At 46.5% G+C, this 57,671-nt stretch carries 55 protein-coding genes, 1 tRNA gene, 1 rRNA gene and 1 riboswitch (1 of these 58 running past the window's edge); of the genes, 19 read left to right on the top strand and 38 right to left on the bottom strand.

Annotated elements, in window-relative coordinates; all coding sequences use genetic code 11:
- From FKV70_RS24570 to rpoE, 7 genes are all read right to left on the bottom strand, one after another.
- Positions 1–93: the 5' end (the start) of a radical SAM family protein gene (locus FKV70_RS24570; protein ID WP_142614859.1), read on the bottom strand. 1,179 nt of this gene lie to the left of the window's left edge; the window shows 93 of its 1,272 coding nt (coding positions 1–93); the start codon lies at positions 91–93; the stop codon falls past the left edge of the window.
- 96 nt (positions 94–189) lie between these two features.
- On the bottom strand, positions 190–1,527 hold the full coding sequence (gene rho / locus FKV70_RS24565) for a transcription termination factor Rho (protein ID WP_063212131.1): 1,338 nt from the start codon (positions 1,525–1,527) through the stop codon (positions 190–192).
- Between the two features lie 224 nt (positions 1,528–1,751).
- Positions 1,752–3,005, bottom strand: a complete 1,254-nt coding sequence (locus FKV70_RS24560) for a UDP-N-acetylglucosamine 1-carboxyvinyltransferase (RefSeq protein ID WP_063212132.1) — start codon at positions 3,003–3,005, stop codon at positions 1,752–1,754.
- A 225-nt stretch (positions 3,006–3,230) separates the two neighbouring features.
- Entirely contained in the window at positions 3,231–4,085 is an 855-nt protein-coding gene (fba, locus tag FKV70_RS24555) for a class II fructose-1,6-bisphosphate aldolase (RefSeq protein WP_063212133.1), read from the bottom strand.
- A gap of 249 nt (positions 4,086–4,334) precedes the next feature.
- Positions 4,335–4,703, bottom strand: a complete 369-nt coding sequence (locus FKV70_RS24550; RefSeq protein WP_014599366.1) for a response regulator — start codon at positions 4,701–4,703, stop codon at positions 4,335–4,337.
- Positions 4,704–4,916: 213 nt separating this feature from the next.
- Positions 4,917–6,518 (bottom strand): CTP synthase, encoded by a 1,602-nt coding sequence (locus FKV70_RS24545; RefSeq protein WP_063212134.1) that lies wholly within the window; start codon positions 6,516–6,518, stop codon positions 4,917–4,919.
- 402 nt (positions 6,519–6,920) lie between these two features.
- Positions 6,921–7,469, bottom strand: a complete 549-nt coding sequence (rpoE, locus tag FKV70_RS24540; protein WP_063212135.1) for a DNA-directed RNA polymerase subunit delta — start codon at positions 7,467–7,469, stop codon at positions 6,921–6,923.
- Positions 7,470–7,874: 405 nt separating this feature from the next.
- Between rpoE and FKV70_RS24535 the strand changes: the two genes are divergently transcribed.
- A complete protein-coding gene (locus FKV70_RS24535; RefSeq protein ID WP_064795670.1) occupies positions 7,875–9,035 on the top strand; it encodes a S8 family peptidase in 1,161 nt (386 codons plus the stop codon).
- A 17-nt stretch (positions 9,036–9,052) separates the two neighbouring features.
- Here FKV70_RS24535 and FKV70_RS24530 read toward each other — a convergent pair whose 3' ends face one another.
- The 4 genes from FKV70_RS24530 to FKV70_RS24515 are packed head-to-tail and all read right to left on the bottom strand — an operon-like array spanning position 9,053 to position 14,193.
- Entirely contained in the window at positions 9,053–10,438 is a 1,386-nt protein-coding gene (locus FKV70_RS24530; RefSeq protein WP_142614858.1) for an MBL fold metallo-hydrolase, read from the bottom strand.
- Positions 10,435–12,105 carry an ABC transporter permease gene (locus FKV70_RS24525; RefSeq protein WP_142614857.1) on the bottom strand — a complete coding sequence of 557 codons (1,671 nt, stop codon included), beginning with the start codon at positions 12,103–12,105 and terminating at the stop codon, positions 10,435–10,437. The genes FKV70_RS24530 and FKV70_RS24525 overlap by 4 nt, the downstream gene beginning before the upstream one ends.
- Positions 12,106–12,109: 4 nt before the next feature.
- Positions 12,110–13,174 carry an ABC transporter substrate-binding protein gene (locus FKV70_RS24520; RefSeq protein WP_142614856.1) on the bottom strand — a complete coding sequence of 355 codons (1,065 nt, stop codon included), beginning with the start codon at positions 13,172–13,174 and terminating at the stop codon, positions 12,110–12,112.
- Positions 13,175–13,194: 20 nt separating this feature from the next.
- Positions 13,195–14,193 (bottom strand): ABC transporter ATP-binding protein, encoded by a 999-nt coding sequence (locus FKV70_RS24515; protein WP_142614855.1) that lies wholly within the window; start codon positions 14,191–14,193, stop codon positions 13,195–13,197.
- A 196-nt stretch (positions 14,194–14,389) separates the two neighbouring features.
- On the opposite strand from FKV70_RS24515, the gene FKV70_RS24510 reads away from it, so the two are divergent.
- Complete coding sequence (locus tag FKV70_RS24510; protein ID WP_142614854.1) at positions 14,390–15,271, top strand: LysR family transcriptional regulator; 882 nt, start codon at positions 14,390–14,392, stop codon at positions 15,269–15,271.
- A 138-nt stretch (positions 15,272–15,409) separates the two neighbouring features.
- Entirely contained in the window at positions 15,410–16,270 is an 861-nt protein-coding gene (locus FKV70_RS24505; protein ID WP_142614853.1) for a hypothetical protein, read from the top strand.
- 130 nt (positions 16,271–16,400) lie between these two features.
- Here the strand turns inward: FKV70_RS24505 and argS are convergent, their stop codons facing one another.
- The 3 genes from argS to FKV70_RS24490 form a co-directional block, all read right to left on the bottom strand.
- The gene (gene argS / locus FKV70_RS24500) at positions 16,401–18,080 is read right to left on the bottom strand and encodes an arginine--tRNA ligase (protein WP_142614852.1); all 1,680 of its coding nucleotides are present in this window, start codon (positions 18,078–18,080) and stop codon (positions 16,401–16,403) included.
- Complete coding sequence (locus FKV70_RS24495; RefSeq protein WP_013368761.1) at positions 18,077–18,517, bottom strand: YwiB family protein; 441 nt, start codon at positions 18,515–18,517, stop codon at positions 18,077–18,079. Before FKV70_RS24495 ends, argS begins: the two co-directional genes overlap by 4 nt.
- Before the next feature lie 94 nt (positions 18,518–18,611).
- Entirely contained in the window at positions 18,612–19,502 is an 891-nt protein-coding gene (locus FKV70_RS24490; protein ID WP_142614851.1) for a LysR family transcriptional regulator, read from the bottom strand.
- A 152-nt stretch (positions 19,503–19,654) separates the two neighbouring features.
- Between FKV70_RS24490 and FKV70_RS24485 the strand changes: the two genes are divergently transcribed.
- From FKV70_RS24485 to FKV70_RS24470, 4 genes are all read left to right on the top strand, one after another.
- Positions 19,655–21,406: an ABC transporter ATP-binding protein gene (locus FKV70_RS24485; RefSeq protein WP_142614850.1), complete on the top strand. Its 1,752-nt coding sequence runs from the start codon at positions 19,655–19,657 to the stop codon at positions 21,404–21,406.
- Positions 21,403–23,142 carry an ABC transporter ATP-binding protein gene (locus FKV70_RS24480; RefSeq protein ID WP_142614849.1) on the top strand — a complete coding sequence of 580 codons (1,740 nt, stop codon included), beginning with the start codon at positions 21,403–21,405 and terminating at the stop codon, positions 23,140–23,142. The genes FKV70_RS24485 and FKV70_RS24480 overlap by 4 nt, the downstream gene beginning before the upstream one ends.
- A gap of 211 nt (positions 23,143–23,353) precedes the next feature.
- Positions 23,354–23,668, top strand: a complete 315-nt coding sequence (locus tag FKV70_RS24475; protein WP_049825437.1) for a MazG nucleotide pyrophosphohydrolase domain-containing protein — start codon at positions 23,354–23,356, stop codon at positions 23,666–23,668.
- A 12-nt stretch (positions 23,669–23,680) separates the two neighbouring features.
- Positions 23,681–24,262 carry an LOG family protein gene (locus FKV70_RS24470; protein ID WP_142614848.1) on the top strand — a complete coding sequence of 194 codons (582 nt, stop codon included), beginning with the start codon at positions 23,681–23,683 and terminating at the stop codon, positions 24,260–24,262.
- 201 nt (positions 24,263–24,463) lie between these two features.
- On the opposite strand, the gene FKV70_RS24465 is transcribed toward FKV70_RS24470, so the two are convergent.
- The gene (locus FKV70_RS24465) at positions 24,464–25,756 is read right to left on the bottom strand and encodes an MFS transporter (protein ID WP_142614847.1); all 1,293 of its coding nucleotides are present in this window, start codon (positions 25,754–25,756) and stop codon (positions 24,464–24,466) included.
- A gap of 265 nt (positions 25,757–26,021) precedes the next feature.
- Positions 26,022–26,849 (bottom strand): polyamine aminopropyltransferase, encoded by an 828-nt coding sequence (speE, locus tag FKV70_RS24460; RefSeq protein ID WP_142614846.1) that lies wholly within the window; start codon positions 26,847–26,849, stop codon positions 26,022–26,024.
- A gap of 258 nt (positions 26,850–27,107) precedes the next feature.
- Here speE and FKV70_RS24455 point away from each other — a divergent pair, with 258 nt between their 5' ends.
- A complete protein-coding gene (locus FKV70_RS24455) occupies positions 27,108–28,064 on the top strand; it encodes an IS30 family transposase (protein ID WP_142614845.1) in 957 nt (318 codons plus the stop codon).
- Between the two features lie 151 nt (positions 28,065–28,215).
- On the top strand, positions 28,216–30,273 hold the full coding sequence (locus tag FKV70_RS24450) for a transglycosylase domain-containing protein (RefSeq protein WP_142614844.1): 2,058 nt from the start codon (positions 28,216–28,218) through the stop codon (positions 30,271–30,273).
- Positions 30,274–30,420: 147 nt separating this feature from the next.
- On the opposite strand, the gene FKV70_RS24445 is transcribed toward FKV70_RS24450, so the two are convergent.
- Together FKV70_RS24445 and FKV70_RS24440 are read right to left on the bottom strand one after the other, a co-directional pair.
- Positions 30,421–30,885, bottom strand: a complete 465-nt coding sequence (locus FKV70_RS24445; protein WP_082825264.1) for a transporter — start codon at positions 30,883–30,885, stop codon at positions 30,421–30,423.
- A 134-nt stretch (positions 30,886–31,019) separates the two neighbouring features.
- Positions 31,020–32,069, bottom strand: a complete 1,050-nt coding sequence (locus FKV70_RS24440; protein WP_142614843.1) for a hypothetical protein — start codon at positions 32,067–32,069, stop codon at positions 31,020–31,022.
- Positions 32,070–32,192: 123 nt separating this feature from the next.
- On the opposite strand from FKV70_RS24440, the gene FKV70_RS24435 reads away from it, so the two are divergent.
- Entirely contained in the window at positions 32,193–32,585 is a 393-nt protein-coding gene (locus FKV70_RS24435) for a VOC family protein (protein ID WP_064795684.1), read from the top strand.
- Positions 32,586–32,674: 89 nt separating this feature from the next.
- The gene (locus FKV70_RS24430) at positions 32,675–33,487 is read left to right on the top strand and encodes a pentapeptide repeat-containing protein (RefSeq protein WP_142614842.1); all 813 of its coding nucleotides are present in this window, start codon (positions 32,675–32,677) and stop codon (positions 33,485–33,487) included.
- 102 nt (positions 33,488–33,589) lie between these two features.
- Here FKV70_RS24430 and FKV70_RS24425 read toward each other — a convergent pair whose 3' ends face one another.
- From FKV70_RS24425 to FKV70_RS24405, 5 genes are all read right to left on the bottom strand, one after another.
- Positions 33,590–34,180 (bottom strand): hypothetical protein, encoded by a 591-nt coding sequence (locus FKV70_RS24425; protein WP_244310842.1) that lies wholly within the window; start codon positions 34,178–34,180, stop codon positions 33,590–33,592.
- A gap of 56 nt (positions 34,181–34,236) precedes the next feature.
- Positions 34,237–34,590: a YunG family protein gene (locus FKV70_RS24420; protein ID WP_063212154.1), complete on the bottom strand. Its 354-nt coding sequence runs from the start codon at positions 34,588–34,590 to the stop codon at positions 34,237–34,239.
- Positions 34,591–34,638: 48 nt separating this feature from the next.
- Entirely contained in the window at positions 34,639–35,193 is a 555-nt protein-coding gene (locus FKV70_RS24415) for a histidine phosphatase family protein (protein ID WP_142614841.1), read from the bottom strand.
- 203 nt (positions 35,194–35,396) lie between these two features.
- A complete protein-coding gene (locus FKV70_RS24410; RefSeq protein ID WP_063212155.1) occupies positions 35,397–35,903 on the bottom strand; it encodes a PTS sugar transporter subunit IIA in 507 nt (168 codons plus the stop codon).
- A 345-nt stretch (positions 35,904–36,248) separates the two neighbouring features.
- Positions 36,249–36,755 (bottom strand): YwhD family protein, encoded by a 507-nt coding sequence (locus FKV70_RS24405; RefSeq protein WP_142614840.1) that lies wholly within the window; start codon positions 36,753–36,755, stop codon positions 36,249–36,251.
- 124 nt (positions 36,756–36,879) lie between these two features.
- Between FKV70_RS24405 and FKV70_RS24400 the strand changes: the two genes are divergently transcribed.
- From FKV70_RS24400 to FKV70_RS24385, 4 genes are all read left to right on the top strand, one after another.
- Complete coding sequence (locus FKV70_RS24400; RefSeq protein ID WP_142614839.1) at positions 36,880–38,892, top strand: M1 family metallopeptidase; 2,013 nt, start codon at positions 36,880–36,882, stop codon at positions 38,890–38,892.
- Between the two features lie 11 nt (positions 38,893–38,903).
- On the top strand, positions 38,904–39,731 hold the full coding sequence (locus FKV70_RS24395) for a hypothetical protein (RefSeq protein ID WP_142614838.1): 828 nt from the start codon (positions 38,904–38,906) through the stop codon (positions 39,729–39,731).
- A 277-nt stretch (positions 39,732–40,008) separates the two neighbouring features.
- Positions 40,009–40,146: riboswitch (cyclic di-AMP (ydaO/yuaA leader) on the top strand.
- A 6-nt stretch (positions 40,147–40,152) separates the two neighbouring features.
- Positions 40,153–40,653: a C40 family peptidase gene (locus FKV70_RS24390; RefSeq protein ID WP_142614837.1), complete on the top strand. Its 501-nt coding sequence runs from the start codon at positions 40,153–40,155 to the stop codon at positions 40,651–40,653.
- A gap of 301 nt (positions 40,654–40,954) precedes the next feature.
- On the top strand, positions 40,955–41,446 hold the full coding sequence (locus FKV70_RS24385) for a GNAT family N-acetyltransferase (RefSeq protein ID WP_063212160.1): 492 nt from the start codon (positions 40,955–40,957) through the stop codon (positions 41,444–41,446).
- Between the two features lie 95 nt (positions 41,447–41,541).
- Here FKV70_RS24385 and FKV70_RS24380 read toward each other — a convergent pair whose 3' ends face one another.
- Positions 41,542–41,841: a 4a-hydroxytetrahydrobiopterin dehydratase gene (locus FKV70_RS24380; protein WP_063212161.1), complete on the bottom strand. Its 300-nt coding sequence runs from the start codon at positions 41,839–41,841 to the stop codon at positions 41,542–41,544.
- A 116-nt stretch (positions 41,842–41,957) separates the two neighbouring features.
- Positions 41,958–42,251 carry a hypothetical protein gene (locus FKV70_RS24375; RefSeq protein WP_142614836.1) on the bottom strand — a complete coding sequence of 98 codons (294 nt, stop codon included), beginning with the start codon at positions 42,249–42,251 and terminating at the stop codon, positions 41,958–41,960.
- A 187-nt stretch (positions 42,252–42,438) separates the two neighbouring features.
- On the opposite strand from FKV70_RS24375, the gene motA reads away from it, so the two are divergent.
- Both motA and motB read left to right on the top strand, forming a co-directional pair.
- Positions 42,439–43,233, top strand: a complete 795-nt coding sequence (gene motA, locus FKV70_RS24370) for a flagellar motor stator protein MotA (RefSeq protein WP_029514943.1) — start codon at positions 42,439–42,441, stop codon at positions 43,231–43,233.
- A complete protein-coding gene (motB, locus tag FKV70_RS24365) occupies positions 43,226–44,053 on the top strand; it encodes a flagellar motor protein MotB (RefSeq protein ID WP_063212164.1) in 828 nt (275 codons plus the stop codon). Before motA ends, motB begins: the two co-directional genes overlap by 8 nt.
- Positions 44,054–44,187: 134 nt before the next feature.
- On the opposite strand, the gene rluF is transcribed toward motB, so the two are convergent.
- A complete protein-coding gene (gene rluF, locus FKV70_RS24360) occupies positions 44,188–44,889 on the bottom strand; it encodes a 23S rRNA pseudouridine(2604) synthase RluF (RefSeq protein WP_063212165.1) in 702 nt (233 codons plus the stop codon).
- 49 nt (positions 44,890–44,938) lie between these two features.
- Positions 44,939–47,215, bottom strand: a complete 2,277-nt coding sequence (locus FKV70_RS24355) for a PAS domain S-box protein (protein ID WP_142614835.1) — start codon at positions 47,213–47,215, stop codon at positions 44,939–44,941.
- 329 nt (positions 47,216–47,544) lie between these two features.
- Here FKV70_RS24355 and tadA point away from each other — a divergent pair, with 329 nt between their 5' ends.
- Together tadA and FKV70_RS24345 are read left to right on the top strand one after the other, a co-directional pair.
- Positions 47,545–48,045: a tRNA adenosine(34) deaminase TadA gene (gene tadA, locus FKV70_RS24350; protein WP_063212167.1), complete on the top strand. Its 501-nt coding sequence runs from the start codon at positions 47,545–47,547 to the stop codon at positions 48,043–48,045.
- A gap of 59 nt (positions 48,046–48,104) precedes the next feature.
- Positions 48,105–48,662 carry a GNAT family N-acetyltransferase gene (locus FKV70_RS24345; protein ID WP_142614834.1) on the top strand — a complete coding sequence of 186 codons (558 nt, stop codon included), beginning with the start codon at positions 48,105–48,107 and terminating at the stop codon, positions 48,660–48,662.
- A gap of 121 nt (positions 48,663–48,783) precedes the next feature.
- Here FKV70_RS24345 and FKV70_RS24340 read toward each other — a convergent pair whose 3' ends face one another.
- The 11 genes from FKV70_RS24340 to rrf form a co-directional block, all read right to left on the bottom strand.
- Positions 48,784–49,860 (bottom strand): hypothetical protein, encoded by a 1,077-nt coding sequence (locus FKV70_RS24340; protein WP_063212169.1) that lies wholly within the window; start codon positions 49,858–49,860, stop codon positions 48,784–48,786.
- 197 nt (positions 49,861–50,057) lie between these two features.
- On the bottom strand, positions 50,058–50,213 hold the full coding sequence (locus FKV70_RS24335) for a small acid-soluble spore protein P (protein ID WP_064795693.1): 156 nt from the start codon (positions 50,211–50,213) through the stop codon (positions 50,058–50,060).
- A gap of 72 nt (positions 50,214–50,285) precedes the next feature.
- Entirely contained in the window at positions 50,286–50,456 is a 171-nt protein-coding gene (locus FKV70_RS26220) for a hypothetical protein (RefSeq protein ID WP_167669752.1), read from the bottom strand.
- A gap of 27 nt (positions 50,457–50,483) precedes the next feature.
- The gene (locus FKV70_RS24330) at positions 50,484–50,825 is read right to left on the bottom strand and encodes a hypothetical protein (RefSeq protein ID WP_063212171.1); all 342 of its coding nucleotides are present in this window, start codon (positions 50,823–50,825) and stop codon (positions 50,484–50,486) included.
- 145 nt (positions 50,826–50,970) lie between these two features.
- A tRNA-Ser gene (locus tag FKV70_RS24325) sits at positions 50,971–51,059 on the bottom strand.
- An 89-nt stretch (positions 51,060–51,148) separates the two neighbouring features.
- The gene (serS, locus tag FKV70_RS24320) at positions 51,149–52,432 is read right to left on the bottom strand and encodes a serine--tRNA ligase (RefSeq protein ID WP_063212172.1); all 1,284 of its coding nucleotides are present in this window, start codon (positions 52,430–52,432) and stop codon (positions 51,149–51,151) included.
- A gap of 36 nt (positions 52,433–52,468) precedes the next feature.
- On the bottom strand, positions 52,469–53,035 hold the full coding sequence (gene pdxT / locus FKV70_RS24315) for a pyridoxal 5'-phosphate synthase glutaminase subunit PdxT (protein ID WP_064795694.1): 567 nt from the start codon (positions 53,033–53,035) through the stop codon (positions 52,469–52,471).
- Positions 53,036–53,051: 16 nt separating this feature from the next.
- The gene (gene pdxS / locus FKV70_RS24310) at positions 53,052–53,933 is read right to left on the bottom strand and encodes a pyridoxal 5'-phosphate synthase lyase subunit PdxS (RefSeq protein ID WP_063212174.1); all 882 of its coding nucleotides are present in this window, start codon (positions 53,931–53,933) and stop codon (positions 53,052–53,054) included.
- A 130-nt stretch (positions 53,934–54,063) separates the two neighbouring features.
- The gene (locus FKV70_RS24305) at positions 54,064–55,452 is read right to left on the bottom strand and encodes a D-alanyl-D-alanine carboxypeptidase family protein (RefSeq protein WP_142614833.1); all 1,389 of its coding nucleotides are present in this window, start codon (positions 55,450–55,452) and stop codon (positions 54,064–54,066) included.
- A 327-nt stretch (positions 55,453–55,779) separates the two neighbouring features.
- Positions 55,780–57,237 (bottom strand): IMP dehydrogenase, encoded by a 1,458-nt coding sequence (gene guaB, locus FKV70_RS24300; protein WP_063212177.1) that lies wholly within the window; start codon positions 57,235–57,237, stop codon positions 55,780–55,782.
- A 338-nt stretch (positions 57,238–57,575) separates the two neighbouring features.
- Positions 57,576–57,671 (bottom strand): 5S ribosomal RNA (gene rrf, locus FKV70_RS24295); the annotation flags it as partial.

The raw sequence follows: 57,671 nt of genomic DNA, 5'->3' as shown, positions 1-57,671 counted from the left end.
GATTTCAACAATCATGTCTGCACTACGGGCAAGCCCATACAAAGAAGCATGGTCATATACATTGCCTTTTTCGTCGGCATACACCAAATACATTATGGAGCTCCTTTCGTTCCATCAAGCACACTATTAGCCAAATAAATGGTAACGGCTGTGTACTTACAGAACAGATAAAATACAAATAGATGGGTTTTAGTTGGTTGTGGCTGGAACTGACGCTGTGGTAGAACGCGTAGTTCTTCGTTGTTGGCCACCAGAATTACCTTGAGAGCCGCTGGAAGAAGAAGCCGTCAAATCAAACGAAGCTAAAAACTCAGCGTTATTTTTGCTGTTACGGAGCTTTTTGAGGAAGCCTTCCACAAAGTCATGGCTTTCCGTCATATTTTTGCGAATAGCCCAGATCGTATCTAATTCTTCCTTGTTCAACAGCACTTCCTCACGACGTGTACCGGAACGACGGATATCAATTGCAGGAAAGATACGACGTTCTGCCAATTTCCGGTCCAAATGCAGCTCCATATTACCTGTGCCTTTGAACTCTTCATAGATGATATCGTCCATACGAGAACCTGTATCAATCAGGGCTGTAGCAAGAATCGTCAAGCTACCGCCTTCCTCCACATTTCGAGCCGCGCCAAAAAAGCGTTTTGGACGGTGAAATGCCGCGGGATCAATACCCCCACTCAAAGTACGACCAGAAGGAGGAATAACGAGATTGTAGGCACGAGCCAACCGTGTGATGCTATCCAGCAGGATAACGACATCCTTTTTATGTTCTACGAGACGCAGTGCACGCTCCAACACCAATTCTGCCACTTTGATGTGATTTTCAGGAAGTTCATCAAATGTAGAGGCCACAACTTCACCTTTGACAGAACGCTGCATATCAGTCACTTCTTCTGGGCGTTCATCAATCAACAAGACAAATAGCTCAATCTCGGGATTGTTGGTTGAAATGCTATTGGCAATTTCTTTGAGGAGAAGCGTCTTCCCAGCTTTGGGAGGTGCCACAATAAGTCCGCGCTGTCCAAGTCCGACAGGGGCCAGTACATCCATAATTCTCGTAGACAAATGGTTGGGGGAAGTTTCAAGGACTAATTTGGTTTGCGGATACAGTGGAGTCAGTGCAGGAAAATGTAGCCGCTCAGCAGCTTGCTCAGGACTTCTTCCATTGACGGCGTTAACTTGAAGCAATCCAAAATATCGTTCATTTTCTTTTGGCGTTCGGCATTTACCGGAAACGAGATCGCCTGTTCTCAAGTCAAACTTGCGGATTTGCGAAGCAGAGATGTAAATATCTTCGGTACTCGGGAGATAATTGATCGGCCTCAGAAAGCCGTAACCTTCAGGAAGTATTTCCAGAACCCCCTGCATAAACATTAATCCGCTCTTCTCAGCTTGTGCGCGCAGAATGGCGAAAATTAATTCTTTCTTCTTGAGCGTTCCGTAGTACGGGATCTGGTATTGCTTGGCCAGCTTGTACAGGTCGGTCAGCTTCATTTCTTCCAGATCGGAAATTTGCAGATCCATATAATAACCACCTATTCAATTATTAAGTCCATTCATACATCTAAATGATAGACAATGATATCATAAACATCATCAACATAATTTTAACCAAAACAAATAAAGTTATGCAGCCATCTGCCTGGATTATACCGAAATATTCCGATTTTTCGGTTTTCCGATTAAAGATTGTTAAGTATGAACCAAATCTTAAATCAAGCTGTGGCTGCATAGGTGTACTTGTTCTATTACTCAGTCTGCCGCCATACATCTGCGCCCAAATGACGCAGGTTGGAGACGAGATGATCATAACCACGGTCAATGTACTCGACACCCGTAACCTCGGTCACCCCTTCGCTAACAGTAAGCCCAGCAATGACGAGGGCCGCTCCGGCGCGCAAATCTGCCGCTTTTACTTTAGCCGCATTCAGTTGACCACCTTCAATAATGGCAGACCGACCTTCTACGCGAATTTTAGCTCCCATTCGTACCAGTTCAGGGACGTGCTTAAAACGATTGCTGTACACAAAATCGCTCAACACACTGACACCCTGAGCCTGGGTCAGCAAGCTGGTCATAGGAGATTGTAAATCCGTGGCGAAGCCGGGGTATACCAAGGCTTTAACGTCGACATGCCCATAGGAAGGTGCACCCAGTACGCGGATACTTTCATCATATTCCTCGATACCGATGCCCATTTCTTGCATTTTGGCAGTGAGCGCCTCCATATGTTTGGGGATTACATTGTCAATCAATACATTTCCACGGGTTGCCGCAGCAGCAATCATATATGTGCCTGCTTGTATACGGTCAGGTATGATGGAATGACGACAGCCATGCAGCTCCGACACACCTTCAATACGAATCGTCTCCGTACCAGCGCCTTTAATAATCGCCCCCATGGAGTTTAACAAAGTTGCTACATCTATAATCTCAGGCTCTTTAGCCGCATTTTCGATAGTTGTGGCGCCTTTGGCACGTGCGGCCGCCAGCATAATATTAATGGTTGCTCCTACGCTACTGACATCCAAATAGATCTTGGTGCCGCGCAGTTCTTTGGCATGCAAATGAATAGCACCGTGCTCGTTCGTAACTGTGGCACCTAGCGCTTCAAAACCTTTGATATGCTGATCAATGGGCCGGGGTTCAAAATTACATCCTCCTGGCAAACCGATGATCGCTTCCTTGAATCTGCCCAGCATGGCCCCCATCATATAATAAGAGGCTCGTAACTTCTTAACAGGTCCATTCGGCATAGGAATGGATTTAATGGAGGCAGGGTCTATCTTCATCTGGCTACCTTCCCAAGTAACCTTTGCGCCAAGCTCCTCCAATATTTCGGAATACACCGCCACATCACTGAGCAGCGGCAAATTATCCAGAATGACTTCCGACTCTGCCAGAATGGCTGCGGGAATCAAGGCGATGGCACTGTTTTTGGCACCGCTGATGGAAACTGTACCCTGAAGCGGCCGTCCACCGGTGATCATCAATTTTTCCATAAGCTTGAGGGTCCCCCTACGTGTTTTGCAGTCGGTCAAACAATAAACTGAAACCATACACTTTCAACTTTTTTAGTGGTGAAAATGGAAAGACACCGGCTAAGCGGTGTGCTTTCCATATCAAACTATTCAACTGTAAAGATTTAAGTAGTTTTGTGCAGCATAAAGACAGCTATAACAAAAATACAATCAGTCTATGCAAACGCACGACCAGTTATAACATTATTACGCTTTGTTGTTGGAACCGAACTCACGGATTTTACCGATAACTGTTTGTTTGATTGCTTCACGACCTGGTTGGATGAATGTACGTGGATCGTAAGCATCTGGTTTAGCAGCAAGCACTTCACGAACTACTTTCGCAAATGCGATTTGGTTTTCAGTGTTTACATTGATTTTGGAAGTACCCAAGGAAATAGATTTTTTGATGTCATGTGTAGGGATACCTGTTCCGCCATGAAGAACGAGTGGCAATTTCACAGCATCGCGAATTTCTTCCATTTCTTTAAAGCCCAGGTTTGGCTCGCCTTTGTATGGTCCATGAACAGAACCCAGTGCAGGTGCCAGTGTATCGATACCTGTTTCTTTAACGATACGTACACAATCGTCCAGCTTAGCGTACATTACGTCACCAACAACATCATCTTCTTGACCGCCAACCATTCCAACTTCAGCTTCAACGGAAACTCCTTTGGAATGAGCATATTCAACAACTTTCTTTGTTGTTTCGATGTTTTTCTCGATTGGGCTGTGGGAATCGTCAATCATAACGGATGTGAAACCAGCGTCGATCGCTTCTTTACATTTTTCAAAGCTGGAACCGTGGTCCAGGTGAATTGCAACTGGAACCGTAATTTTCATGTCATGAATAAGACCTTCTACCATTTTAACAACAGTGTAGAATCCGCCCATGTGACGTGCTGCGCCTTCGGAAACACCCAGAATTACTGGGGATTTTTCTTCTTCAGCAGCGCCCAAGATAGCTTGAGTCCACTCCAGGTTATTGATGTTGTACTGACCTACTGCATATTTTCCTTCGAGTGCTTTGTTCAACATGTCTTTCATAGATACCAATGGCATGGTTACAGTCCTCCTAAAGGTGTTTGGGTTTGTCTATATTTTTTAGCCGACATCACATACGGGCTTATTATACCACAACCCATGTTAAATACTAAACAAGCTTTTGCATATCAACACATACAAAAATCACGTCCAGGACACCGTTTTTCCTTAGAATTACATAAGGAGAGGATTTACTTTCAGTATTTCCCATAATCACAAACAAAAAACCCTGTTTCAATAACAGAGTTATCGACCCAAATGACTTACCTAGTCACCTCTGAGTTGTTTGTTCACGGCAATCCGCATTTCATCAATATCAAAGGGCTTGGTAAAATGCATAAGTGCACCTAGCTCCGTCGCCTCTTTAATCATGTCCAGTTCTCCATATGCTGTCATCATAATGACCTTGATGTCGGGATTCATGCTTTTTAGATGCTTCAGAATTTCGAGTCCGTCCATTCCTGGAATTTTCATATCGAGTAGAACCAGATCGGGTGGTTCCTTCTCAACAATTTCAAGAGCAATTTTTCCGTTCGCCGCCTGAAAGGTCTCATAACCCTCACTTCCGAACACTTCCATCAGTAAAATCCGTATTCCATTCTGGTCATCGACGATTAATACTTTTTTCTTTTCCAATGTTTTAACCTCCTAAGATCTTAAAACGAGGATCATGCAGCTATTGCCATAACAGCGTCCGATGACGTACAATATCCGTCCCATACCTAAAATTATATTCGCTCCTGCAAAAAGAAAATCCTTCTCTTATACATAATTGTGGAATATTCTTTCATAATCAAGAAGCATGGGATAAAAAAAGACCTCCCAGAGGAGGTCTTTGAGGCTATAGCATTAACCTTGAAGCTGCAATGCAGCCTTTACAAATTCACGGAACAAAGGCTGTGGACGATTCGGACGGGAGGTAAATTCCGGATGGAATTGTACCGCTAGGAACCATGGATGCTCGGGAAGTTCCACAATTTCTACCAAACGTCCATCTGGTGAAGTACCGGAAATGCGAAGACCTGCTTTTTCAATAGCTTCACGATATTCGTTATTGAATTCGTACCGATGACGATGTCTCTCATACACCAGTTCGTCGTTGTAGCAAGCAGCTGCCAGGGAACCTTCCACCAGCTTACATGGATACAGGCCAAGACGCATAGTACCGCCCAAATCTTCGATGTCTTTTTGATCAGGAAGCAAGTCAATGACAGGATAATCGGTAGCCGGGTTGATTTCCGAGCTGTTAGCTCCTTCGAGACCAGCCAGGGAACGGGCAACCTCAATAACAGATACCTGCATGCCGAGGCAAATACCGAAAAACGGAATTTTTTGCTCCCGCGCATAACGAATAGTGCTGATTTTACCCTCAATTCCGCGATCGCCGAAGCCACCTGGTACGAGAATACCGCCAATGCCGCTCAGCATGTCAGCTACGTTCTCGTCCGTTACTTCTTCAGCGTTCACCCAACGGATTTTTACGTCCGCATTTGCATCAAATCCTGCGTGGGAAAGTGACTCGACAACACTTAAGTACGCATCGTGCAGCGCAACATATTTACCAACAATAGCAATCTCAACTGTCTTGTCCAACTTGCTGATTCGATCAACGAGACCTTCCCATTCAGTCATATCTGGTGCAGGTGTTGTCAGCTTCAGATGATTAACTACGATTTCGTCCAAACCTTCTTCACGCAGGTTCAACGGAACTTCATAAAGAGTAGAAGCATCGCGGCATTCTACCACTGCATTCGCATCAATATCGCAGAACAAGGCAATTTTAGCCTTCATGTCGGAGGACAATTCATGCTCTGTACGGCAAACAATAACATTCGGTTGAATGCCGATGCTGCGCAATTCTTTTACACTGTGCTGAGTTGGTTTGGTTTTAACCTCACCAGCAGCTTTAATATAAGGGATGAGCGTTACGTGAATGTACATCACATTCTCGCGTCCAACTTCACTTTTAAGCTGGCGAATGGCTTCCAAAAATGGCAAGCTTTCAATATCGCCTACAGTACCGCCGATTTCCGTAATAATGACATCCGAACCTGCTTCACGGCCTGCACGGTACACGCGCTCCTTGATTTCGTTCGTAATATGAGGGATAACCTGTACTGTACCTCCCAAATATTCTCCGCGGCGCTCTTTGCTGATCACACTGGAATATACCTTGCCTGTTGTGACATTGCTGTTCTTGGACAGATTAATATCAATAAAGCGCTCATAGTGTCCCAAGTCAAGATCCGTTTCCGCACCATCATCCGTTACAAACACTTCACCATGCTGGTAAGGACTCATAGTACCCGGATCGACATTCAGGTAAGGATCAAATTTTTGAATCGTTACCTTCAGTCCCCTGTTCTTCAAAAGCCTCCCCAGTGAAGCTGCCGTAATCCCTTTGCCCAAGGAAGACACAACCCCGCCTGTCACAAAAATATACTTCGTCACTGTTCAAAACCCTCCTAGATAAGATGCAAAATTCAGGCGACATTATGATGTTATCGTAACCCGTTTGCACGGATTATCATCCATGAAGAAGGCAGCGGTTATATTTTCCTAATCCGCCGCCCTTAGCCCTCTTTCATGAGTGAAAACACCCCTATAAAAAACAAAAAAGCACTCCCGTAGTACGGGGCACTTTTATACAAAAAAACAAACATATAAGTGAATCAATCATAAGCCCAAGCAATAGTTTACCCCGTGTCCAATCCGCTGTCAAGGAAGTTATCTGTGTTAATTTGCCCATTGAACCAGATTGGAATAAATCTATCTGAAAGCTATAAATCAGCAGGGGTTCCAAGAAAACGGTCATGAAAAAGGGGAGAGTGTATCTCCCCTTGCAGCCTGTTCTTAACGAAGTGAATCGTCGTCGTCATCTATCGATTCATCGTCATTTTCATCATCTGTATCTTCCTCATCACTGAGGTCTTCATCGTCAATCACAACATCGTCGTCACTATCATCATCTTCTCCGTCGAACAGCTCGTCCTCGCCATCCTCGTCTTCGCTATCTGCATCGAAGTCGTCATCGGAGTTGTATGTTTCTTCTTCCTCATGATAGTCATCTTCGTCGTCATCGTCGTCATCGTTAATAATACGAGGACGCTTGGCACCCGTCAGGGCATCTTCGGATTTATCTACCGGATACCAACGTTTCAAGCCCCACAGATTCGTACCGACACAGGCAAAACGCCCGTCAATGTTGATTTCAGTATATAGCTGAGCAATAACGTCATTAATTTCTTCGTTGGACAAGCCGCGCAATTTGGCGACTTCATTCATCAGGTCACGGTAATAATATGGAGTATTGGCTGCTTTCAATACCATAAATGCCAAATCCACCATTGGAGTCTCATGGACTTTCTCCGGGTCAATCTTCAAGTTGAGTGGTGTACTCACCTAGGGACACTTCCTCTCACACGTAATTCACAAGAACATGTTTCAGAGCATACACGATACATGCAATACTAACATATCCATTATCAAAACTAAGTAAAACCTATTTGGAAGCAAATTGCAAGTTAAACATGGGTATCGTCATAATTTCCAGGAATCCCCCTGCACAAGACGGCACACGTAAAAAAAGACGGGGTTCCCCCCGCCTTCGACTGTACCCGCTCCGGGAGAGGCCTCCCAAAGTTGTTGCACAAGAGCTTATGCTCTCCATGTATCGTATGTGTCCACCGCTACTTTGACACGACAAGCAGGCCTATTTCCATAAAAAAGGGGCAAGTTCCCCATGCCGCAGCTGACGCTTGCTCATACAATACCTCAGCATGGCTCATCGGAGGGGGACCGTCTCAAATGGACTATCCGGATTTTTTGCAGCGTTTGCATGAGGGTATTTCGGAGCCGTCCGGCAGTGGACGGAACAAACAGATTATCACGTTCGATAAGCCTCACCAATACCGAGAATGCCTGTCCTATCTCAAAAAGCTGAAACCTGAGCTAGCTGGATTACGACAAGTGCAACCGGCTCGGCTAATCCGTGCTCTCATCGCTCCGCTTTCAGGGGGAGACAGGCTGGGTAAATATCACCACGGTGTTACCGTTGAAGAAGATACTCGCATTAAGGTTCATGCAGAAACGGCATATATACCGAAAGCAGAGAAAAGTCTTTCCATGCCATGGGGAGTCAAACAGGTACGTGCATACAAGGCTTGGCCTTCCTCGACAGGGAATCGGGTCAGAATCGGTGTAATCGACACAGGGGCAGATTTTCATCATCCTGATCTTCGCTATTCCCTTGCCAGAGGTATCAATTTGTTGAACCGGACCATGTTACCCTATGACGATAATGGTCACGGTACTCATATTGCTGGAACTATCGCAGCATCCAATTATGACGAAGGTATGGTTGGCGTAGCACCCCGGGCTTTAATTCATCCTGTAAAAGCATTCGATCATAATGGAGCCGCCTATGTCTCTGACATTATTCTTGGTATCGACTGGTGTGTATTAAATCGTGTCGATATCATTAATATGAGCTTTGGTATGAAGTCGCGCAGCAAGGCACTGCTTGATATGGTGAATAAAGCATATCATAACGGCATTGTAATCGTAGCTTCCTCGGGAAATGAGGGCAAGCGTCGAAGCATTGACTATCCAGCCCGCTACTCCCAGACGATATCAGTCGGAGCTACCGACAAATACAGACGTATCGCACCTTTCAGCAATCGGGGGCAATTCGTAGACGTGTATGCACCTGGCGAGAAGATCAGATCGTCGTGGATCCATGGAAAGCATCATGAAATGAGCGGCACCTCTATGGCTACTTCCCATGTGACCGGGAGTATCGCACTCCTCCTTTCACTGAGACCGGAACTGGAGCCTGGGGAAATTAAAGCGCTGCTTAAGCGCACCGCCACACCACTACGCCTTCGCAAAAGTGCCGGACGCAGTTCCATCTCCACCAAGCTTGGAGAAGTGGATGCCTTCCGATTGATGCAGGAGGGCACAAAGTGAATCACCATCTGATGATACTAAACCTCTATCGTTGCGCCTGGCTCCAAAGAATGAACTTCTCTGGCAGGACCTCCATGTCCATGATTTCCTTCTCTTATTAACTCATCTCGTACAAGGTCGGTTTGCAGTTTTGGTGCATGAACGAGTACAACCTGTTTGCTGGGCACATTCTTCAACATCTGCCTCACATCCGATAATCCCTGATGCACCTTGTAGATTAAATGCCGAGCGATACAGATGTCATTGGAGTCCGTACATTCCAATAGATGCTTTCCAAAAGAGCCATTCGAGGCATGCCCAGTCAATATCACACTGTTCCTAATGTTTTTTTCGCTATCCATCTCGTTCAACATGTTGCGGATATTCGACAGATATTGATAATACCAACGCGCCTGCGGGGAATCCATCATGCCATCTCTTGTTACGATTATAGTAGCCGTGTTCTGTTCCAGCAGACTTACTCGTTCAGCTGCATCACGAGGCACAAACACCCTGCTACTATTTAACACATGTAATATTCGTGCGAGAGCTTCCGGTCGCAGCCACTCTTTCCAGCGAATTAACTGTTTTAACCCTTGCCATAGGTCAGGCTCTATAATTATTGTGTGCTCGGGAAATTGCTCACTGGCCCACACGGTCAGCTCCTGTCCTCTGCCAAAAGCAGGCACCGGCAACAACACATGACCACCAGACAATAGTATCTGCTCCATCTCGACCCTCAGCCGCTCCAGTTTAACAGGCTGCGGGTCTATATCCATGCCATAGGCATTGTCCATGATGGATATGTCCACTAGAGTGGATTCAGGCTTGCATTCAGGAAGGATACCTATGCCCTCCTCCGTATACAAGTCTGGTGCATCGGCAGCAAGAAGCTCAGATTCACGGCTGTAGTCTCCAGAAAAGAACAATCGCTTCCCTTCTATTTCTACGGTATACCACACTGCACCAGCCAGATGTCCACTGCGTCCCCACAGGATTCTCACACCCGGACAAGCTTCATACCACACTCCTGACGGCGCTTCGTCTTCCAGATAGCGATAGGTAATGGATTGTATATCCTGTTCGCTGTACGGCAATTGGCTGCCTCTCGATTCAACAAAAGTACGCCACGAGCGAAAATAGGAGCCTAACTGCTCAGCGGTAGCCTTGGTCGTCCAGACCTCCCCCCGATATCCATACTTGTACAGTAAGGGGAGCGCCATGGAATGATCCTCATGTGCATGAGACAGCAATACAGTAGTTAGTCCCTTCGCCATCTGCGGTGGAAAAACCGGATACTGCCCCGTTCCTTCCTTTTTCACGCCACAGTCCAGCATGATACGATGCTGCTTTCCTTCAAAAACATAACAGGAGCGGCCATGTTCGCCCGCTCCGCCCCAAATTCTAAGCTTGGTCATCATCATTTCCACTTTCTTCGCGAGTTTAAGCTTTCCATTAAGATCAGCAGCAACGTGGTCAACCCAACCGATATAACAGCCATTGCCATACCGAGTGATACCTGTCCCTGCTCGAACTGGGCAAATATATAGGTTGCAGACGTCTGGACGGATGGCGGTAAAATCAGCAATGATCCTACCAGTTCCCGTGAAGCGATGGTAAAGGTCATCATCCAACCAGCGAGCATCCCCGGTACAATCAGCGGTAGTATAATCCGGCGGAATATGTAAGACGGACGCCCGCCAAATACCTGCCCCGCCTGAAAAAGAGTATGATCTACCTGTGTAAAGGCGCTTTTGACATACTGAACCGTGTAAGGGATAAACAAAATAACATACGTCAAAACGACCATGCCGTATGTGTTATACAACGGAATCGGCATCCACGGCGAGTTCCACCACAAGATCAGGCCAACCACCATAACAATTCCCGGCACAGTATTCGGAAGCAAGCTGAATGCATCAACAGTCCGTTGGATTGTCGTGTGTGAGCTACCGATGACAAGCGCAAACCATGTGCCCAGCACCACAGCCAGCGTCGATGCACCCAAAGAGAGGAATACGCTGTTCAGCAGTGCCTCCATACTCTCTGAACCCCACGACAGCAGTTCCTTATAATAGCCGAGTGTAAGGTTATTCCATGCCAATCCAACTCCCCGCAGCTTCATGGTGGAGGCCGCGACAATTGAAAAGTAAGGGATACCAATAGCCGCAATGAGCAGCAATAGGATGAATGTGACACTCAGTCCTGTAGTCCAGCTGGATACACGCAGACGGGAAGACCGCGAACCTTTACCCCCTACCAGTCTGTATGTGAACTTTCGGTTGATCACCGATTGCACGTACCACATAAGCAGACAGGCCGTTAACAACACCGAGGCCATGGACGTCGCTTTGCCAAAATCAATAGGCCAGCTGGAAATATATTTGTGAATTTCAGAAGTCATGACCTCATACCCGATACGTCGCCCAAAGGTAGCAGGTGTACCGAACTCGGCAATCGTTTTAACGAAAATAAGCAACGCGCCCATTCCGTATGCCGATAGCAGCAAGGGTAAAATGATTCGACGGAACCTGTACAGAAAGCCTCCGCCCATGACGGCCCCCGCCTCTTCCAGACTGCCGCCAATCCTCACCAGCGCTCCGCGCAGCAGCAGATATAGGAATGGAAACAGATGCAGACTCATGATCATCACCATGCCACCCAGGCTGAAAAAGGCAGATGTTAAGAAGCGCAGGTCCGGGAACAACTGCTCCAGATACCCGTTTTTTTGCATAAACAGAATCCATCCCATGGACCCAATATAGGGCGGGGTCATAAACGGAATCAGCAGCACGACATCCAACCAGCGCCAATGTGCGAGTCGGGTGTTGGACATGATCCAGGCTAGTGGAAGTGCAAGGATGGTCGTTCCTGCGATCACACAGATGCCTAGCCAAATCGAGTCGAATAGCACTCCTACAAATTGAGAAGCAGCTAACGTTCGAAAAGGCGCCGCCCATTGAATTTTCTCCTCAACATAGACACTTTGGATGAAGATTTGCAGCAATGGCAGCAAAATGAGGAAAAGAAGCGCGATCAGAGCAAGTGCCACAGACCAGCCCCTGATGTGTTTAACAGACAAACTTCCCATCGGCTTATTTGAACATTTGCGTGAACTTCTCCGTCACGTCTGAACCATGCTCGCCCATCCATTCCCAATTGGTTTTCAGCAATGGGATTTCGTCCAGGTTGGCACGATTGTCAGCTTTGATATCCGTACGTCCAGGGAGTAGGGAGGCATCTGCTACTAGTTTTTGTGCCTCGTCTGACAACAGATAATCAATGAATGCCTTGGCATTTTGCTCATGTTGTGTGGACTTGAGAATGGCAGCAGGACGTGGGCTTATGACCGTTCCCTCTGTCGGATAGACGATGTCAATCGGCTCGCCTTTGGCTTTAGCCTTGTAAGTCATGTAATCGACCGCAGCGACGACTACTCCTTTAGCTCCGGTAATCACGGGGTCTAGTGCTTCCTGATTGGCACCAGCCATGGTCACACCATTAGCCTTGTACTGCTCGAACAACGTCCAGCCTCCATCGCCCTTAGCACTTAGATAGCCTGTCATAAAATCCAAGGCCGAGCCAGACAGCGATGGGTCGGGGATGTTAACCTGATCCTTGTACTCAGGTTTCGCCAAGTCGGCCCAAGAAGTAGGCGGGAATTTCACCAGTTTCGTGTTATAAGCAATACATAGAGCAGAGGCACCGGTACTGAAATAGTTACCTTCCTTATCAGACCAGTCCGGGTTTAGCTTGTCCGCATTTTTGGCATCCGGATAGGGGAGCGTGAGTCCTTCCTTTTTCAAGCCCTGTACAGACGGAAGCGATGCCAGCACAACCACGTCTGCTACTGGATTCGTCTTCTCCGCTTCCATGCGGGCTAAAATCTTACCTGTCGTTCCCTGAAATAACTCTACCTTAACTCCACTCTGTGCCTCATACCCGGCCACCAGCTTTTTTGCCAAGCCATCCGGACCTGCGCTGTAAACAACCAGCTTCTGATCAGCGGACGCCGCTGGTGTTGCTGTCCCATCTGCTCGCGTGCCATCCTTCGCTGTCGTAGCGGTTCCGCAACCTGCCACAGCCAACCCAAAAGTCAATGTTAAAGCAAGCATAGCCCCTTTTTTCCATCCTGCACGAAAACCACTTCTATTCATCATCTTCTGTATACCCCTTTTCACTATGTTCCAAGTTGATGGATGTATTGCGGTGATACCCAAATACGCATTTTTTCGCCTATCTGCAAACGGGTGAAATGATATGCAGTCCATTGCTCGCCATTTTCAGCTAGTAGACGGATTTCATAACGATCGCCAACATAGCTGACATGTAGAATCTCTACTGTAAAAGTGTGCTGATCTGCTTGCTCCTGTCCCCAACGGACATGCTCAGGCCGAAATAATATCCGTTCCAACTCAAGCCAGTTGGATTTACCGATAAACCTTGCCACCTCTGGATGAGCTGGGCGACTATAGATCGCCTCTGGTGTTCCGGTCTGCAAAATATGTCCACTTTTCATAACTACCACTTCATCAGACATGGACATGGCCTCGATCTGATCATGGGTGACGTATAGGGCGGTCAGCCCCAGATCGCGCACAAGCGATATCATCTCAATGCGCATCTCTTCCCGCAGCACAGCATCCAGTGCACTAAGCGGCTCGTCGAATAAAACCAGTCGAGGCCGGGTAGCAACTGCTCTTGCAAAAGATACCCGTTGCTGCTGTCCACCAGACAACTGATGGGGATAGCGATCCTCCATCCCTGACAACCTCACCTTATCGAGCGCCTCCAGCACTACGTCCCGTAGTTCCTTCCCTTGTGCGCTAACAGACCCTTTACCCCGCTTGCTCGCTCGCAGGCCGAAGGCCACATTTTCAAACACTGTCATATGCGGCCACAGCGCAAAATCCTGAAAGACCATACCAAAGTGGCGAAGATGTGCGGGAATATCCTTTTTGCGTTCAGCTGAAAAGAGAATTTCCTCTCCCATCGTGATTGTGCCAGTATCCGGTGTTTCCAGACCAGCAATCAAGCGCAAGAGCGTCGTCTTCCCACAGCCGGACGGCCCGAGCAGTGTGGTGAACTTGCCTCGTCGTACGACCAGGTTCGTCTCGTGCAGCGCGGTGGTTTGGCCGAAGGTTTTACTTAATCCACGAATATATAGATCCTGATTCATCGCATTACCTGCCTGTTCTTGTGACTGACCCCAGTGTAAAACTTGAATTCGCAACCTGTGTTATTGGAAAGTTAAAACAAAATTAATTATTTCAATGAATTGTGTTAACACTCATAGATTTAATCTATATAGAGGCGATTGATGCTGCTGCCCAACGAATAGATTGCTCGATTAACCTGAAAGCGAGGCATTCTCAGTGAACTTAAGTCTTCTGAAGTTACATATTGTAGAGCTGCTGAACAAGCACCACAAAATCACCACCGTAGCCGAGCTTCTCGGTCTAAAGCAGCCCACTGTTACTTTCCATATGAAAAATCTGGAGCGTGAATTCGGAGTCAAGCTGTTTGATACACGTATGGGCAAAATCATCCTGACGGATGCCGGAAATGCACTGCTGCACTATGCCACCAAGATTAATGCACTTGCGGCAGAGGCTGAGCGAGTCGTCCGTGAGTTTGATACGCTCCAACGAGGAAGTATACGTATTGGTGCAAGCTATGTACCCGCTACCTACCTGCTGCCTGCCGTGCTGCACCGGTTTGCCCGCGAGCATCCGGGTATTCACATCGCCTTGTCCGTGAAAACAGCGCCCGTGATCAAGGACATGCTCGCTCGCCACGAAATTGACCTCGGCATTATATCAGCAGAGCCGTTTCAATCCCCAACGCTACTCTCAGAATCCCTGGGAGAGGATGAACTGGTGCTTATCTGCTCACCCACTCATCCGCTCGCTAGCGAAACCGATTTGACATCCGAGCGTATCGCTTCAGCCTCTTTTGTGTTGCATGGAAAAGATTCAAGTACACGCCATGTGACTGACAAATGGCTGGAGCGCGGACGACGCCGGCTTCCGTCCTATCTGGAATTGGATTCACTGGAAGCTATCAAACAGGCGGTTATGCTAGGAGAACACATCTCCTTTGTCTCACGTCTTGCTGTTCAATCAGAGGTTGAGCGGGGTTTACTGGTTGTAAGGCCTATTCCGGGGCAGCCTGTTGAGCGGCACATTTATATGGTCAGCAACAGAGATCGTCATCGCTCCGCGCTGATCCACAGATTCACTGAATATTTAGGATGAAACCAAGATTAAATATTGGCTGTCATATATAAAATATGGTATTTTTTAACCAGAATACCATCTTACTTTGACATTCGACTGACAACCCCCCCGTAAAGTGTAACGTGTAACCCATTCGGACGAACAGGAGAGGATGAAATGAAAACAGGCCATCGTATCACCAAATTCATGTCGGTAGTAACTCTGAGTGCAGTGCTGCTCGCAACAGGATGGAAAGGAGCAGAGCCTGTACAAGCCGCTGCCAATGCCACGCCAAGCTATGAGGTGAAACTGCTGCTGGATACAGCTCAGGTTCTCAACGCGGATGGCTCTTTAAAAAACGGCATCGTAAATGAGTTCCAAATCAGCGAGGAAGCGCAACGCTTAAAGGTCGAGTATTTTGACACAGACTCATTGCAACTGAATGACGAGGGTTGGAACGTTAGATTTCGCAAGAAAGAAGACAAAAAGAATTATGAATTAACCTACAAAAAACGCTATACGGTCACAGACGGGAATATCGACGCAGCACTTACCCAAGCGAATAAGGAAGGATTCAGTGCCTCCGATGATAATTATGAGGCTGAGGTGGATTGGGGATACAACAAGCAGACACTAAGCTTTTCCAATGATAGGAAAACGAGTGCCTCCAAAGGATTATCTCTGCCTTCCCCGAATCAAGCCTTAAAACAATTGCAGGATAATCTTCCGGGCAAGCTGCAGAACTGGAAAAGCAGCAATTGGGGTAAACAAACCTTGGCAAACTCCAGAGTACGCGGTCCTGTAGAGGTCAGCAAATATGAGGGCAGCTTTCAGGGCCTGGATACTGATGTTGAAATATGGCCTATTCGTAGCGCAAACGGATCGGGTACTGACAATATCATCGAAATTTCCTTCAAAACTTCGGATTACAATGTTGCCGCAAGCAACCGAACCAAGCTGATTAACCTGCTGCAATCCAAAGGATGGCTGATTCCCGCCGATTCCCTCAAAACGAATCTGGTACTGGAACGCTATTAAACTACTCATACCTAAAAAGTACTCCAACCTAAAAAAGGAACCGAACGAGCCTCCTTGTAGAGGGCAGCACGAACGGTTCCTTTTATTATTATACATATGACTACAAGGTCAATACGTTGCAGTTGTTTAATTACATACGTTCCGGTGCAGACACACCCACAAGCTTCAGAACATTGGCAATGGTCGTGCGAACCGCACCAAACAACGCCAAACGAGCCTGCGTTTGAGCGGCATCCTCTGTGATGACACGCTCTGCCTTATAGTAGCTGTGGAACAATGATGCCAGCTCGTAGACATAGCGAATCATACGATGCGGCGCAAAGTTTGCAGCTGCCACCGATACTTCCTCTGGCAACTCGCCAATTTTGCGTAACAGATCGTATTCATGCTCAGCCGTCAGCTTGGACAAGTCAACTTCTGACAATGGCAGCACAGCAATCCCCTGTTCTTCGGCTTGGCGATATACGCTGCATGCACGTGCGTGTGCATATTGCACGTAGAATACCGGATTCTCATTGGAGGTGGAAATCGCCAAATCCATATCAAAATCCAGATGTGAATCCATACTGCGCATGGTGAAGAAGTAACGGATCGCGTCTACGCCTACTTCTTCCATCAGATCCTCCATCGTTACGGCCTTGCCAGTACGCTTAGACATTTTTACTTTTTCCCCGTTTTGGAACAAGCTGACCATTTGGGCAATCAGCACTTTAAGCTTATCCGGGTCATTGCCCAGTGCTTCCATTGCCGCCTTCATCCGCGGAATATAACCGTGGTGATCCGCTCCCCAGATGTTGATGATCGTGTCATAGCCACGAGCGTATTTGTCGCGGTGATAAGCAATATCCGGAGTCAGGTACGTATAAGTGCCGTCATTTTTGATCAATACACGGTCTTTATCGTCGCCATACTTGGTCGTATTCAGCCAAGTCGCCCCGTCTTTTTCATAAATTTCCTCACGGTCACGCAGCTCATTCAACGCTTTAAGTACTTCACCATTATCATACAGTGATGTTTCGCTGAACCAGGAATCAAAAGGTACACGGAACCGCTCCAGATCACGCTTGATCTTATTCAGTTCCTTTTCCAAACCGTATTCACGGAAAAATGCAGCACGATCTCCCGGTTCCATGGACAACAAAGAGTCGCCCTTCTCAGCCACCAGTTCCTTCGCAAAACCGATGATATCCTCACCATGGTATCCGTCCTCCGGCATCTCCGCAGACTGTCCCAGCTCCTGCAAATAACGCGCCTCAATGGAACGACTCATATTGTAAATCTGATTCCCCGCATCATTAATGTAATATTCACGAGTAACTTGATATCCTGCAAAATCAAGCACGTTACAGAGCGCATCCCCTACAGCTGCGCCACGTGCATGGCCCAAGTGAAGACTACCGGTCGGATTGGCGCTGACAAATTCGATCTGTACTTTTTTGCCTGCACCTACGTGTACACGACCGTAATCTGCTCCTTGCTCCTGTACTTGTCCAATCACTGCATAGAGGTAACTCTTGTTCAGGCGAAAGTTAATAAAGCCTGGTCCGGCGATTTCCGCACTTTCAATAGAAGCGGAAGCTAGGTCCATATTTGCGATCAAATCTTCAGCGATCTGACGCGGGTTCTTCTTTGCAATGCGAGTGAGCTGCATTGCTACGTTGGTAGCTAAGTCACCGTGTGACTTGTCCTTAGGTACTTCCAATGTAATAGTCGGCAGCTCTTCGCGGCTCACGATTCCGGCCGCCAGCACCGCTGCCTCGATTGCTGAGGTTACCTTTTGATTAATAAGTTCCAGTGGATTGCTTGTCATGATTGTTGCTCCTCCTGTATATGCAAACTGATGGCAAAATGCCCCGAGAAATCCTCAAATACGTACAGATCATAGGTCCAGCTCACATGTCCGGTGAAACCATCCATCCGAATATCGAGCTTCTGCGTATGCGCAGACATGTTCAGGTTTAAATAAGGCGAGCGGTAAAATCCAGGCAACCTGCGTCCCAGCGCGAACGACTGCTCTGATTGTACCTCGCCGTGGCGAATTAGCTTTAGCTCGTCCGGTCCAATTTTGACTGTGTTCCGTGTCGTACCGCCTTCTGGACTCTCTTGCGGCTCTTCGTACCTTATATATAGATGCTTCCCGCGAACGATTGCTTCTCCAGGAAGCTCCTGTACCACATCTTCTCCGTCATGATGACTATGAAGACGGATTCGAACCTTTGCATTGTGTGGCATGTGTTCAAACTCCATTCTATCGCTATCCTACTGTACTACTATATCCAGTTCCCGATTGCAATTCAAATGAGTTTTTACAAAAAGATGCTTTCACACTTAAAAAATTCAACTACTGTAGGTCGGCTGCACGGGATGCCTCGCTAAAACTTTCAATGAACCGGGAAGCCAATGAAGACATGTATTTATCCTTCAACCAGACAGCCGCCACTCGTGTGTGCAATTCTTCACAGCTAATTTCCTTAACGATTAAATGATTATTGCTGCCCAAAGACAAAGCGGAGCGCGAAATCATGCCAATACCCAGCCCTTCGTTGGCCCAATGAAGCGTGGTGCGGGCATCGTCATTTTTGCAAAAGATGTTCGGCTCAAAGCCGTGCTTCATACAGGTATTGTGGATCAATTGCTCAAAACGGCGATATATAATGAGTGGTCTGTTCTTCAACTCAGCCAATGAAATAGTCTTCTGTTCAGGACTCCAATCATGTTCTTCCGTCATTACTGCTACCATGGGCTCGGATTCGGCATATCTGCATCCTAAATCCGTGGTATTAAAGGGGGTTCTGACAATACCGACCTCGATAATCCCTTTGTTCAAAAGATCGAGAATCCTAAAGGTATTTCCCTCATGAATTTCAAATTTTACACCCGCATAGGTTTTATGAAATTCGGAAAGCCTGTCTTTCATCAGGGTTGCTCCAGAGGAAGAGACTGTTCCAATGGTGAGCGTCCCCTTCATCCCCATGGCAAAATCATTCATTTCCCTGGTCGTAGCATCCGTCAGCTCCAAGATTTGCTTGGCTCTGTTCCGTAAAATGATTCCGGCCTCTGTCAATCGAATGCTCCGTGAGCCTCGATGCACAAGCTTTACACCAAGCTCTTCCTCCAGCTGCATAAGCTGTTGACTTAAGGGAGGCTGTGCAATTTGCAGTTTTTTGGCTGCCGCTGTAATCTGTCCGGCGTCGGCAATCGCTAAAAAGTACTTGAGATGCCTTAATTCCATCATGAACCTCCGGTTCTGATATATGTGAAACCTATATCTCTAATATATATTAAATATTTTTCATATGGTTAGGGATATGCCATAATTATACTCAGATATGCAATTGCACTAGGAAAAATTTTATACAATATTCAGGTTAGGTGATGGTTTATTTGCTGAAATTTGCTGTTTTTTTGAAACCCTATAAAAAGGAAACGATTCTTGGGCCTCTGTTTAAACTGATTGAGGCTATTCTGGAATTGCTACTGCCTACTATGGTAGCTTTAATGATTAATCATGGCGTCGGTAGGGGAGATACCCATTATGTATGGCAATTGGGCCTGTTGATGTTGCTCATGACTATTCTGGGCTTTGGCAGTTCTCTCGTGTGCCAGTTTTACGCAGCCCGTGCTTCCCAAGGATTCGGAACCACACTGCGCAACACCATGTTTAAGCATATTTCATCGTTTTCTTATGCGGATCTCGATAAATTTGGGACGCCCTCTCTCATCAACCGAATTACGAATGATGTTAATCAGCTTCAAACGGCTGTGGCGATGCTGATTCGTCTGGTCATTCGTGCTCCTTTCATTTGTATCGGGGCGATCATTATGTCGATGATATTGGACTTCCGCCTTGCTTTGGTGCTATTGGCGGCTACGCCCATTCTGGCTGTGATCCTGTATGTGGTCATTACGAAGGCTTCTCCCCTGTACCAGCTATACCAGAAGAAGCTCGATAAAATTGCTCTGGTGCTAAGCGAGAATCTCACAGGAGTACGGGTTATACGTGCATTTGCCAAAAGAGGAGCTGAACGGGTAAAGTTCAATACCGCCTCAGATGATCTAACCCAGACCGCCATTCGTGTCGGACGTATTTCTGCTCTGCTGAGCCCAGCCACCTTACTGGTGGTCAACGGAGCTATTATTGCCATCCTGTGGATCGGCGGTATCCATATCCAATATGGCTCTCTTACTCAAGGAGAGATTATTGCGTTTATTAATTACATTACGCAAATTTTGCTGGCCCTGATCGTGGTGACGAATCTTATTATCCTGTTCACCAAGGCAGCCACTTCAGCAGCGAGAATTCAGGAGGTTCTGGATACGGAAGCATCGATTTCCGATTCTGACCCTTCCACATCTATTAGCAGGAAAGAGACAGGTAAGAACAGTCCTGTACCAGCCATCTCTTTTGATCACGTCTCCTTTGGCTACAATAAGACAGGACAATTGGCACTTAGTGACATAGTGGTAGACATCTATCCCGGTGAAACAGTTGGGATCATAGGAGGAACGGGCTCAGGGAAATCCACCTTTGTGAATCTCATTCCCCGCTTCTATGATGCAGTGGAGGGTTGCGTACAGGTCGATGGCATGGACGTACGGCACTATAAATTGGAGCAATTGCGGCAGAAAATCGGGATAGTCCCCCAAAAGGCCCTGCTGTTCACGGGGACTATAGCGGATAATATCCGATGGGGGCGTGAACACGCCACCGATGAGGATGTCGCCAGGGCCGCAGCCATTGCGCAAGCGGATGAGTTTATTTCCAACTTGCCGGAAAAATTCGATGCCCCGATCACCCGAGGAGGGCTTAATCTGTCAGGCGGGCAAAAGCAGCGACTTACCATTGCCAGAGCTATTGTAGGCAATCCGGAAATTCTGATTTTGGATGATTCCTCAAGCGCACTTGATTTCGCAACTGACGCTGCCCTCCGGAAATCGCTACGGGAAAATAGCTCTCGCATGACTGTTCTGCTGGTCTCCCAACGAGTAAGCAGTGTACAGCATGCCGATAAAATCATTGTATTTGATGAAGGCCGAATTGTCGGGAGCGGCACACATGATCAGTTGATGAGCAGCTCGGAAGTATACCAGGAAATTAATCGCTCCCAGCTCTCAACGCAGGAGGTGGACCAATGAGTAGCAAGGAAACCTGGAAAAGATTATTAACCTATGTCGGTCAATATAAATCAACAACGTTTTGGGTTATCGTCAGCGCGATTCTCAGCGTGCTTGCCAGTCTGATCGGGCCCTATATGATTGGTCGGGCTATCGACCATATGGTGAATAAAGGAGCGGTAGACTTTAGAGGCATTGCGTTGATTCTTTTTGGATTAGGCATTGTATATGTTGTAGGCAGTCTATTTAGCTGGCTGCTCACATATTTGACGAACCGCATTGCTTTTCAGACTGTAAATGATATGCGACGGGAGTTATTCGATCATTTTAATATCCTTCCGCTAAGCTTTCATGACAATCATCCACAAGGAGATAGCATTAGCCGTTTTGTGAACGATATGGATGCCGTGTCGGATGGATTGTTGCAGGGCTTTTCCACTTTGATCACTGGATTGATTACCATTATTGGTTCGATTGTACTCATGCTGTATATCAGTCCGGTGATGACGCTGGTGGTCTTGGTGTCTGCCCCCATCACATATGGCGTTGCACGGTTCATTACTACAAAATCGCAACGCATGTTCCGCGAGCAGGCCAAAATTTTAGGAAGCCTGAACGGATATGTGGAGGAAATGATCGGCGGACAGCGGGTAGTGACTGCCTTTCATTATGAAAAGCGCTCGTTTGAGGAATTTTCCGCCAGAAACGAACAGCTGTACCAAGCCGGGGTGAAATCACAGTTTTACGGATCTTTGTCCAACCCTTCCACCCGATTGGTCAACAACATGACTTTTTCAGTCACCGCTATGATTGGCTGTATTTCGATCATTTTGGGTGGAATTTCGGTAGGCGGTTTGTCGAGCTTTCTCATTTACACCAATTTGTTCGCCAAGCCTTTTAATGAAATTACAGGGGTATTAACGCAGTTTCAGGCTGCGACAGCTTCTGCCCAGCGTATATTTGCTATTTTGGATTCGCCGCCGGAACAACCGGAAAAACCGAACGCCGTGCAGCTGGAGCGCAGTAAAGGCACGATTCTGTTTGATCATGTAAAATTCTCCTATAATCCGGGACGAACGCTTATTACGAACTTTAGTTTGGAGGTCAAACCGGGCACTCGCGTAGCTATCGTCGGACAGACCGGTGCAGGCAAAACAACACTCGTTAACCTGCTCATGCGCTTTTACGATGTGGACAGCGGTTCGATCTCCATCGACGGAGTGAATATCAACGATATGAGCCGGGATGGCCTGCGGACTAACTTTGGCATGGTGCTTCAGGATACATGGCTGTTCAGCGGAACGATTCGTGACAATATCGCCTATGGGAAGCCAGAGGCCACGGACGAAGAAGTCATTGCGGCTGCGACAGCTGCTAATGCGCATGGCTTTATCAAGCGCCTGCCTCATGGTTACGATACGGTCATCAGCGGGTCGGGCGACAGCCTGTCACAAGGGCAAAAGCAGCTGCTTACCATCGCGAGAGTAATTCTCGTCGATCCACCTATGCTCATTCTGGATGAAGCAACCAGTAGCATAGATACCCTTACAGAGGCCCGCATCCAAAAGGCCTTCATGAAAATGATCGACGGACGCACCAGCTTCGTCATCGCTCACAGGCTATCAACCATCCGTGAAGCGGATCTGATTTTATACATGAAAAACGGCGATGTCGTCGAAAGCGGCACCCATGAAGGACTGCTCGCCAGCGGCGGCCATTATGCCTCGCTCTATAACAGCCAGTTCACTACGGCTTAAAAAGGCTGAGCAGATACGGTCACATCAATAAGCTCAACGTCTTTAAAAAAGCCAATTGCTTTTTAAGCAATTGGCTTTTTTATTTTTCTTTGATAAATCCCACCTTATATTATATAATAAAAACACGAACAAATGTTTCTATACCATCTAAACCTTATGGTTTTGTGAGTAGCCAACATTTATGCATGGAGTTGCAGTTGGGAGGCTGAATATGGACATTAATGAATTTCAAAAGTGGGTAAAGCAATATTATCAGGATAGAAACTGGTCAGACTTGGATATCTTTGTCCGAATCGGTTTCCTGGCAGAGGAAACGGGGGAGGTTGCGAGAGCTATTCGCGCCCTGGAAATTGGCAGAGACCGGCCAGATGAGATCGACGGTTCATTCGAGGAGAACAAGGAACATTTAACCGAAGAACTTGGAGACGTACTGGGTAATCTCATCGTGATCGCCAACAAGTATGACATCACCTTGGAGGATATATTTCAAACACACCAGCAAAAACTTGCAAAAAGATATACATAAGGAGAATCTCATATGAAAAGTATCGCTGTTTTTTGCGGTTCCAGTAATGGAGCGTCTGAGGTTTATCGAGAGCATGCTGTTGCTCTAGGCAAGGCACTTGCCGAACAGGAAATAAGCCTGGTTTATGGAGGAGCAAATGTGGGTCTAATGGGTGCAGTGGCTGACGCAGCACTTCATGCAGGAGGTCGCGTCATTGGTGTGCTCCCTTACTTTTTGCAAAGCCGTGAAATTGCACATAATGGCCTGAGCGAATTAATCATTGTTGATTCCATGCACGAACGCAAATCTAAAATGGCAGAGATTGCGGACGGTTTCATTGCTTTACCAGGTGGTCCAGGTACGATGGAGGAATATTTTGAAATTTTCACATGGGCGCAATTAGGCTTGCATGAAAAGCCATGTGGGCTTTTAAATATTAACCATTATTACGATCATCTTATTTCCTTGTTTGATCGTATGGCCGCGGAACAATTTATGCAGGAAAAATATCGTTCGATGGTAATTACGGATACGACTCCACAAGGAATCCTACATAAATTCACTAATTATACTCCTCCTTCCGTCAAAACATATCTTACGAGCAAACGGGTCTGACATTAGGAATGGCGCATCCCGATCAGCAGACGTACTATATAATTTTAAAAGGAACACCACCGTCAACGTATTCCAGTGGTGTTCCTGTAAATTGAACGAAAATGGCAGACTTTCTCCCCAATCGTCACAGTCGATTTTAAACCTGCATTTAATTATGTAGTCATCCAATGAATGATATCATGCCTAACGAGAACACCAATCTTAAATTCCTGCTCCCGTAGCGGTTGGATGATCAATAGGTTCGTCTTCCTGAAAGTCACGTCGATACCACCAGCCGATCAGAACAGCAATGGTAGTCATAGCCGCAGCCAGCAAATACACCTGCACCATACCAAATCGGTCAGCATACCAGCCCATAAATAATAAAGCCAGACCAAAAGCGAGATTGGTAAGCACATCAATTCCTGCCATTACTTTGGGCAGCTGGGCTGCCGGTGCACTGGTTTGCAGCAAGGTGCGGCGAATAATACCTGCCATTTGAACAGGTAAACCTGACACAGCAAAAAGAATAAGCGCAGCCACGGGAATGGTATTCAGCGCAAATACAATGGTAATCAGAACATATACCAGCAATGCCCCAAGCATGTACAAAAAGCTGTTCTTTTGCAATCGTTTGACCAAGCCAACCACAATCAATCCACCCAAAATGGTACCGGAGAAAAAGGATGCATTCATAAAGCCCCACCAGCTCGCATCCCGATGCAGTACTTGACTAACGTACGCCAAAATAAATACGCCAAGCCAGGAGACTCCCCCAATACTATCCACGCTATCGACAATCATCAGAGAACGAATACGACGGTTATGCCAGATAATTTTCCATCCTTCCCCAAGCTCTTTCCATTGGGAGTCTTTCTCCTTTTCCTTTGCGGGTTCTATTACATCTGCTGAGGACTTTGAAGATGCGGAGTTTAATTCCTTTGGATCCAGCGGATCACGAATGAAGGACGTGACAGTTACAGCCACGAGATAACAACAGGATGCGATTACAAGCGTGTTCAAGGAACCCAGCCAAGCGACAATCATTCCACTCAACGCCCAGCCTGCACACTTGACCACCTGATCACTGACCGCTACCATACCGTTAGCTCGCATGAGTCCCTCGCCAGTAGCCAAACGGGGTACAAGCGCATTACGCGCAGGATTGGTCCATCCATCCAAAAAAGACATGCCAAATACCATCACAAAAATAAACAGAAACGACCTTTGCTCAGGTACAATCCATAAATAAAGCAGCAGCAGTGTAAAAATGACAAACTGCCCAAACTGGGAAAATAGCAGAACCTGCGTCAGCCGAAATCGACCGAGCACGATCGGTGCTACAAGCCCACTAACCACTTGAGCCGACAATCGGAACAACGGAATTAAAATGGTCGTCATTAAGGAATTACTTGCACTGAATACCAACACCACCACACTCAACATATAGATAATATCTGCTGCGTTAGAGATCGTCTGAGATCCCCATAGGTAATAAAAAGAGCGTCTGATCAAAAAAGTCTCCTCCTCTTTGGTACATTGCCAATTTATGAATTTCCATAACCAAACCTCCCCTGTCGATAGTACAAATCTGTTTAATGTCTGGTTTTTTGTATGTTCTACATACACCCTTAAATTTCCTTCTTTTATCTTAAAAGGAAATTCAGTGTCCACTATATGTTCATGCCTAATACACTCTGGTTTCATACAAAAAAGCGTCTATAGCGCTCTTTTCGCCCTGTACTGGGCATAAAGATCACTAAGACGCTTCTTAAAATGTTTACTTCGTTAAATCTTCTACAAATTTAGGCAGTACAAACGCCGCTTTGTGCAGGCGCGGACTGTAATAACGGGTGTCCATTTCCGGAATTTGAGTCTCGTCCACTTCAAGCGGGTCATATTTCTTACTGCCCAGTGTGAATGTCCAAAGACCACTCGGATAGGTTGGAATGTTTGCACCGTACACACGTACAATCGGGAAAATCTCTTTTACATCTTTGTTGACCTTTTGAATCAGGTCAGCCTTGAACCAAGGATTATCCGTCTGCGCCACGAAAATGCCGTCTTCCTTCAGCGCCTCAAAAATACCTTGGTAGAACCCGCGTTCGAATAGCGGCGCTGCTGGACCAACCGGCTCTGTTGAATCGACCATAATCACATCGTATTCATTTTTGTGCTCGATAATATGCATATAACCGTCATTGACCAGCACTTCCACATTCGGCTCGTCCAACTTCCCCGCAATTTCAGGCAAATATTTTTTAGAATATTCAATGACTTTACCGTCAATCTCAACCAATATGGCTTTTTCCACTTCAGGATGCTTGATGACCTCACGGATAACGCCGCCATCGCCGCCGCCTACAACCAAAACCTTTTTCGGATTCGGATGTGTATTCAGCGCCGGATGCGCTACCATTTCGTGATATACAAATTCGTCTTTAACCGTTGTCATCACCATGCCATCCAGAACAAGCATATTGCCGAATTCCTCTGTCTCGATCATTGCCAGATCCTGAAAATCTGTTTTCTCAGAGACATAGGTTTGTTTGATTTTTGCTGTAATACCGAAAGAGGGAGTCTGCTTCTCCGTAAACCACAAGTCCATCCTTCCAACCTTCTTTCTGATCAAAGTATGTGTCCGGCAATTCGGTAGCATAAACATGGACTTTCCTTATAACTGCAACACACAAACGCCGAGTTTGCTATTTTTATTGTACCAAACACACTTGAATTTCACACTTTTTGCATTGACGGATTGTAATATGAAGTGCGACACCTACGGGAAATAAATAAAAAATGGCCCATGGCCGGATTCGTGTAGAATGAAGGTTCCTACACCACATTCACACAAGGAGAATCCACCATGAGCTACACACATCTTAGCATAATCGAGCGCAGCAAGCTAGAAATCCTCCACCAGCAGGGGAAAAGTGCTCGAGCCATTGCCAGTGAATTGGGCAGGCATCATGCCACCATTTGCCGAGAACTCCGTCGAAATGAAACGCAGAAGCCCTATTGTGCCGAGCGATCTCAGGAGAGCTATGTCCAGCGACGTAAGTCCTCCGTCCCAGCCGGAAAATGGACACCACAGCAGTCGGTCCTTATTGAAGAAAAGCTTCATGCCACGTGGTCTCCCGAGCAGATCGTAGAACGACTCCGTCAAGAGGGACACCCTGTGGTCTGCTTTAAAACCATCTATCGCTGGCTATATACAGGCCGTTTGGTGAAAGGAGTGCTTGCCGTCCTACGCCACAAAGGTAAACGGCAGAAGCCTGTAGAGACACGCGGCAAGTTCGCTGTGGGTAAGACCATCTCTCAGCGTCCGAAAGAGGTTCGTTCCCGGAAAACCTTCGGTCATTGGGAACTCGATACGGTCGTCTCGGGCCGTGGGAAAAGCAAGGGCTGCGTAGCTACATTCATCGAACGCAAGACCCGACTGTACACCGCCGTTCCCATGCCTGACCGTACAGCTTTGTCCATGGAAATTGCTTTTGGTGTAGTAGCCTCGCAGTACCCTGACGGTGCATTTCAAACCGCTACTGCAGATCGTGGCAAGGAATTCGCCTGTTACGCCAGCCTGGAAGAAGCTCATGGCCTACAGGTATATTTCGCAGATCCGTATTCTTCCTGGCAACGCGGCTCGAATGAGAATGCCAATGGCCTCTTGCGAGAGTTTTTTCCCAAGGGGACAGATTTTGCGCAAATCACGGATGAAGCCTTGGAGACTGCTCTGCGCTTGATCAACCATAGACCACGAAAATGCTTGGGTTGGAGAACCGCTCACGAATCCTTTTCAGAGAAACTGTCGCACTTAGCTTGACAATCCGTCCATTATAAATAATACCCGAATGGACTGCAAAAGCATTTTAAAGGCTTAATCTTGTTTAAAATGGATACGTATGCGAATCTAATGAATATACGCTTTCGGATTGACTATACTGAGAACATCAACTATGGAAGGAGGTGGCATGATGACCGATACTACCGGGCGATCCTCCAAGCGTAAACCGCTTTGGATTCGATGCTTGCAAGGACTGATGTCTCTCACGATTCTGACGGTCATCGCCGCCTGCATTCTGCTCGCCTATTTGTACACAACCAGCCTTCCGCTCGCCGATACGGATCGAAATTCACGTCTGCTCGATAGTCAGGGGCAAGTCATTGCCACCTTCTCTGCCGGAGGCAAGGAGTCTATCCCTGTCCAGTTGGATCACATTTCGCCCAATTTAATAGCAGCTACACTGGCCGTGGAAGACCGGAAATTTTACGATCATTTTGGCTTTGATTTCAAAGGATTGGGCCGGGCGATAATTGTTAATCTGACCCGCTGGGATATGTCACAAGGGGCGAGCACGCTGACTCAGCAACTTGCACGCAATCTCTACTTGTCTCACGAGAAAACGTGGACGCGCAAGGCCAAAGAGGCCATCTATACCGCACAGCTTGAAATGAAGTATTCCAAGAATGAGCTGCTGCAAATGTATTTGAATGAAATTTACTATGGTCATGGCGCCTACGGCATTGAAGCGGCTTCGCAAATGTATTTTGGTAAATCCGCAAAGGATCTGGATTTGGCCGAAAGTGCCCTATTGGCAGGTATTCCGAAAGGACCGACCTACTATTCACCATATAATCATATGAAAAACGCAAAGGATCGGCAGAAAATTGTACTGGACTCCATGGCGCTCATCGGCAGAATCACACCTGCTGAAGCCACCAAGGCCTATGATGAGATACTGGCTCTGCGGCCCGAAAGCCAGCGTCGGACAGTGGAGGCTGCTCCCTGGTTCCGCGATTACGTTCGCCAGCTAGTGACTCATCAATTTGGGATTAGCGAAGCGATGCTTGAGCATGGCGGGCTGAGCATTTATACGACGCTGGACATGCACATGCAGCAGGCAGCCGAGGCGGCTGTCCATGAGGGCATGAAGAATAGCAACGGACTGGAAACTGCACTAATCTCCATGGACCCACGGAACGGGCATGTCAAGGCCATGGTCGGCGGAACGAACTATGTCGGGAATCAATACAACCATGCACTGGCCACAACCCGGCAGCCAGGCTCCTCTTTCAAGCCGATTATGTATCTCAGCGCGCTGGATTCCGGCCAATTGACGAGTACGTCCAAATTCGAAAGCCGGCCGACGTTGTTCCACTATGACAACAACCGCAAAACTTATAAGCCCAAAAATTTTGGAGACAAATATTTGGGCGAAATAGATCTGCGGCGCGCCATTGCGGCGTCTGATAATATTTATGCCGTTAGCACCATTCTACAGGTGGGAGCGGACAAGGTCATGGACCTCGCTAGCAAAATGGGCATTACGAGCGAGCTCAAGCCCGTGCCTTCGCTAGCGCTGGGCGTATCGCCCGTCAGCCCTTTCGAGATGGCCTCGGCCTTCTCGGTCATCAGCAGTGGCGGGCAAAAGGTGGCTCCGGTGGCGGTGCTGCGCATCACCGATGCGGCCGGACGATCGCTGTACGAAGCCCCGCAGGCCGCGCCCGTACAGGTGGTGAAGCCCGCCTCCGCCTATGTCCTCACACGCCTCATGGAAGGCGTGTTCGAGGAAGGCGGCACTGGCAACCGGGTCGCGAAGCTGATCAAGCGCCCGGTTGCCGGCAAAAGCGGCACGACCAATACGGACGCGTGGATGGTCGGCTTTACCCCCGAACTATCCACCGCTGTTTGGGTCGGATATGACAAAGGCAAGGACATCAGCACGCAGGATGCCCGGCGGGCGGCACCGATTTTCGCACAATATACGGAAAAAGCACTGGAGAATGTGCCGCCCAAAATCTTTCCAATCCCTGACGGCGTAGTCAGCGCCTATATTGACCCGGACAGCGGCAAGCTGGCTGCCCCGGACAGCCCCAATAAGCGGCTGGAGGTTTTCGTCAGCGGTACCGAGCCGAAGGAGACCCTATCGGGGCAGAATAATCCACCCGCAGCGGCACCTACCGATCAAGCGGAGCGACAGGCCGAAAAAAAATCGTGGTGGGGCAATTTTAAACGATGGTGGCTGGAGTAATAGCAAAAAAAGACTGGGGAAACGCCATGAGCGTTCTCCCAGTCTTTTTATCTTTATTTCACTTATCTCATTCGCCCATTCTAGCTCTTTTGTCAGTGCTATCAGCCATCACCCAGTTAAGCCCCGTTCTTCCCTAAAGCTGCGCTATTACCAAAAACAACTAAACGATTCAATACGGTTAGTGTCTACACCATAATAAAACCAAAAACGTCCACTCCATCGGAAACCCGCTACGGATGTTCTGCCTATAAATACGGGGTACATCCAGAAGCGCTCTCCGTTCGTTAGCCATACAAACGTATTGCGGTACAGGCAACCAAACATGGCTCCAGGGTCAACTGCAAATGTAGAAACTAGCGGCTTTGGTGGCGTAAATGATGGTGGTGGGGAAGTGGGTGCTTGAGCTTGCTGCCCGCCTTGCGGACCTAACGGCCCCTGTGGCGGCGGTGAGAATGGCTGTGGCGAAAATGATCCTGGGCCTGGTGGCGGACCTACTGGAGACGAGAATGGATCCTGCATATCGGGGAATTGTGGAAATGAAGGACCTGACGGCGTGAATGGACCCGGAGTACCCGGTTGCGTTCCGAAAGGAACTTGTGGCTGTAAAGACATGTGTTTCACTCCTTGTGTTCTAGGCTGATGTATCCTATGCGGGACATCAGCCCGTGGACTGGGCGAATCCCTAGATCGTCGCCAAACTTGCTATTCCGTCCTTTTATGTCAAATCCCTTCATATCCCAGCCCGATTAATTTCCCGTTCGGACATGCTCCAGCTCTATTTCATGCACCATTTTAATTTCGATCCGTTTCCTGAGCTCATCATACTGTTCCAGCAGCCGGTGCTTATATCCCAAACGTTCGTTCATCCAGCCTATCATAGAGTCATCCTTATGCTCCGTAGACCAGCTAAACAAATCGCCATAGAGCTGAACGAATGATTCCTCGTTACAACGAGCAAATCGGATCGGTCGAGCTCTATAGCTAAGCTTTAGTTCCAACATTTCATACAACACTTCCAACCGATACTCCAAGGCCTGTACACCTGCTTTGGATACATCGTAGCTTTTTATATCCTGAATAAGCTCGCTAAAGGTCAGCCCTACATGCTGCATCGCAAAATAAGACCACACACAACTTCCCGTAGCCGTTCCCTGAGCCTCCCAGAGCGGATTCCACAATATAGATCGAATCGTGTCCCTCTGCTTTTCTCCATACAGTGCAATTCCAGCAATAATTCCCGCATTACAGTCTACGGAAGCATGTCGTTCTCCCCAATGCACCAATCGCGGGACCATATCCTCAGTAGTGCATTTAAAGCTTAGTAGAGGCAAGTACTCATTAAATAAATGCTGATCTACTGCTTGTTCCAATTCAGTCACCAGACGTTCACGGAACGATTCGCATGGAAGATGTACGAGTCCCAAACAAGCATCTACAGATGCTGCTCCATATGGTCCGTTCACCCATGCGGCGAGGTCAGCCGCAGCTTCCACATAACCTAAATAACCTAACACATGCAGCACACCATCAGGTATATGTTCCGGTGATGCCTGATTTCGAACGTAACGCTCGTACATATCCTGAGCCAGAGCAACATCTCCGCATCTCATGATCGGCCCAAGTAACAAACCCCTGACATAGTGATCAGGGTCTTCTACAAAAAGCCAATATAACTTCCAAGCATCCTCCACGGTTCCGTATTGGGCAACTACATTCGCATAGGCAGAAATAATGCTGGCGTCCAGTTTCCTGCCTGAACCCATCATCTCAACAAGCTTTGCTGTCGCGTTCATCATCCAGTCTCCCCTTTCCTGAGTACACCTATATTTCTTTATGAAGCACGTCTCTAGTCCTGAATATTTCTATTAAAAAAGAGAAAAGATGTTATCATCTATTATCCACTTGAGGGAGTTGATCTGATGCAGGATTCTATCCCAAAAATCACAACGTTTTTCATGTTCCCCGGTCAAGCAGAGGAGGCTATGCAATATTATACCTCTGTTTTTAAGCCATCTGGTATCATCAGCATTTTTCATCAGGAAGATGGGTCCGTGTTACATGCCGTGTTCAACCTCAAAGGGCAGACCTTTATGGCTATAGACTATAACCATAAGGACAAACACCCTTTTACCCCAGCTCTATCACTGTTCGTCACTTGTGATTCGGAAGAAGAGATTCATCGTGTGTTTGATCAGCTATCTCAAGAAGGCCGAGTTCTAATGCCCCTTGAAGCCTCACCCGTAAGCCAACAATTTGGTTGGGTCGAAGACAAATACGGTGTTTCATGGCAATTAAATCTGGCAAAAGGGTAACTGATCTATTTTACTTAGCAATAAACCATAACCCATCTTTTTTTGGTACTATTACATTTAGTAGGTGCTAATAAAAGGATGTGTGTTTATTGTATACCGGCGATTGTGAAAAATGTTTTGGTTTATGCTGTGTCGCCTTGCCTTATGCCAAATCTGCCGATTTTGCCTTTAACAAGGATGGAGGAACTCCCTGCCAACACCTAAATGCGGATTATCGCTGTGGCATTCATAAAAGTCTAAGAAACAACGGCTTGCGAGGCTGTACCGTATATGATTGCTTTGGGGCAGGTCAAAAAATTTCCCAAGTTGTATACAACGGAAAAAGCTGGAGAGACGATCCGGCAATAGCCGAAGAAATGTTCAATCTATTTCCCATCATGCAGCAGCTCCATGAAATGCTCTATTACCTAAATGAAGCCCTTAGCTTAAAAGAAACTCACTCCATCTATACCGAGTTACAAGAAGCAATGACGAAAACCGAGCAGCTTACGGATCAAGACCCCAAATCCCTCATAGATCTTCATGTACCCACCCATAGGGCGCTAGTCAATGATTTACTTGTACAAACAAGTGAGTTAGTGCGAGGAAAATTTAGGGGAAACGTGGAGAATCCTAAACTTAGTAAAAAAATCAAGAGTAGAGACCTCATCGGGGCCAATTTAAGAGGCGCTAATCTGAGAGGTGCCAACCTGAGAGGCGTTCTACTGATTGCTGCTGATCTGCGTGAGGCTGATTTAGGCATGACTGACCTTATCGGGGCAGATGTTAGAGATGCTGATTTAAGTGGGGCTAATCTGGAAGGAAGTATCTTTCTTACACAAGCGCAACTAAATTCAGCTAAAGGCAATGGCAAAACCAAACTGCCCTCGTCTCTAAGCGTTCCCAGCCACTGGCTGCATTAGTTTTATTCGTAAGCAATAATACTCACCTACACGAAAAAGAAGTAGACCGCCCTCAACTAGGTACCGATCTACTTCTGGTATTTTACTGTTCACTCCGTCATTTTACTCCCACGTTGCATGTTGCTCTGTAGTGCTTTCACGGTAATAGCAGACTTGATTCTTACATCCGTAACGAATAGTAGATCCTGTATCCTCATAATAGCCCTCAGCTTCGAAATTTGCGGGCTTTGTAGCTTCAATCAGATTCAACAGATCCTGCGCAACTTCTGTTATAGAGTCTTTCTCAGTATCTCCCCCTATAGCAGGACCGCCTGGTCCTTCGTATGCAGTCAATATCCAGCTCTGTCCAGTCGAATTTGTCGCTTTAATTATGTACCCATAAGCTTCTTCCAAATCTTTCGATGTCCTTTGAGGCTGTCCAAATAAAGTAATTAGCGCTCCTCTAAACTGAGCACTGCTCTCCTCCTCCAGCGATGTAGCATGAAGAATATTGGATGTCATCAATACAGCCTTTTGATCATCTACCCTTTTATAACTATATCTTGCCACATACTTCTCGCCTGAATACTTTTTACTATGTGGGGTTGATGTCTGTTGGTCCAATGGTATTGGGTTTTGTTTAGAAGAATTCAGTAGCAAGCCACACACAATTGCTAGGATGATCACCGCAACTACTATATATTTGTTAATCATACTCCCTCCTTATAGTCTAGAGGCTAATTTTCTCTGTGGAGATATCTTACTTACACCTATACCTTTTCGTTAAGAGTTTCCCCTAATCTCCGGCTCAAGGCTGCATACTGCTCTGCATTGGTGTCTGAAAAGGCTTCTTCCCGGTTGGATTGTACATGCTGATACTGTGGAAGGCTTGAAAATTGCGACTCCGTGAAATCTATAATGTCCTCACCGATTCGGTTGTAATAATGCCAGCTGCTATCCAGCCATGTCTTCAAAATATCACCGCCAAGCCTGTCTTGAACGACGAGCGCTGTGACTCCACAATGTCCGGCTGCAGGATTATTAGCTGTCCATTTAGAGCTAGACTCCAAAGACCAGGCCTGAAACAATGCCTTTTCTAATTCTACAAAACGATTTGTATTCAATATACATCTCCCCTTTTGAAACCATTCTGTACTTATAGTGAACCTATCCTACTTATTCCAATCTATACTCCACACTCTATGAATCTTAGCTTCCGCTTCATTCAGTTCTAGCAAATACACGTCGGGATTGGAAAGTTTTTTCCATTCTTCAAAACCAAACTGCGGGTCATAATATCGAATGAGAAGAGATAGTAAAGCTCCATGAGTTACAATAATAAGCGTATTTTCCGCCCGCTCTACAAGCTCCTGAATAAGCTGGATTACTCGATTCGCTGCTTCACGGGATGACTCTCCTCCTTCTAGCTTCAAGTCCTCGTCCAGATATGTCTGTTCGAGCACTTCCAGCCAATGATCCAGATGCTCATGGCTTAATACACGTTCCTGAAGACGTGGATCAGTATACACCTGCAACTGTTTACGCTCAGCCAAGGGCTGAATAGTTCGTACGGCTCGTTTCCATGGACTGGACACAATATATTCCACACCTATATTCTCCATAAAATCAGCCAACTGCTCAGCTTGTCGGGCACCTTCATCGGTGAGTTGGGCATCTGGTTCCTGTCCGGTTGCTTGGCCATGTCTAACAAAATAAATTTTCTTCACGTCATCGCTCCTAACCGCCACGCAAATATTTTATAAATTCACAAATAATTATTGTATTGGTAGTTTAGCAAATATAAACGGGCTTCTCCATCTCCAGTTCAAGTATTAGCCCGTTTTATCGAAGGCCTTCCTTTGACCAGTCAGTGAATCATCTAAAGAAAAGACTAACCAGGAATTCCTGATTAGTCTTTTCTGAATGAGAGCTATGCTTTTAAATGAACCCTTAATACAGGTACATCTGGAGAAGCAGATGAATGATCCAGTATTTCCACATGACTGATCATATCCTGCCCGTCTGGAACGATGACCGGAGTAATTACAGGCAGTCCACCCTGCTGGATCGCATCCAGATCAAACTCCATCAATAATTGTCCAGCTTTAATGCTATCTCCTACTTGAACATGAGGATTAAATCCCTGTCCTTTGAGGGAGACGGTATTAATTCCGACATGTATCAACACTTGTACGCCGGATTCATGCTCAATGATCAGAGCGTGCTTGCTTTTTTCCATGACATGAGCAACTTTTCCTGCGAAAGGAGCAGTGACCCTGCCTTCAGACGGCTGGATAGCGATGCCGTCGCCCATAGCTTTCGTAGAGAACGCAGGATCTGGAACCTCTTCCAGGGAGACCACTTTTCCTTTAATCGGCGCTACCATGTCGAATTCTTCAATACGGGGAGCCGCCTTCTTTTTCAACCATTTAAACATAACGATGCCACCTTATTTAGAGATTACATTCATAAACAGCCATAGGAAATAACTATACCCTCTTAGGAACCGGTTCCACAAAATACTTTAATAAAACCGGGGTGAAACCGATTTCTATTTGAATTATAGTGAATGCCTTTCCATGATGTCAAGGAATTATCAATTCATAATTACATATTTATTACCTACATGAAAAAGAAGTAGACCGCCCCCAACCAAGGTATCGGTCTACTCCTGAACCTTACTGCCGACTGCTCTGAAAGCTACCAATTGAAGGCTTCGCAAAGCTTAAACAAAGATTCCAATCGGGTTGCTTCTCATAGGATTTACTGTGTAAAAGCTGGCCTACCCTTCTAGCGCCTGCTTCAATTCCTCAGGCGAAGCGTCCCACCATTCCGGGTTATGCGAAATCAGCAGGCTTTTGAGCGCTGCTTTATCTTCGCTGCTGAGATCATCCAGCATGAAACGGCGCTTGAGTGCGTAATCCATACGGTTAACATGATCAGCGAGGATTTTCCATCCCCGTTTGGCTTCGTCATCAATCAGCATCTCGCAGGCGGTCGCGCCACCGTACATACGTCCTTCGGGCGTACGATCCACAGCTACCCATACCAGCCATACCTGGCGTCCGTTCGGTACATCTTCTTTATTCGTAGAGAACTTGATTCCACGTTCTACTTTACTTTTGGCATGCATGGCACCGATATCAATTTTCGCCTCGCCTCGGTCAATGATGACCGGGGACATGCTGTTCAGGTCGATTGAGCCTGCGCCGAAGCCCTTATGTTTACTCTTGCCACTGACAATATTCAGTGCAATCTGCTTTTTGCCGTCCGGCTGATTTTCACTCATGTGTCACTAGGCCTCCAATTTCCGTTTTCACACTCATTCTACACTATAAATATTTTAACTAATAATCTCCTGAAAGCAAACATATACATGCTGTAGATGCTTGTCAACGGGAGGTATCCATTGTATGACCCCAGCACGCGCCAAAATCGTTTTATTGTCCACACTAGCCCTCGGACTTCTAGCAGGAACGTTATGGTTTGCATGGCAGCCCCAATCGCAATCCACCCCTCTGTCCGCAGGCAAACCACTATACGACTCCGAATCTGAGTCTGCGCTTACGCCAAATATGGGCAAGTCTCTAGGGGCCAACATCCTGCCCGACCTGCCCAAAAACCCTCCACAGCCCGCTACGGAAGTTCTCAGCAGGCGGGTGGTAGAGTATCACATTGATGTATCTCTGGAAAAAGGACGAGTTTTGCAAGGCACTGAGACACTGACCTGGAAGCATCCGGGCAAGAAAACTGTGAATGATCTGTATCTTCATCTATACCCAAATGCCTTCTCTTCCATGGAAACTACCTTTATGAAGGAATCCGGCGGAAAGCTGCGCGGAGACACCATGCCCAAAGACGGCTTTGGCTCCATGACGCTGACTGAACTAAAAACAGAAGACGGTTTATCTCTCATGCACCGTACTCAATATGTACAACCAGACGATGGTAACGCAAGCGACCGTTCACTCATGAAGGTGCGTCTGCCCAAGCCGGTGCGAGGTGGCGAAGAAATCACACTATATATGAAGTTTGAAGTCAAACTGCCTGGCATTTTCGCTCGTATGGGTGCGACAGATGATTTTGTAATGGCTGGACAGTGGTTTCCAAAGCTCAGCGTCTATGAGACCGCGGGACAACGTGGGCGCGCCGAGGAGGGCTGGAACCTCCATCAGTATCATGGCAACTCCGAGTTCTATGCCGATTTTGGAATTTACAGCATACGGATTCGAGTGCCTGAAACATACATCGTAGCAGCGACCGGATTTCCCACCCGTGGTGCGGTACGACAGAACGGCCAGAAAATATATCAATTTTACGCCGATGATGTACACGATTTTGCCTGGTCTGCTTCACCCAACTTTGTAGCTGTAGAAGAACCCTTTTCTTCCACTGAGATTCCTGGTGTCAAAATCAAGCTCTATCTGGACCCATCTCATAAGGAGCTCAAAGGACGTTACATGAGCGCAGCCAAGGCTGCCCTTTCGTACTATAGCAAATGGTACGGGCCTTACCCATATTCCACTCTATCCATCGTCGTTCCACCTAAAACAGGCAGTGGAGCCGGCGGTATGGAATATCCGACACTGATCACGGCCGCAGCTGCGGACCAACTGAACCCCGGCTATAATCTGGAACGGACGCTGGTTCATGAGATTGGGCATCAATATTTTTACGGAATGGTAGCCAACAATGAATTTGAGGAGCCTTGGCTGGATGAAGGCTTTACCTCCTATGCAGAAGAACGGCTCATGGAGCAAGAATATGGGCTTATCCCCAACTTGCCGTTACAATCGGGACAGGTAGCTTCTCCGCAGCCGCTAAACCGCGAGTCCTGGAAGTACGGATCAGCGGCTGAGTATGCACAGAATGCCTACTCACGAGGCAAGTTGGTACTACGAGGCATTGAACGTCAGGTGGGTATGAAGAAAATGGACCGAATTATGCGGACCTACGTCCAGACGTACCGATTCAAGCATCCGACCTCACAGGATTTTCAGCGTGTTGTGGAGAGGGTGACTGGACGCTCATGGAGCCACTATTTTGAACAGTATGTATATGACGGCCAGATGGCGGACTTCTCTGTCGATCGCATTATGAACCGCAAGTTGGAGAGTGGATATGAAGCAGTCGTGACGCTCAGCAAAAAAGGAGCAGATTATCCTAAGATTCCTGTTCAATTTACTTTCAAGGATGGCACAACGATATTCAAGGCATGGGACGGTACGGGCAAAAGTACAACCTTTCGACTCAAAAGCAGCTCCCCCGTGTCCTCTGTAGCCGTCGATCCTCTATACACTATTGCCTTGGAGAACAAGCATATTAATAATAACCTGAAGGCTGAATTGAACGAAAAACAACAAACCCGTTGGAGTATAGGTGTAACCAAGCTGTTGGAGACACTGCTTGGAAGTCTGTCATGGTGAGGTGTCTATAGATGCGGACTGTTATAAAAGAAGGCTGGGCGCTAGTGCGCATACGCTTTTATATCGTTATCATTTTATTTCTATATCGTCTGCTGTGGGGGGTATTTCTCTATCGGCTGGTGCAGTCCGCTGTCATCCCGCTGCTGCTTCGTTATCCGGATCAGAGCCAAAACGAGTTGGGAAGGACTTTGTTTTGGATGGAGGGCCAGATCGCCTTGATGGACAGCCGAGAAGTGCACGTATATTTATGGATACTACTAGGGGCAACCGTATTGCGTATATTGATCACACCCTTTATTAGAGCCGGCATCTATCAAAGCCTGTATACCGATGCAACTGAACCGCAAAGCCTGTCCTTCTTCAAAGGGATGAAACGGCATGGTATGTCATCGCTGTTGTATTACATCATCGAGTTGGGTCTGCTGCTGCTCCCCGCCTTTTGGGTGGTACCAAGACTCTATCCTATTGTAGCAGGAACCCTGCAATCTTCCTCTTACCTGCTGCATTTGTTGCCCTATGCCATGGGGTGGATGGCTTACGGGTGGTTCATTCGGCAGTGCATCCTGTATATGCAATTGGGCACAGTCAGTGGTCACGCCGTACTATCGTCCCTGCTCGCCTTCTTTCGCCAGCTTCTTCCCGCTGTCGGCGTATCCTTGCTGCTCGGTGCTTGTGTGCTGCTGGTCTTCGGTCTATTTGGCACCGTGGCGATGATTTGGACTGGTATGTTGGCGCTGATTCTCCAGCAATCGTATCATTTTGTTACCAGTCTAGTCAGGCTGTGGCATATCAGTTCACAGTACCGACTATGGCATATCGATATCTCCAGCAGGAGTTAACCCCTCTCTTTATGCTATCTTCTGCATTTTCAGCTGTCGAAAAAAACTTTTTCTTCCCCGTCCTCACGACACATAACTGAATACTGTTAACAGAATCTGTTCCTACGATGTTAGGAACAGATTTTTTTTTGTAACTTTTTGCGATGAAACATTTGCCAAAGCCTGCTGTCTTTGTTACAATAATCGCAGTGAACTGATAGTAACAACTTTGTAATCTTTATTGTAACCTTTATCTTAAAAACATCGTTGTCGTGAATACTGCTCTCCAAGGTGCACATCTTAAGTTAAGCCTAATTCCTGGCACCTAGGAAGCGGGGGAACCAGTTTGGGTGAATTGATCTCGCAACAGAGTGGTCATAGGGGAACCTTCTACCGAATCCTTAAGCTAACCTCGCAGGCAATTGGAAGGGGTATATTTTTTTTGAAGAAGAAGCTAACGATCGCAGCTATGAGTCTCGCCATTGCCTTTACATCCTTTACTTTCGGTGGCGGCAGTGCATTCGCAGACTCCAAGATGGACCAGGTCATCCAAGATGCCAAAGGAACGAGCTACAGAAGCGGAGGCACTACACTCGAGGGATTCGATTGCTCCGGCTTCACAATGTATGTATTCAACAAACTGGGAATTAAACTGCCGCATCAATCTGGATCACAATTCAAAATGGGATCTTCTGTATCCCGTGATGAAATGAGACCAGGAGACCTGGTGTTCTTCAACACCACAGGAAGAGGCATTTCCCATGTAGGTATCTTCGTAGGTGAAGGGAAATTCGCCCACTCCTCGACTTCACGTGGTGTAGTAGTTAGCTCACTGAACGAAAATTATTACGCTAACCGTTTTGTCGGTGCAAAAAGAATTATGAGCACAGACGCTTACCATTCTGTAGCTTCAGAAATTCCTGATGACGACAACGTAGAATAACCACCGCACAGCAAGCTAACCCTAGCCGCAATTTGATTCTGGCCGGAATCGAATTGCGGTTTTTTATGTCCACTACATCAGCCATGATTATCAATACTGACGAACTGACGCCTCAAAAGGTTTCAGTGTTAGCGAACATCGTCGGTTTTACCGTCACCGCTGGGGGAGCATTGAACGGTAAATTCCTTCTTATTGAATGTATACCCGACTTAGGTACGAAATAAACACGCTTGCCATTCCTCTTTAACTTGTCTACAATCTGTTGTTAATGATTGAAGTACGCAAAAGGAGGAATGGAAAAGTGCCTGCCTCAATATCCAACTACCGGATCGTGCCGATGGACGAGCATCAAGCGGCTGAAATCTGTGAGTGGCGCTATGATCCCCCCTACAACATATATGGCTGGCTTCCATGGGAACAAATGAAGGCACTTGAAGTCGAATTTGGGAGTCCTACGCTTCGCCAAGAGCAATATGTTGCCGTACTGGACGCAGAGAATAAGCTGGCGGGATTTGCCCAATATTTTCCTATGGTTGGTGTGACCCGGCTGGGTCTTGGAATGCGTCCTGAAAGATGCGGACACGGCACAGGCTCCGACTTTGTCCGGGCCATTGCCGAGGAAGCCAGACGACGCCACCCGCAGAATGAGATTGACCTAGAGGTGCTCACGTGGAATCAACGGGCTATTCGAGCCTATAAGGCAGCTGGATTCGAGCTGACCGATACCTATGAGCGCCAGACTCCAGATGGCAGAAAGCCGTTCCATTGTATGGTATATCGTCCTGAACATTAGAACCGGGCTCTATAAATAAAAGCGCCTTCGCTATACAACCGCGATGTTGTATAGCGAAGGCGCTCTTAGCATATATACGACAGATCATTACAAACTTAATGACCGCTGCGCATTTTTTCAAAAGCTTCATTATATTGTTGGGCTTCTTTAATATCTACAGCCATAATACCGCCATCGTCCCAAGAGGTCAAACGCAGAGTCACGGTCTTGTAATCAATCGTAATAAATGGATGGTGATTAAATGCCTCAGATATAGCGGCAACTTCATCCACGAATGCAATACCTTTCATAAAACTGGAAAAATTGTATTTCCGAACGATCCATCGTCCTTCCTCCAGTTCCCAGCCCTCCAGTTTCTCCAGATGTGCTTCAATCTCTTCTTGTGTAAAAGGCATGTTACGAACTCCTCCCCGTTTATACGGAAGCCTTTCAGCCGCTTCATGCGGCCAAAACTACGATATATTGGTGTACATATTACCACGGCCCCGTTGATAAATCCATCAGACGTCCTTTAGATCAAAGGGACCGACGTCAGCTCCTCATCTCCAATGAGTACATAAATCCGGTGCTGCTCCGGCTCATAAATCACAACACCGCTACCTACAGTGATAATGGGCTCTGTACCCAGTGCATAAAATAAGTCTTCTGCCAAAGCTTCACTGACCTCCTGACGCCCCGCCGGGTCCAGCCTGTCCCAATCTTCTGCTTCCATTTCAAAAAATTCATAGCTATCTGGGATGCGTCCCACAGCCTCTGTCAAATCGTTCAAAATTTGTTCATACTCGCGCCCATGCTTTACTCCCATGCTATTTCCTCCAGTGGTTCAGCCATTCAATACCCAATCACCTTATTATACCGGAAATTCGCCCTTAACAAAAAAGAGAGTTTTGTCGATAAATACTATAATCCGTCTCATAATGACGCGCTTGGGGCAAGGATGACCCATGCGGCATGAAAGGATTCAAAATCTATTCTCATGGATGAGGTGTATCATGCAAATTTCAACCATTATCGGACTTGTGCTCGGGATTTTGTCACTGGTTGTCGGGATGATCTTAAAAGGCGCTCCGGTCGTCAATCTGGTCAACAACCCCGCTGCTTACATGATTATTTTCGTCGGAACGGCAGCGAGTATATTTATGGCCTTCCCGATGGCAGAAATCAAACGGATTCCGAAGCTGTTCAAGGTTATTTTCACCGAACAAAAACTGTTAGACCGCAAAGAGCTCATCGGTACGTTTACCGAGTGGGCATCCATTACCCGTCGTGAGGGTCTGCTCGCCTTGGAATCCAAGGTAGAGGAAATCGACGATCCCTTTATGCGTGGCGGCATGCGAATGATTATTGACGGCAATGATCAGGAATTCGTACGGGACGTTCTGATGGAGGATATCAACGCTACCGAGGATCGACATCGCTCTGGTGCACTGATCTTCTCCCAAGCTGGTATGTATGCTCCAACACTCGGGGTACTTGGTGCGGTTGTAGGTCTGATCGCCGCTCTGGCCGACCTTAGTGACATGGAAAAGCTCTCTCATGCCATTGCAGCAGCCTTTATTGCGACATTGCTCGGTATTTTTACAGGTTATGTCCTGTGGCATCCGATGTCCAACAAGCTGAAACGGTTATCCAAAAAAGAAGTCGAGCTTAAATTAATGATGGTCGAAGGTCTGCTTTCCATTCAATCGGGGATATCTACGATTGCCATCAGTCAGAAACTGACGATCTTCCTGACTCCGACCGAACGGGCTACAATGACCCAGAAGGATGGCGATTCCAGTGAGTAAAAAGAGACATGAACCGCACGAAGAGCATGCTGACGAAAGCTGGCTGTTGCCATATTCCGACTTAATGACCCTTCTGTTGGCTCTTTTTATTGTCTTATTCGGTATGAGCTCGCTCGATGCCAAAAAATTCGAAACTATGGCTCAATCCCTAAGTTCAGCTTTTAGTGGCGGTACGGGCGTGCTGGATCACTCAGCCGCGAATCCGTCATCACAATCGATGGATATGGGCAAAAATAAAGAACAAGTAACACAACCGTTAAAATCGAAAGCCACTTCTACCTCTGATCTGCAGAAGCAACTCGCTCAGCGGGAAGAAGAAGATTTAAAGAAGCTTAAAAAACAAATGGATCAATACATTCAAAATAACGGTCTGTCCACTCTGCTGAACACCAAGCTGAACCAGTCCCAGCTGATGATCACCATTAGTGATAATGCCCTGTTTTCATCCGGGCAGGCCGAAGTAAAGCCGGAGGCAAGGAAGCTGGCCAAGTCCATTTCCAGCATGCTCCAACAGTTCCCTGGCTATGATGTTATCGTATCCGGCCATACAGACAATGTACCTATTTCCAATAGTCAGTTCCCGTCCAACTTTGATTTGAGTGCCAAACGCTCGCTTAATTTTTTGCGTATTTTGTTGCTGAATCCGCAGCTCAATCCAACCAAGTTTGTATCCATCGGATATGGCGAGTATCGACCTTTGGCAAGCAACCAAACTGGAGAAGGACGCTCCAAAAACCGTCGTGTCGAAATTTCCGTTCTTCGCAAATATCAGAACGGTACACAAGTTATTAGTCCTACCTCAAGCTCGAATGAAGGTTGATCATGAATATGTTATATGAACAAAGGCACCGCCGCATTTTTTTTGCAGCTGGTGCCTTTTGCTTTAGTGATTCCTGTATTCTAGCCTGTCATATACGAGAGCTAAGCGCTATAGGCTATCAGAGGGCCTCTGCATTAGCTAAGCGTATAATCAAGCATCTGGCCCAGTTCCCGCTTTTCAGCCTCTGTTAAGTCACGCCAGGCGCCTTTCTGAAGGGATCCCAGCCGAATATTCATAATTCTCAGGCGCTGCAGTTTTTTAACTTCATAGCCGAAGGCAGCGCACATACGTCGGATCTGGCGATTTTTCCCCTCTGTTAGAATAATACGGAATACATGCTCAGATACACGCGTCACCTCACAAGGCAACGTCCGCTGACCGAGTATCTTCACACCGCTGGACATCCCCTGTACAAAAGATGGTGTGACCGGGCGATCCACCGTTACGATATATTCTTTCTCATGCTTGCCTTCTGCCCGTAAAATTTTATTCACAATGTCTCCATCATTGGTCAATAAAATGAGACCTTCTGAATCCTTATCCAGGCGTCCAATCGGAAATATCCGCTGCGGGTGCCCCACAAAATCGACAATATTGCCTCTAATGTGGCTCTCTGTCGTGCTTGTAATGCCCACTGGCTTGTTCAATGCAATATAGACGTGATCGGACTTATCGCGCAGTGGCTTGCCGTTCACACGAACATCATCGCCTTCCTCCGCTTGACTGCCCAGCACGGCCACTTCGCCGTTAATCGTCACGCGGCCGCTCTCTACCAGCTTGTCCGCCTCCCGACGCGAGCAAAAGCCAGTTTCGCTGATAAACTTGTTAATGCGCAACCTGTGTACCCTCCATTTCTACGAACACACTTCCTCCTGCCCTGACTCGTTATTCAGGCTTGGCAATCGGAAGCTGCACGAGGGCCGTTGTTCCCTCTCCCTCTGTGCTTTCAATATCCAGTGTACCTTTGTGGCTCTGTATAATACGCTGGCTGACCATAAGCCCTAGCCCTGTACCTGTTTCTTTGCTTGTGACAAAAGGTTCTCCCAGCTTGGACAGCATTTCTGCAGGAATGCCCTTTCCCTGGTCCCGTATGACGATTTTAACGCTTTCTCCCTCTAAGAACAAATGAATTGTGATGATGCCGCCTTTACTCATAGCCTCCATGCTATTTTTAAGTAAATTAATGAATACCTGTTTTAACTGATTTTCTTCAGCATATACCAAGGCAGGTTCGTCTGTGACCTGAAGATCGAATACAATACCCAACAGATGCGCCTGGCTATCTAGCAAAGAAATAACATCACTCACAATATAACGGACATCTTTTTTCTGAAAATGCACGGCTTGTGGCTTCGCCAGTATTAAAAACTCGCTAACAATCAAATTAATGCGATCCAGCTCAGACATCATAATATCGTTGTGTTTCATATTTAACACTTGATTTTGCTGCTGTAGTTGTAGGAAGCCGCGTAGTGTGGTTAATGGATTACGAATCTCATGCGCTACACCTGCCGCCAGTTGCCCTACAGTTGTCAGTTTCTCTGATCTACGCAGCAGTTCCTCCATCCGGTTGCGCCCCGTGATATCACGAGAAACACAGATAAAACCTAAGATTTCTCCTTGTTCATCCAGAATAGGCGACGTACTCATACTAATCTCTACTGTACTTCCATCCTTACGCATTCGTAGGGTCTCACTTGATACGATGCTTTCTCCCTGAAGCAGGCTCTCCTTCTGAAATTCATACTCTTCCTGTAGCTGCGGTGGTACAAACTCCAGCTTACGGCCAACCAATTCTTTCTTGGTCCATCCGTACAAAGCTTCGAATGCATGGTTGACCCGAATAACACAATCCTCCTGATCGGTTACATGGATTGCATCTGCCGTCTGATTAATAACTGATTCTAGATGCTCTTTTACAGAACGGTTTTCTTCATACATCTGTTCAAGTCTTCTCGTATACATCCCTAAATTGTAGGCCATCGCATTAATGCGCTCACCTAGCTGTGCAAGCTCATGACCACCTTTAATTTGTAGCCGTGTATCAAAATGACCGTCAGCCATCTCGTTCACTTTCCCCAAAATTGACTGTATGGGACGGACAAATAAGCTGGCGAGCACATAGCTTCCAATGATCACAACCTCCAAAAGAACAATGGAAATGGCTACTAAGCTAATCAATTGCTTGGATATAACAGAAGCGATGGTATCATAACTCATGACAATACGGATGACATAGGCATCACGGTTTGACGGATAAAAAGGTATGTAACTGACAAGCACCCGTTCGCCTTTGATATAGCAATCTTGTACGATACTCTCTCCCGAAAGAATCGCCCTGGACACGGCCAAACGATCCTCTGGCACTCTCGCTAGTTGATATGTGCCGAATTGGATCGGTTTGTTGTACATATAATAGTACTTTCGGTCGTTACCGTTTTTGTCCATCGTAGCGCCACCAAAGGTTGCAGGGTTGATTCCTGTTATTTCCAAAATGCGATAATCCACTTGCTGAGTCTGCTTCACAATCTCAGCTGGGCTCAGGATAGGTATAAAATCCTGGACTGAAGTATCCTGGAAGGATATTCGAATTAAGTAGTTACGTTTTTGGTCATAATAGAATCCCCATTTATTGATATGTGCAAAGCCTGAATCTGTGTAATCAAATGAACTGGTCCAAAAATGATCCAGATTCTGACCATGTGCCATGGTCACCTGTCCATGCTCATATAATTGGTCAACTGCATTTTTCCAATGCCCTGTCAATGGGTCGGATGACGTTAGCTCTTTAGGATTCGAAGATTTGACAACCTTATATCCCTGTCCTTCTCGGATTATCAAAGAAATATTAATATCCCTGTGGAGTGTAGCTATTTGTTGTAGCTGTTCCTGCTGGATATTTCGGATGTCGGAATCGAGCTGATTAGCAGCCAACGTAGCAGAAAGCCACAAATTATATCCGAGCTGCTTGTCAACGGCTTCCCAGCTATGCCGGTTTTGTTCGATAGCTCCTCCGATAATTTTAGCCGTCAGAACCATTTTGGTTTCACTGTCACTTCTTAGATTTTCATGGGTCGTGTAGTAATTGAGTGCGATGTTTAACAACAGGATAAATAGGACCGACCCTGACAAAATGATCGTTATTCTGATTTTTATCGACACACTGATTTCTCACCTCTTGCCGTATGCTGGCGATTACTGGCAATTGCTAACTCAATGATACCGTAATAGCGTCTGGGATACCAGCATTTACATTTACCGGATATACATAAATACACATCTTGTGAACAATGTTGTCAATAGGCGAGCATTTACCTACAATGTAATAAGATAATCATCCACATTTAGTCCACAAATACACAGAAGTTATTATAAACTGTGGATAAGTATGTGGATAAGTATGGTGTTATCCACAATTTTATTCACATCATGTTAACAACGGAATACTTGTTCGTTGGATAATTCCGACGTTTGAAAGGAGCAATTCCCCAGTGACCACTATGGATCACGCCTATTGGATGAAAGAAGCCATTCAGGAAGCGTACAAGGCAGAAGCGTTGGGTGAAGTCCCCATCGGAGCTGTCATTGTAAAAGATAATGAAATTATCGGTCGTGGCTACAATTTGCGCGAAACCGATACCGACCCAACCGCACATGCAGAGATGGTTGCCATCCGGCAGGCCAGTGAGCATCTGGGAGCCTGGCGCCTGCTGGATTGCAGGCTGTATGTCACTTTGGAGCCGTGCCCGATGTGCGCTGGAGCCATTGTGCAATCGCGTGTCCCCCATTTAATATATGGCACTACAGATCCCAAGGCAGGCTGCGCAGGCACGCTAATGAATTTGTTGCAGGAGCCTCGCTTTAACCATTGTACAGAAGTAACCAGTGGTGTACTTCAAGAGGAATGTGCCTCCTTGCTAACAAACTTTTTCCGACAGCTCCGGCAAAAAAGAGCGGCTGCCAAATCGTCTCCTCCCCCCTCTCCATCCTGAGGAGAACAAGGACAAAGTTCTCATTTCACTGCTAATTCCCTATGAAAGGAGATCCACCCATGCCTATGAGCTTGTATAACACGCCTCAGGGGATCTTTTTACGTCCTCTAGGCTTGGAGGATGGCGAAGCCCTTCTCGGCCTTAGGCTTCGAAATAGGGACTCTCATGCCCCCTATGAACCGCTTTATGAGAATTCATTTTTTACTTTAGAGAAACAACAGGATTATATCCGTCAGAGATTGCGCCAAGCGGAAGAAGATCGAGGCTACTTATTTGGTATCTTTCTCTTAAAACAAGAACGTTTGATAGGTTATATCTCTATTTCCAATCTGGTGCGTGGAGTTGGTCAATTCGCCGATGTCGGCTATATGATGGATCAACAGGAGCAGGGAAAAGGGCATATGACGGCTGCTTTAAAGCTAATCATACAATATGCTTTCCGTGCCTTATCTCTACATCGTCTCCAGGCAGGTACCCTTCTGCATAATAATCGCTCACAACGTGTATTACAGAAATGTGGCTTTCAGCCGGAAGGTATTGCTCGCAAGCTGGTACAGATTCAGGGCGAATGGCAAGATCATCAGATGTTCGCGATTCTGGCTGAGGATAACGTGTGACGAACTCATACTGCACGAAAAACAACTTAATCATAGACAAAAAAAACCGCTCGGCTTATGCCGAGCGGTTTTCTTACATCCCCTCCAAAGGAGTGATGTTTATAATGATGTCATCCCCTGTTTAAGGAGATACAGTTTGCATTTTTTGTTGCAGTTGTTCGATCGTCAGGACTTGATCAGCTGTTGGGATACCCACTTTAAATGCTGCTTTTTCATTGATCTTGCTGTATTGCGAGTATCCTGTTACAGACAACTTCACATTATCTTTCGTAGAAGGATCATTCACTTCCACGTTCGCATTCAGATCTTGATACACAGGAACGTTATCCTTGTTCAAAGCAGTGTTAACGTCAAACTGTTTCACTGTCAGATAGTTCTTCAACTCATCCAACTTTTTGCTAACTTCGCTGGTGTTGGATTGCAGTTCTTTCTTCGCTTCAGCCAGTTCTTCTTTCTTCACTTGAAGCATGCCTGCATATTCATCTTTAGACATTATATCAAGGACCTTAGGCAGCGCCTTAGTGATAAATGTATTGGTCGCTTGCTTCACATTGTCGTTTGTGATTTTAAATTGAACCACTTGTTTTGCTTCAACGCCTTGTGGCAATTTAGCGTCTTTAGGATCAATATCAAAGAAATACGTAGCTTGATCATACTCGTTCATGATAGCAGCAATCACTTCATTCGCAAATTTTTGCGATTTTTCCTGATCCATGGTTGCTGGGTTAAATTCTTGTCCCGATTGCTTAGCCAGTTCTTGTGGATCAATCAGCAGGAATTTACCTACAACATCCTGTGGAAGCGGGTAGAATGGAATATTAGGAATTTTCACGTACAATTTATCTTTAGTCATGACCATTGGAATCGTAAAGTTGGTAGAAAGATCACCTTTCAAATGAATGCCAAGCGTCATTTCAGATTGGAAGGGCTCCTTTTGGTATACACCATCCAGCGTAATGTCTGCATTTTTCAGCATGCTAGTTACCATTGCACTTTGTTCAGCCGGAACAGAAGCGGAGGTAATTGCCAGTTCCTTAACGGTAAATTGACTTTTGGATTCGTAGGAATTCAACTTCATAGCATTTGCTGTACCAGTCGTAACCGCTTCTTTCGGTTCTAACTTCTTGCTACAACCTACCAGCGCTACCGTCATAAGCAACACCATAGTGAGGACCAAGACGGATAACTTTTTACTCATTGTGTAGATTCTCTCCTCTCATAATTAACCCCTTTTTTATACTAACAAAAAAATACACACCCTCTATTTTAACTCATATTCACAAACGGCGAAACACTTATTGGAAAATTTTCTTACAATAAGCACAAAGACACCCTGGCTCTTTAACCAGGGTGTCTTTGTGCTTTGTAATATTTTTAGGAAAAAAGTCTGACTGCTTATGAACCTTCTCTGTTATGGTGATCCACGTGATTCCGCTGTTTCACCTTCTTAGAACCGGATAATGGCTCCTGTTGATGACTACGCTCACGCTTTTCATGACTTCCACCAGAATCCTGTGCCTCGGGAACAGGAACAGCTCTAGGCTTGCCCATTTGCGTATCCTCCATTCTCATTTTATATTACTGGCACATCAGCGAATCCGTTTATTACCATTTAAAATAGGACTATAGATGGTTCATATCTTCCGTTTTATCGTGGTTTAGTGAATCCTGATGACGACGATCATTACGATCCTGCTGCACTTGCTGTGCCTGATGACTATTTACTGGACGTTGCTCCAAATCATCGACAATGTTGGACAGGTTTTTATCCAGTCCATTTTTGGCCTTTGTCATGTAGCCTTCCTCCTCATTCCTTCATGACTACGAGTGCGTCAATGACTGTAATGTTTGGGCACATTGGTGAATATGCCGAGTATAATCGGACACCAGCTGTTGAATGATATCTGTTCGTTCATCCACAGTTCGTCCGTCACGCTCTACATCGACTAAGTTAACCTGTACTTCCCGGGAGTCTACATATTTACACGCAAAATCAAAGGAGTACATTTGTCGGCCTTCCACCTCGATATGGATTCGAATAGCCTGGTTATCAGCTTCATCTGCCTGCACCTGTGTTTTATCTCCTGAATTCAAAAGAATCGGCAGTTGTTCCTGCCAGGCCTCTACCAGCTTTTGCTGATCTACTGTCATTTCTCGATTCATGCCAGCACCTCCACATCTGATAACGTGTGAAGAAAACAGGTTTTTTATACAACAAAAAAGCCATTCCTCACGAATTCTGATCATTAGTGTATAAAACCTAATGTACCAGTTATCGTATTTGAATGGCTTGGTTTATTTTAGAATATGGCGGAGAGGATGGGATTCGAACCCATGTGGGCTTGCACCCTAACGGTTTTCAAGACCGCCCCGTTATGACCGCTTCGGTACCTCTCCAGGTGGTAAATGGATAAAGCTGCTTCCCTTATCAAACAACTCAGGCGCAACAAAATTATTTTACCACAGATTTTTTAATAATGCAAGGCTTACTGTTTAGGAGTTATAACCTCAACGCCTCGCATGTATGGACGCAGCACTTCGGGAATTACAATGCTTCCGTCCTCTTGCTGATAATTCTCCAAAATAGCAGCAACAGTCCGTCCTACAGCCAATCCTGAACCGTTCAGCGTATGTACAAATTCAGGCTTTGCCTTCGCATCTGGACGAAACCGGATGTTTGCCCGACGCGCTTGGAAGTCTTCTGTGTTTGAACAGGAAGAAATCTCACGGTACATGCCGCTCTCAGGCAGCCATACTTCCAGATCATACGTTTTGGCAGACGTAAAACCCATATCCCCTGTGCAAAGTGCCAGTACGCGATATGGAAGTCCGAGCAGCTGCAAAACGCGCTCAGCGTTATTCGTCATTTTTTCCAATTCTTCATAAGAGGTATCCGGGTGAACCAGCTTGAGCATTTCTACCTTATTGAACTGATGCTGACGAATCAAGCCGCGTGTATCACGCCCTGCTGACCCTGCCTCTGAGCGAAAGCAAGAGCTGTATGCCACATAATATTTTGGAAGCTGATCTGCATTCATTATCTCTTCTCGGTGATAGTTCGTTACCGGGACTTCAGCCGTAGGAATAAGATAATACTCAGTGTCACGCAGTTTAAACAAATCCTCTTCAAACTTCGGTAGCTGACCCGTTCCGTACAGGCTGTCTCGGTTTACAATGTATGGAGGTAGCATTTCTTCATAACCATGCTCACTGCTGTGCAGATCCATCATAAAGTTAATTAGCGCACGTTCCAATCGCGCTCCCAATCCCTTGTAGAACGTAAAACGAGAACCCGTTACCTTAGCCGCAGCCTCAAAATCGAGAATATCTAGATTCTGAGCCAACTCCCAATGTGCTTTGGGTGTAAAAGAAAACTCGCGCGGCTCCGACCAGCGGCGGATTTCCACATTATCCTCTTCCGATGCGCCTACAGGCACAGTCTCGTTAGGAATATTAGGAATCGACATCACCAGTTCATCAATCTGAACTTCCAGTTCCCGCACTTGCTCATCCAATTCTTTAATACGATCGGAGACCTGACGCATTTCAGCAATAAGATCATCCGCATTTTCCTTATTCTTCTTCAACTTGGCTACTTCACCAGATACGACATTCCGGCGATTTTTGAGTCCTTCACTTTCCTGAAGCAACTCACGACGGCTGACATCCAGATCCGTAAAACCCTTAATCAGATCCAGAGATTTACCTCTGTTCTGTAAAGCTTTCTCAACCCGACCAAGCTCGTTACGCAAAATCTTTATATCTAACACAGGTGATCCCTCCTACACTACAAACCTGACTTTCCGCTACCCGCGGACCATATCCACAAAATACTGATGCAACCGGTAATCGTCTGTTAATTCCGGATGGAAGGATGAAGCCAGCAAATGACCCTGACGGGCTGCCACAATCTCGCCGTTATGCTCAGACAGCACATCTACTCCCACTCCAACAGATTGTATTAAAGGCGCACGGATAAACACCGCACGAACCGGTTCCTCAATCCCTTTAATGTTCAAGTCTGTTTCAAAGCTTTCTCGTTGGCGACCAAAAGCATTACGCGCTACTGTAATATCCATGAGTCCCAAATGTGCTTCTTCCTGTCCTTGAATCGTTTTGGCCAATACAATCAATCCCGCACAAGTACCAAATACAGGCTTGCCTTGATTCGAAAATTGACGTATCGCCTCTATAAAATCATACTTGCGCATTAGCTTACCGATCGTGGTGCTCTCACCACCGGGAATGATAAGACCGGACAGCTCATCGAGCTGTTCGATCTTCTTCACCGCTATGCCTTCAGCACCCGCACGTTCAATGCTTCGTATATGCTCAGCTACAGCGCCTTGCAGCGACAATACTCCTATTTTCATGCCGGTCCCTTCTTTCTTACCAACCACGATCCTGCATGCGCTCATGCGATGCCAGCTTGGAAATTTCAATGCCTTTCATAGGAGTCCCCAAATTCTTGGACACTTCTGCAATCAGCTTGTAATCGGTATAATGAGTGGTTGCTTCCACAATTGCCCGTGCAAATTTCTCAGGGCTATCTGACTTGAAGATACCAGATCCTACAAAGACACCATCAGCGCCCAAATGCATCATCAACGCAGCATCCGCTGGTGTTGCTACACCGCCTGCAGCAAAGTTGACCACTGGTAGCTTACCAAGCTCATGTACTTCTAACAGCAACTCATAAGCAACTCCGAGGTTTTTCGCCTCTGCATACAGCTCGTCCTTCGACAGGTTTTGCACCTTGCGAATTTGACCGTTGATAAAACGCATATGACGAACAGCCTCAACAATATTTCCAGTTCCCGGTTCACCCTTTGTACGGATCATAGATGCGCCTTCACTGATACGACGCAGTGCTTCCCCTAGATCCTTGGCTCCACAAACAAATGGAACGGTGAACTCCCGCTTATCAATATGGAAGACTTCATCCGCAGGTGTCAGCACTTCGCTCTCATCGAGGTAATCAACACCGAGAGATTCCAGTACCTTTGCCTCAACAAAGTGGCCAATACGAGCCTTAGCCATAACAGGAATAGAAACAACCTTCATAACCTCTTCCACAATCGTTGGGTCAGCCATACGAGCAACGCCACCCGCTGCACGGATATCCGAAGGCACCCGTTCAAGAGCCATTACGGCTGTAGCGCCTGCTGCCTCTGCAATTTTAGCCTGTTCAGCGTTCATGACATCCATGATTACGCCGCCTTTTTGCATCTCTGCCATACCTCTTTTTACACGCGAAGTTCCCGTTTCCATGTCATTGCCTCCTGTAAGGGTTACGTTTAGATTCTAACTTAAGATTTTACCGCACGAACGCCAAATACACAATCATTTCGAGTTGCAAAATAAGTTATGCAGAACACGTTAGGTCACTAGCGTCACTTCTTTAGAAGAGATTCTTAATTCCCTGGAACAAATCACCGAAGAAACCACCAATGGCCCGGAAAAGCATTCGGAACCAGCCACCCTCTTCTACTGCCGTCGTAGTGACCAAATCAACCGTTTTCGTCTGGCCTTTGTCCACGCCATCCGTTTTGTATGTGTACGTAATCGTTCCGACTTTTGCCCCTTGCTTTAAAGGTGCCACGAGAGAGAGTGCTGGTGTAATGTTTGTTGTAAAAGTTACCTTAGGATTGCTCGCACCCTTAGGTACGATGAAACTCACCGCATCCTTTGTGACGATCGGTACCTCTGTTTCCTTACCTTTGGTTACGGGTACACTCTCAATGCCCTTAACCACCGTCTTTGGAGCAACAACCTGCTTCACTTCAAAATTATCAAAACCATAGTTCAGCACTTTAGCTGTCTCTGTAAAACGGTGAGGCTCAGAATCAGCTCCCATAACGACACTAATGAGACGCATTCCATTACGTTCAGCCGTACCTGTAAAACAGTTTCCAGCATTGTTCGTATGACCCGTTTTCATTCCGTCCAAGCCAGGATAAGCGAATTTTCTGAAGTTAGTAATGTTCTTGTTCGCTTCTAGCATCCAATTATAGTTAATAATTGGCGCTTTATCAGTCGGCCGGAATTTGTATGATTGAATTGTGGTAAACCGTGTGTAATCCGGATGATCCTTAATAATATAACTGGCCAAAGTAGCTGCGTCTCTCGCTGTCATTACAGTTTCCCGGTCTGTATCCGGTTGGAACCCTGTAGGCATATCCTTACGATCCAAACCAGTCGAGTTGATAAAATACGTATTTTTCATACCCATTTTCTGAGCTGTTTCATTCATTAGTTTTACAAAGTCCTGCTCGGTTCCAGCTACACGTTCTGCAAGAGCTACTGTTGCATCATTAGCAGAACCTACGGCCATGGCAATATAAAGCTCCTCTACCGTATGTTGATCCCCTTGAGCCAAAAAAATACGTGATCCGATACTCTTGGCAGCATTCTCGCCAACCGTTACCTTATCCGTCCACTTGAGCTTACCTTGCTTAACCTGCTCCGCTACGAGGTACTCTGTCATCATTTTAGTCATACTGGCTGGCGGAAGCGGCTCATCTGGATTCATAGAAAGCAAGATCTGTCCTGTGGAGGGCTCGACCAAAATGGCAGAACGGAGTGCCAAACTAGGAGGGTTAATAGAACCTGTCCCGATAATATCCTTCGCCTCGTTTGTTGCTGCAGCAGCAAAAGTAGCCACACTTGGATCAAAATTGCCTACAACCGGCAGGGCCGACATATACATCATATTAAGCACCATGACTGCAGTCACACTCTTTTTAATCATGCTGCGTTTATTAATTTGCCTCAAATTGTTCGCTTTCAAATGAATACAAACTCCTCTCGTACCTCAACCCGATTCGCTATCTATAACGAGACGGTGGTTACAGCCTTTACTTGGCCAAAGAATTAATGTTTTAATGTTATTTCATTCAGTGTCATTTCATTTCGTAAGATATAGCCCGTCATAAGCATTCTGTGCTCGAATCTTCCTAACCGGTAGGAATCCTCCAAAATACCTATGTGCCCCTAGCTCATCAGTTACCTTGTGTGAAGGCGGACACTTGTCTATTCTATCACAGGGGTATCTCTAAAAAAAGACAGGCAGAGCGAAATGCGCTCTGCCTGTCGTCAAGTCAAATACAGCTGAATTTTATAGAGAGTAGTTTGGTGCTTCTTTCGTAATTTGCACATCATGTGGATGGCTTTCACGCAGACCTGCACCTGTAATACGGATAAAGCTTGTATCGTTACGAAGCTCCTCAATATTAGCAGTACCGCAATATCCCATACCGGAACGAAGACCGCCCAACAGCTGGTGAACAGTGTCGGAAAGTGGCCCTTTATAAGCAACGCGTCCTTCAATGCCTTCTGGCACCAATTTCTTGTCGTCATCTTGGAAATAACGATCCTTACTACCTTGCTTCATCGCAGCCATAGAGCCCATACCACGATATACCTTGAAGCGACGTCCTTGATAAATTTCCGATTCCCCCGGGCTTTCCTCCGTACCTGCAAAAAGGCTTCCCAGCATTACCGCAGAAGCACCTGCCGCAATGGCTTTTGTAATTTCACCGGAGTATTTAATACCGCCATCTGCAATAATCGGAATATTATATTCACGTGCTACTGTTGCACAGTCATAGATAGCTGTAATTTGCGGAACACCAATCCCTGCAATTACGCGTGTGGTACAGATTGAGCCTGGACCAATACCGACCTTCACGACCGATGCTCCTGCTTCAATCAATTCACGCGTTCCGTCACCCGTAGCTACGTTACCTGCTACAATCGTCAGATCCGGATAAGTTTTACGCAACTCACGAACAGCTTCAATAATGTTAATATGATGACCATGAGCTGAATCCACAACAATCAAGTCCACGCCCGCCTTTACAAGGGCTTCCGTCCGTTCAAACGTATCCTTGGAAATGCCGACAGCCGCACCGACCAGAAGACGCCCTTGTGCATCCTTCGCTGCGTTCGGAAACTGAATAGCTTTCTCAATATCTTTAATGGTGATCAGACCTTTGAGATAGTTGCCTTCATCAACCAGAGGAAGCTTTTCAATTTTATGCTGTTGCAAAATGACTTCTGCTTCCTGTAAAGTCGTGCCTACTGGTGCAGTTACCAGTTCTTCCTTCGTCATCACTTCACTAATTTTAAGATTAAAATCGTGAATAAAGCGAAGATCACGATTAGTAATAATACCCACCAATTTGTTCTCTTCGTTTACAATAGGCACACCGGAAATACGGTATTTACCCATAACAGCCTCAGCATCGGACACCAAATGATCGGGAGTCAATGAGAATGGGTTGGTGATAACACCGCTCTCTGAACGTTTAACCCGATCTACCTCTACTGCTTGCTGTTCAATCGACATATTTTTATGAATAACACCAATACCGCCTTCACGAGCCATCGCAATCGCCAACACTGCTTCAGTAACAGTATCCATACCAGCACTCATCAAAGGAATATTCAGCTTCACGTTATCACTCAAACGAGTCGCTACGCTAACTTCTTTGGGCAGTACCACCGATTTACGAGGTACCAGCAAAACATCGTCAAAGGTAAGGCCTTCCTTACCGAATTTATCTTCCCACACCAAGATGATCCTCCTTCAAAATGTTTAGTCTGTATTGGTCTTGTTGTCTGTCCGACATGGACAAATCAAGGCTCTCTGAAAATATATTATTGCAATCTTAGCAAAGCGGTATAGGGGTGTCAAGCCTTCATCAACAGCCTTAACCTATAGTATTTCCCTGTACAAACAACTGTACTCCTACGAAGGACAATCATTTATTCATAACGGTTTTAAAGGTGCCTCACTATTACAAACGCATTAGGCAAGTAGCCGAGAAGCAAGAATATAAGCGATTTCCCTTATATGCAAAAAAGAGGACCATAATCTAAATAAGATCATGGTCCTCTTTACTTGTTGTTGCTTGGCAACGTCCTACTCTCCCAGGACCCTGCGGTCCAAGTACCATCGGCGCTGGAGGGCTTAACGGTCGTGTTCGGGATGGGTACGTGTGGAAC

Origin of the sequence: Paenibacillus ottowii, from assembly GCF_006874425.1 — a bacterium.
In the GTDB taxonomy this organism is placed as follows: Bacteria; Bacillota; Bacilli; order Paenibacillales; family Paenibacillaceae; genus Paenibacillus; species Paenibacillus ottowii.
Note: the sequence above shows the minus strand (reverse complement) of the source record. Positions and strands in the feature narration are given on the sequence as shown.

Excerpts from the sequence above, each read along its gene's own strand:
- rho (WP_063212131.1), bottom strand. The coding sequence starts at position 1,527 with ATGGATCTGCAAATTTCCGATCTGGAAGAAATGAAGCTGACCGACCTG.
- FKV70_RS24560 (WP_063212132.1), bottom strand. The coding sequence starts at position 3,005 with ATGGAAAAATTGATGATCACCGGTGGACGGCCGCTTCAGGGTACAGTT.
- fba (WP_063212133.1), bottom strand. The coding sequence starts at position 4,085 with ATGCCATTGGTATCTATGAAAGACATGTTGAACAAAGCACTCGAAGGA.
- FKV70_RS24535 (WP_064795670.1), top strand. The coding sequence starts at position 7,875 with ATGGACTATCCGGATTTTTTGCAGCGTTTGCATGAGGGTATTTCGGAG.
- FKV70_RS24530 (WP_142614858.1), bottom strand. The coding sequence starts at position 10,438 with ATGATGATGACCAAGCTTAGAATTTGGGGCGGAGCGGGCGAACATGGC.
- FKV70_RS24525 (WP_142614857.1), bottom strand. The coding sequence starts at position 12,105 with ATGGGAAGTTTGTCTGTTAAACACATCAGGGGCTGGTCTGTGGCACTT.
- FKV70_RS24520 (WP_142614856.1), bottom strand. The coding sequence starts at position 13,174 with ATGATGAATAGAAGTGGTTTTCGTGCAGGATGGAAAAAAGGGGCTATG.
- FKV70_RS24515 (WP_142614855.1), bottom strand. The coding sequence starts at position 14,193 with ATGAATCAGGATCTATATATTCGTGGATTAAGTAAAACCTTCGGCCAA.
- FKV70_RS24505 (WP_142614853.1), top strand. The coding sequence starts at position 15,410 with ATGAAAACAGGCCATCGTATCACCAAATTCATGTCGGTAGTAACTCTG.
- argS (WP_142614852.1), bottom strand. The coding sequence starts at position 18,080 with ATGACAAGCAATCCACTGGAACTTATTAATCAAAAGGTAACCTCAGCA.
- FKV70_RS24495 (WP_013368761.1), bottom strand. The coding sequence starts at position 18,517 with ATGGAGTTTGAACACATGCCACACAATGCAAAGGTTCGAATCCGTCTT.
- FKV70_RS24490 (WP_142614851.1), bottom strand. The coding sequence starts at position 19,502 with ATGGAATTAAGGCATCTCAAGTACTTTTTAGCGATTGCCGACGCCGGA.
- FKV70_RS24480 (WP_142614849.1), top strand. The coding sequence starts at position 21,403 with ATGAGTAGCAAGGAAACCTGGAAAAGATTATTAACCTATGTCGGTCAA.
- FKV70_RS24475 (WP_049825437.1), top strand. The coding sequence starts at position 23,354 with ATGGACATTAATGAATTTCAAAAGTGGGTAAAGCAATATTATCAGGAT.
- FKV70_RS24470 (WP_142614848.1), top strand. The coding sequence starts at position 23,681 with ATGAAAAGTATCGCTGTTTTTTGCGGTTCCAGTAATGGAGCGTCTGAG.
- speE (WP_142614846.1), bottom strand. The coding sequence starts at position 26,849 with ATGGACTTGTGGTTTACGGAGAAGCAGACTCCCTCTTTCGGTATTACA.
- FKV70_RS24455 (WP_142614845.1), top strand. The coding sequence starts at position 27,108 with ATGAGCTACACACATCTTAGCATAATCGAGCGCAGCAAGCTAGAAATC.
- FKV70_RS24450 (WP_142614844.1), top strand. The coding sequence starts at position 28,216 with ATGACCGATACTACCGGGCGATCCTCCAAGCGTAAACCGCTTTGGATT.
- FKV70_RS24445 (WP_082825264.1), bottom strand. The coding sequence starts at position 30,885 with ATGTCTTTACAGCCACAAGTTCCTTTCGGAACGCAACCGGGTACTCCG.
- FKV70_RS24440 (WP_142614843.1), bottom strand. The coding sequence starts at position 32,069 with ATGATGAACGCGACAGCAAAGCTTGTTGAGATGATGGGTTCAGGCAGG.
- FKV70_RS24435 (WP_064795684.1), top strand. The coding sequence starts at position 32,193 with ATGCAGGATTCTATCCCAAAAATCACAACGTTTTTCATGTTCCCCGGT.
- FKV70_RS24425 (WP_244310842.1), bottom strand. The coding sequence starts at position 34,180 with ATGATTAACAAATATATAGTAGTTGCGGTGATCATCCTAGCAATTGTG.
- FKV70_RS24410 (WP_063212155.1), bottom strand. The coding sequence starts at position 35,903 with ATGTTTAAATGGTTGAAAAAGAAGGCGGCTCCCCGTATTGAAGAATTC.
- FKV70_RS24405 (WP_142614840.1), bottom strand. The coding sequence starts at position 36,755 with ATGAGTGAAAATCAGCCGGACGGCAAAAAGCAGATTGCACTGAATATT.
- FKV70_RS24400 (WP_142614839.1), top strand. The coding sequence starts at position 36,880 with ATGACCCCAGCACGCGCCAAAATCGTTTTATTGTCCACACTAGCCCTC.
- FKV70_RS24395 (WP_142614838.1), top strand. The coding sequence starts at position 38,904 with ATGCGGACTGTTATAAAAGAAGGCTGGGCGCTAGTGCGCATACGCTTT.
- FKV70_RS24380 (WP_063212161.1), bottom strand. The coding sequence starts at position 41,841 with ATGCCTTTTACACAAGAAGAGATTGAAGCACATCTGGAGAAACTGGAG.
- FKV70_RS24375 (WP_142614836.1), bottom strand. The coding sequence starts at position 42,251 with ATGGGAGTAAAGCATGGGCGCGAGTATGAACAAATTTTGAACGATTTG.
- motA (WP_029514943.1), top strand. The coding sequence starts at position 42,439 with ATGCAAATTTCAACCATTATCGGACTTGTGCTCGGGATTTTGTCACTG.
- FKV70_RS24345 (WP_142614834.1), top strand. The coding sequence starts at position 48,105 with ATGCCTATGAGCTTGTATAACACGCCTCAGGGGATCTTTTTACGTCCT.
- FKV70_RS24340 (WP_063212169.1), bottom strand. The coding sequence starts at position 49,860 with ATGAGTAAAAAGTTATCCGTCTTGGTCCTCACTATGGTGTTGCTTATG.
- FKV70_RS24335 (WP_064795693.1), bottom strand. The coding sequence starts at position 50,213 with ATGGGCAAGCCTAGAGCTGTTCCTGTTCCCGAGGCACAGGATTCTGGT.
- FKV70_RS26220 (WP_167669752.1), bottom strand. The coding sequence starts at position 50,456 with ATGACAAAGGCCAAAAATGGACTGGATAAAAACCTGTCCAACATTGTC.
- FKV70_RS24330 (WP_063212171.1), bottom strand. The coding sequence starts at position 50,825 with ATGAATCGAGAAATGACAGTAGATCAGCAAAAGCTGGTAGAGGCCTGG.
- pdxT (WP_064795694.1), bottom strand. The coding sequence starts at position 53,035 with ATGAAAATAGGAGTATTGTCGCTGCAAGGCGCTGTAGCTGAGCATATA.
- pdxS (WP_063212174.1), bottom strand. The coding sequence starts at position 53,933 with ATGGAAACGGGAACTTCGCGTGTAAAAAGAGGTATGGCAGAGATGCAA.